The following is a 57,671-nucleotide window of genomic DNA, read 5'->3' as shown; positions in this document are numbered from 1 at the left end:
AGGCTGTAAATAATAACACGAGCTTATAAGCAATATGAACTCCATGGTACTGCATCACGAAATCAAGTACAAGCGGAATATGATAAACAGAGAAAAATAAATTAAACATAAATAAAGATATCAATGGTTTTGTTAGACGATCAAACCATTTCCTTACAAAAACTGGTTGTAGAACTGCTCTTATAAACCACACTGGCAGGCCCAGCACAAAAAGTGGCGGGAAAATCATTAATAACAATGATTGCTGGGTCATATGCAAGGTAAACGACACATGCCCGTAAAAATAGAGTGGACTTCCCATAGCTACATATAAGGTAAGAAGAGCGGTCATAAACGTAATCTGCTTTCCTATTGAAACAGGCTCTGCATGAATAAACCGTTTACGCCATGGGCCAATTAACATAAAATAGGCCACACCAAGCAAGACAACAAAAGCTAAAAATTCAGGATTCCATAACTCCGCAAACTTCGGTTGATAACCATGCAAAAGTAAATGCTGTTCATGGGTACCCATCCATATCCCCCTCTCATGCGGAAGGTTTCTATTTTCTGATAAGTGGAAACATACATGTATATTATACTGAACCGATCTCAGACAAGCTAGCGACCAACTTGCTTTTTAGTAGGTAAGAATGGAAATGCATTCTCCCTGTTCACTTGTTTGCCATAATTTCTACAAAAGCACTAAAACAAGCCAATTATTCAGTCTGGATAATAGAAAAATAAGCTAGTCTTTCTTACGAAAAAAAGCGAGCTACTCAAGTAGCCCGCTTTTAACAGGATCGGGGCTAAGTCTTCATCTTTGTAGAATCAAAGTTGGACCTTCTCCCTTACCTTTATACCCAATACAGCGCCATGACAACGCATGTTACCATGATAAACGCCCCAGTGAAAATTGCCACCACTGGAAATAGATGACCTTTATCCTTTAAGTGCATCCAAACGTATAATTGCACTAAAGCCTGCACGGTGCCTAACAGGATAATATAAGGATAAACAAAACCTTTTTTATCTGGCATGTAGATAACCGCCGCAAACGCTAATGCTGTTAATACAATGGACAAAATAAATGAAACAATATGTGGCTTCATGCTAGTGTTATGGGCATGGGAATGTTTTGAAGGTTGAGATGAATGATTGTGTTGATTCATCTTATGCTCCTCCTTGTCCAGACATGATACCCATTAGGTACACGACTGTGAAAATGAATACCCACACTACGTCAACGAAGTGCCAGTACAAGCTTGCAATATAGAACTTCGGTGCAGTAACCACTGTCAGACCTTTTTTCATAGCAGAAGCCATCAGGGTTGCTATCCATGTAACCCCGAACAATACGTGCGCTCCATGGAATCCAACTAACGTGTAGAAAGCGGAACCATATGCACTACTAGTCATTGTATGACCTTCATGGTAGTAGTGATAGAACTCATAAATTTCTAGCCCTAAGAACGCAAATCCTAGTACAACGGTTACACCAAACCAGAACATCATCATTTTGAAGTTATGACGGTGCATTCCGATGATGGCAAATACACTCGTTAAAGAACTGGTCAATAGTAAAATTGTCGCCATAGCAACCAGTTCAACTTTAAAGATTTCATGCGGAGCTGGTCCTGATACATATTGATCTCTGAGAGCCAAATACGTGGCAAATAGAGAACCGAACAATACCATTTCTCCACCTAGGAAAAGCCAGAAGCCCAGTATTTTATTTCTGCCTTCAAGGGTTGCCTTTTCAGGCTCAGCAGGTAGAACACCATGATCCGTGTGTTGCATTACAGCCTACCCCCTTTTTCTGTTTCCTTAATCTCGTCTACTTCGATATGGAAACCATGGTCATCCTTAATGGAACGGGCAAACATGCAAAGGATAAACAGCCCCAATCCTGCGAAGACCAGCACATATTTGTGATAGATAAAACCAAATCCTGCAATAAACATCCCTACAGACATCAGGAATGGCAAAACAGATGGAGACGGCATATGAATCGGGCCAAGCGGTTCAGCCGGAGTCATTGCTTTGTTGCCTGCCATTTTCTCAACCCAGAAAGCATCAAGACCACGCACGCGAGGTGTTTGAGCAAAGTTATACTCAGGTGCTGGAGAAGGAATTGACCACTCAAGCGTACGACCATCCCATGGATCTGCCACAGCCTTTTTACCTTTTGCATTCGTGTAAATCACGTTAACAATAAACAACGCGGTACCGACAGTCATAATGATGGCACCTATAGTGGAAATCAAGTTTCCTAATTCCAGCTGTTGACCTGGTAAGAAGGTGTATACACGACGCGGCATACCCATCAAGCCAAGGAAATGCTGAGGGAAGAATGTTAAATGGAAACCGATAAAGAATAGCCAGAAGTTCCATTTACCAATTGCTTCATTTAGTAATTTACCAAACATTTTTGGCCACCAGTAGTAGAAGGCTGCAAACAGCCCCAGCACCATACCACCAACAAGAACATAGTGGAAGTGAGCTACTACAAAGTAAGAGTCCTGATATTGATAGTCTGCTGGTGCTACAGAAAGCATAACCCCGGTCATACCGCCGATGGTAAATGTCGGAATAAAGCCCGTAGCGAACAGATTAGCTGTGGTAAAGCGAATTTGACCGCCCCACAGAGTGAATAGCCAGTTAAAGATTTTAATACCGGTAGGAACGGCAATCAGCATCGTCGCAATCGAGAAGAGCGAGTTAGCTACCGGACCCAAACCTACTGTAAACATATGGTGAACCCATACCATGAAGCCTAAGAAACCGATAACCATGGTCGCAAATACCATAGCGGAATATCCAAACAGACGTTTTTTCGCAAAGGTACTAACAACGTCAGAGATCATACCAAATGCTGGAAGTATCAGGATGTAAACCTCTGGGTGACCAAAGATCCAGAACAAGTGCTGCCACAACAGTACGTTACCGCCGCCAGCTACTTCAAAGAACTGTGCTCCGAAAATTCGGTCAAACATCAATAGAACTAAACCTACAGTGATCGCAGGGAAAGCGAACAAGATTAATGCAGAAGTAATAAATGCTGTCCATGTAAACATCGGCATACGCATAAAGGTCATCCCTGGCGCGCGCATGTTAATGATTGTAACCAGGAAGTTAATCCCCCCGATTAATGTTCCCAAACCAGCTATCTGCAAACCTAGTACATAGAAGCTGACCCCAGCGGTTTGACTGTATGTGTTTGAAGCTAATGGCACATACGCTGTCCAACCTGCATCAGGTGCACCGCCCATAAACCAACTTACGTTAAGCAACAACCCACCAAAGAAGAACAGCCAGAAGCCTAGTGAGTTTACAAATGGAAATGCTACGTCACGCGCACCGATTTGTAACGGTACGATTGCGTTCATGACAGCAAAAATCAATGGCATGGCAGCTAGGAAGATCATAGTGGTACCATGCATCGTTAGCAATTCATTAAACGTGGAGCCAATGAACATTTTACTATTTGGATACATGAGCTGAATACGCATCAGCAATGCTTCAAGTCCACCAAGCAAGAAAAAGAATCCACCGGCTAATAGGTACAGAACGCCGATTTTTTTATGGTCCACGGTTGTGATCCAATCCCACAAGCCCGTATTTCTTGGACGAACATGTTGAGCCACGGTTTTGCCCCCTCTTTTAGATTCAAAATTCAGCTATTATTGACGTTTCAAGCTGGACAGGTATTCAACAAGAGCATCCACCTGATCATCATTTAACTTCAGGTTAGGCATCAAGTTACCAGGCTTCACTGATTCTGGGTCCTTCAACCATTCGGCAACGTGTTGCTTGTCGTTAGGCAACACACCTGCTACGGTTTGGCGATTACCAAAATTAGTTAAGTCTGGACCGATTTTACCACCATTGCCATCAACGGCATGGCAGGAAACACAGCTTTGTTTAAAGACTTCTTCCCCTTGAGTTGCAACCGCTTTATTTTCAGCAGGTGCATTTTCACCTTTTGTCATTTGTACTACCCATTTATCAAACTCTTCTTGTGATACAACCTTTACTTTGAAATCCATCAAAGCATGAGACGGACCACAGAGCTCGGCACATCGTCCTTGGAAGGTTCCTTCAACTGGACTTTCTAGCCACATATGGTTGGTCATACCAGGGTTTGTATCTTTTTTACCGCCTAGTGCTGGCACCCAGAAAGAGTGAATAACATCAGAAGCCTCTAAAGAAAGGTACGCTTTTTTGTTGACAGGGATGTATAATTCCTGAGCAGTGTTAATTTTTAAATCAGGATATTCAAACTCCCACCAGAATTGGTGTCCTGTTACCTTGACTTGAAGAGCATCCTTGTCGTTTGAATAATCCTTTGCCAATGTAAATGTTGTCGAAACCATCGGAATCGCAAGAACAATCAAAAGAATGAAAGGGATAACCGTCCAAATAATTTCTAACTTGTGGTTTCCTTCGATTTGTTCTGGAATACTGTTATCGCCCTTACGTTTACGGTATCGGATCAATACATAGGTAAAGATAACGACAACCACAGTGAAGACGCCTAACATGATGGTAACACTAAGCTTAATCAAGTCATATTGCATGCCTGCTACAGTCCCCTTAGGCTGCAGTGCAGACAGATAAGGGTCGCCACATCCAGTTAGTAAAAGCGCTACCATTACTAGCATAGGAAGCAGGCGCCCGACTTGCTGCAATCGTCTCATCATTGCGATCTAGCCTCACTTTCTCTCCTTTTTACCTTTAATAGACTTAATAATAGTAATCACACTAAGTCTACTAATGCAATCATGTTTGTTATCTAGAATGTGCTCCGTATATTTACCACTAGAAGCAATGGATATTATGTAAATTTGGTAAAAAGAACAAATCATGATAACAAATCTTTCTTCTTACTAAATAAAAATTTTTACAAACTGCGTTATCTGTTCCATTATAGCCCCCTTCTCATTCATATGTAGCGTCGTTTTGCCGCAATTGTAAATAAACAATAAATTGAGGCTAGACTGACAAAAGCTAATTTTAAAAACAGATACATCTATTGTAAACAATTTCCGGCTGTTTTAGGAAAAGAGCGATAAGAATTCACAAATTGTTCATACAAATGTAACTCTTTTGACTCTGGTGACTCTTTCCTTTGTGATTTTTTTCATTGATCACAAAATAATCATATCATGTTCTGCAAGCGCTATCAAAGAGCGGAAAACCAATGTTTTCCGCTCTAGTTTCCTTTTTCTCCATTTTTCATGCTTTTTTGTTTTGCCTTGAAGTTACTGCAATGAAATCGCTTTCGTAACATTAGGCAACGTTTCAATCTGTTCAATTGCTTCGGCTGGTATCTCCTCATCAGTTAGCGAAACCAGTAACGCCAGCTTTCCCTTTTGCTCACGAGAGACGTTCAATTTTGAAATGTTAATTTCATGCTGCGCCAAAATACGTGAAACATCGTGAATAACGCCAGGGTAATCATGATGGTACACCAATAACCCATGAGTATCTGCTGTTATACGGCACGCGTATACATTCATCTCACTTATAAAGGTTTCTCTATAATCCTTGGAGAACACATACTTGTTGGCTCCCACGATAAGCTGGGCAACATGACTGGCGTATTCCCCTGTACTATTTTCCATTTTTATTTGCATATCTGGATTTAATTCGTGCAATCCGGCAAGTAACAAATTAACAATTTGTTCTCGGTCATCTGCTGTCATGATGGTTAGTGTTACTTGTTCCATGTTGGACTCAAAACGCTCCACTAATTTAGCCAATGAGCGTAGCCCTGAGTAGTCTGTCATACTGTTTCCCCTCTCGTCTGTCAATGTATCATATATACATCGTCCGAGGATAATTAGCAATGCCTATAGAAGGGAAAACTCTATTTTTTTACATATTTGCACTTCCTCTGTGATCTTCACCATGTATGCCAATACTCTCTAATCTCCTACGAGTGTCTGAGCTGCCTAAGTGGTAAATAAGCTGATAGATCTGATCAAGAGCCTTATCATATTCCTCAGGTTCGCCACCTAGGTCTTCGTCGTAGGCCATTTCAAATAACTCCTGAAGCTGTCTAATCTCGCCAGGTGTAGCTAATACTTCATAATCAAAAGACGTATCTGTAGGATTGTCGATAATATCTCCTTTTACGGAATGAGGATGAATGGATAAATAATATGGTTTTTTATCAGGAGCTGGTGTTGTTGACAAGTAAGGCATCTCCTTTCTATACCTGCTTTTTTCTTTACTTATGCCCTCCTCTCTCCTTTTCCATACCTTTCCATATATAGCCTAACTAAAAAATGCACGATGAACTAAGCCTAAAAGATTTGTACAAATCTAGCTACTGCTGCGATAAAGTGATCTACTCCCTGCTCTAAACCATCAAATGGCATCTATCTCCAAGTATTTGTTTTCCTTTAGCAACGCAATTCCTTTTTTGCAAACCCCGTAAGATAACCAAGAGCAGCCTGCACAAATCCGATCTAAGTCGGCAGGCTCCACCCTGTTTTTTGTCCGCTCAATCAGTTCAGACTTTCGGTATATATGTCCAGGTATCAGACCAAGCTGTTCAAGAGCAGCCAAATCCATTGTCTGCACATGCTCTTCTGAGGTTGGGTCAGCTACACAAATCCCTTCTCCTTTATTCGGGCAATATTGACAGGTATCATCTAAAGCATGAACCACTCGAATAGGGAAGTCGTCTTGATGATCCCTAATTCTTTCAACAATCTCCTTCATTTTGACCGCAAAGGCTGGGCTATAACCCATTCCCCTAAACCCATGTACACACAATAAATGATGTCCGCGTAATGTTGTAATACTATTTCTGGCATCTCTATCTGTTACCACCCAACCACCTCCCGTGTCATTTCGACTATAGCATGTAATCCCCCAAAACCCCACTTAAAAACGAATAAAAAAATACCCTATCCAAGCAAACTGCTCGAACAGGGTAAGATTTGGATTGGGTAGTAAGTGAACTTTGTCTATGAAAAAACAATATGGACAAAGATCCTTGCATTCATAATACCATCTTTTCTTATTTTTGAACAAATGTAATTATTTCTTCATAGGGATATTTATTCCCTGCTTTCTGATACTTGCCAATTTTATCCTAATTATAGCTTGATACTGATTAGCTTTAATTCAGTCATTTCTTCAACAGCGTATTTAATGCCCTCACGACCAAAACCGCTTTCCTTGACACCACCATACGGCATGTTATCTACGCGGAATGTTGGAAAATCATTAATCATGACGCCACCGACCTCAAGCTCTTCGGCCGCTTTCATCGCTGCATGAATATTATTTGTATAAATACCTGCCTGTAGGCCATATCGAGAATCATTAACCATTGCAATTGCTTCATCTAATGTTGAAAATGGGGCTATCATTACTAGTGGTCCAAACACTTCTTGGCAAGATACCTTTGCATGAGTGGGCACATCGGTTAGGATCGTTGGTGCATACAAACGCTCAGCCAGTCTTTTCCCACCTGTCACCACTTTAGCACCTAAGCTCTGAGCCTGACTAACCCATTCCTCCATTCGATCAATCTCTTTTGGAGCTATTAAGGAGGACAGATCAGTTGCCTCATCAAGCGGATCTCCCACTACCATCTTCTCTGCGGCTAGCTTCATCTTTTCCACAAAGTCTGCAAACTTGCTCTCGTGTACAAATATCCGTTGTACAGAAATACAAACCTGTCCTGCAAATGTGAATGCACCAAATGTACAACGATCAATCAGCTCTTGGGTCAGCTCTACATCATCATTAATAATCAGTGCCGCATTAGAGCCCAATTCTAAAGTAACGCGCTTTAGTCCTGCTTTTCCCTTTAGAGAGATTCCAACCTCTGGACTGCCAGTAAAGGTAATAGCAGCAATTCGCGGATCTGTAACAAGCGCCTCTCCAACTACGCTTCCTTTACCTGGCAACACATTAAGTGCCCCTGCTGGTAATCCTGCTTCTTCAAAAATCTCAGCCAATACCAGGGAGGCGAGTGGAGTTTGCCCGGCAGGTTTTAAAACGACTGTATTACCGGCAGCAATAGCTGGGCCTACTTTATGTGCTACGAGATTATATGGGAAATTAAATGGAGTAATTGCCCCTACAACCCCGATTGGCTTGCGTACAGTAAAAGCAAGTCGGCCTTCCCCGCCAGGAGCCGCATCTAACGGAACGGTTTCACCGTGAATACTACGGGCTTCCGACGCAGCAAATTTATAGGTTTGGATGGTACGGGCTAGTTCTGCTCGACCAGTCTTCAATGGTTTGGCCGCTTCTAATGCTAGGAGACGTGCTAATTCTTCCTTGCGATTTTCCATAATCGCCGCTGCTTTTTCCAGAATGGCAGCTCTTTGATGGGCAGGCATTTTCGCCATAATCGCAGTTGCCTGCTTTGCCGCCTCAATCGCTTCCTCTACATCGTCTCGATCAGCCTGACCAATCTGTGCAATGACTTCTTTCGAAAATGGTGATGTAAGTGCTTGGTATTCCTTTGCTTCCTTCCAAGTACCGTTGATATATAAATGCTTCTTCATGTTATTTTACCTCCGTCGCTACTGTTGATTGATACATGCTGACTAAAAGACGGTTCATTATGCTTAGACCTTCTTGCAATTGCTCATCAGTAATAACAAGTGGTGTCAAAAAGCGTAACACATTCCCATGTACACCTGCTGATAGCACAATGACACCTTGTTCACATAAGGCTTTTGTATAAATAGCCGTAAATTCTTTCATCGGCTGCTTGGTAGAAGGATGGATAAGTTCAATGGCACACATTGCCCCTAACCCGCGAACTTCTGCGATAATCGGCACCTCTTGTTGTAAGGCAGTAAAATTCTCCATGATTTGTTCACCAATCTGGCGAGATCGTTCTACTAGATTTTCTTTTTCTATCTTCTCAATAACAGCTAGAGCGGCTGCGCATCCAAGCGGACTTCCTCCATAGGTTCCGCCAATTTCTCCAGGCGCAGGTGCGTCCATAATTTCCGCACGTCCGAGAACTGCACTGATGGGTAAACCAGCTGCAAGAGACTTAGACATCGTAATCAAATCCGGCTCAATGCCAAAATGCGTGGAGGCAAACATCTCACCGGTGCGCCCAAAGCCTGTTTGCACCTCATCAGCAATAAATAAAATGTTATGCTTGCGGCAGATGTTATATATGCCTTGCACGAATGTTTGGTGCGGCACTATAAAGCCACCTTCGCCTTGGACCGGCTCCATAATTACTGCAGCCAATTCTTCTGGGGCTACTTCTGTGTACAGGAAATCCTCAAATTGTCCAACACAGAACTCAGCATATTCCTCTTCCGTCATACCAACTGGACGATGTAGGGGATAGGGAAACATCGCTTTATAGGTAGCTGGTGCGAACGGCCCCATTTGGAATTTGTATGGCTTCACTTTACTGGTAAGAGACATGCCGAGCAATGTTCGCCCATGAAATCCGCGTGTAAATGAAACGATACCTGATCTGCCTGTATATTTACGAGCAATTTTTACAGCATTCTCAACTGCTTCTGCCCCACTGTTCAATAAGATCGTTTTTTTCTCAAAAGAGCCTGGAGTGATTTCTGCCAATTTTTCAGCAAGAGCAAGATAGGGCTCATACATCGCTACATGAAAGCATGTATGAATGTATTTATCTAACTGGGCTTTGATCGCTTCAACGACTTCCTCCGGGCGGTGCCCCACATTCAATGTTCCAATTGCGCCTGCAAAATCAAGTAACACGTTACCATCTACATCATGAACCAGTGCCCCATCTGCCTTTTCTACAAAAATAGGAGAATTATTGCCCACACCTTTGGGTACATAGGTCTTTCGTTTCTCAATCAGCTCCATTGATTTTGGTCCAGGAATGCTGGTGTTTATGGATACGCATCTAGTAGTTGCCATGTTATACTCCCCCTTCATATTTTGCCTACGCTTTTATATATTTGCTACTCAGCCAATTTTCTACTATTTTATCAATAGCAATTATCGTGCCAAAGTATTGAAGCGGAGAATATAACATGACAATACAAAACACTCTATCTAGAAACCAGATTTTTATTCATTTATAAATAATTATTCATTTTTGAATCGTTTTATCTGATACTTTTTTAACTTCCTCACTACAGAAGGCTGACTGATTCCTAACATCTGTGCCATTTCTACCGTTGTCTGACAAAGGTTAGCTGCCTGTTCTAGCATACTTTTCTCTAATCTCTCCACAGCTTCTTTCAGGGGAACAGTTGGAGATAAGGAATGTTCATCTGAGAGAATTGCAGGAAGACGTAATGCACTGATTTCCGCTGGTAGATGTTCGGCTGTTAGCGTATCCTCATCAGCAATGACGACCATTCTTTCTAAAACGTTCTCAAGCTCTCGAACATTACCCGGCCACTCATATTGCAGGAGTACTTGAGTCGCTTGAGAGGAAAGTCGCTTTTGTAGCCCGTACCGATCATTTAAAGAACGTAAGGTCCATTTCAAATGGGCAGCGATATCTTCCTTTCGCTCACGTAAAGGTGGTATTCGTAACGGAATCACATGTAAGCGAAAGTACAGGTCTTGGCGGAACGACCCATTCCTTACCATTTCCTCCAAATCTCGATTCGTAGCTGCAATTAGGCGAAAATCAACCTCTCGATACGTAGTGCTTCCGATACGCTGTAGCCGCTTTTCCTGAATGACTTTTAACAGCTTGGCTTGTAAGGACAAGGGTAGCTCTCCCAATTCATCTAGGAATAGGGTTCCCTGATTAGCCCGTTCGATTATCCCCATCTTCCCGGCTTTAGCAGCTCCCGTAAAAGAACCTGCCTCATAACCAAATAGCTCAGACTCTAATAGTCCATCGGGTATTGACCCGCAATTAATTTCCACCAATTCTCCGTGTGAACGACGGCTTCGCTGATGTATTTCCCGGGCGATAACGTTTTTCCCCACTCCTGATTCCCCTAAAATAAGAACCGTTGAATCTACCCCCGCTACTTTTTCTACTAAACGATAAATTTCTTTCATAGCTGGGCTAACTGCTACAACTTGATCGGAACCACTATTTTTCTCACGCAGTTCCTCAATCTCATTTTCGAATTGTTTCAATTGCTGTGTTAGATTCTCATAACGGCGTTTTAATTCTAGAATCTCAGTCAAATCATGTGAAAAACTAACTACACCTTCCAATTCATCAGGCGTTTTCCAAATGGGAAAGGCAGACACCATCAGCTTTTGCTTATAAATCGTCTCCTGCATCATTGTCTGGGCTTCCCCTGATTCCAGAACCAAACGAGTAGCGGACGGAGAAAAAATTTTAGCTTCCTCCAATTCCCTTACATTTCGTCCAAGTAATTCCTGTCGCTTTTTACCATAAATTGCTTCGCATGTAGGCCCAACTAGCCGAACTACACCATCCCCATCGGTAATAAGTAGGTGCTCATGCGAATAGTGGACGATCTGTTCTAAAATACGACCCATCCATTTGTCCGTGTCTGCCTTGTCCATCTTTATCCTCCGTAAATCTTTTCCTCCATCATAACACGCTTGCTATGAAGCGAAACGCTCGGCCTCTTTCATTGCAGCCAGAATTGCTACTAGATAGTCCCAAATGCGAGTCACTGAATCAATTTCAACATGCTCTTGTGGTGTATGGGCTCCATAAATATTTGGCCCAAAAGATATCATATCCAGGTTGGGATTTTTCTCTGCAAATACACCGCATTCTAAGCCAGCATGAACCGCCGTAATTTCTGGTTTTTGACCATTCATCTTTTCATATACCTGCTCACAAATCTCCCGAATCACAGAATCCGGGCGGTATGCCCACTCTGGGTAATCGGAATCGGTGATAAGCTCAGAGCCTGTTAAGGAGGCAAGCACTTCCAACTGTTTCACAATAGCTCCCTTTAAGCTAGCCACAGAGCTTCTTACCTCATTTTCCAAATAAATGCAAGTGCCATCTGTTCGTATAACACCTAAATTAGTGGAGCTTTCTACGAGTCCTTCGATTTCTTGACTAATGCTTTGAGCTCCATTTGGTGTGAGCATCAGAGAGGCAAGTACATGTTCAAATGTCTGGGTAGAAAATACACGGTTTTCTTCCCCTTGTACTTCTGTGAGTTTTACACAAACCTCAGGATCACTAGCCCGTAATTCTGTAACAAATCGTTCTTGAAAATCACTCACTAGCTGCTTTGCTTTTTCTATTTCTTCCCCTTTTATATACAACATGGCCTCTGCCTCTCGGGGAATAGCATTTGTTTTCATTCCACCTTGCACATGTTGGAGCTGATATGGGATCTCTTGCTGAAGACCATGCAGCACACGACCTAGCAGTTTATTAGCATTGCCGCGTCCCTTATGAATCTCAGCCCCTGAATGTCCTCCTTGCAATCCATGTACAGACAATCGAAATGCGGTACTTTGGTCATCGGCGTCAGCCCATTCTATTTCAAGTCGTTGTCTCGCCGTGACACCACCTGCACAGCTTACCAGCAAACGTCCTTCCTCTTCCGAATCAATATTAAGCAGAATGGAGCCCTTTAATTGATTAAAATCAAGATGCATAGCCCCACCCATTGATGATTCCTCCTCGGTGGTTATAAGTGCTTCCAGAGCAGGATGCATGAGAGTCGTATCAGCTAGCAAAGCAAGCATGTAAGCTACGGCTATACCGTTATCTGCACCTAATGTGGTCTCCGTAGCATATAGCATATTGTCTACTACCCGTAGCTGAATGGGATCTGTTAGAAAATTATGTACGGTTCCTTGATTTTTTTCACAAACCATATCCATGTGCCCTTGTAAAATGATGGTGGGCAATGCCTCATAACCTGCGGAAGCTGGCTTGCGAATCACTACATTAAATGCCTCATCCCGTGCAGCATCTAATCCATGCTGTGCCGCAAAATCTAATAGATAGGTACTGATTGCTTGTTCATTGCCTGATCCCCTTGGAATTTTCGATATTTCGGCAAAATAATGAAATACGGGATGCTGTAAAACTTCCTGGAGTGTTTTAGCCATATGTAGTCCCTCGCTTCTAAATAGATTAGATGATTGCTTTAGATGCAGGAAAAAGCCCTCTTATATGAGAGCTTTTCCCTTTTCTTCCTGCTTGTTACGTTAGATAGAATTTTTACGCTTTTTTCTCTGTAAGCGTCATAAATTCATCAATGTTTGCCAAAGCAGCATCTACAGCACTTTGCCAGAAATCTGGTTGCGTCAAATCTACATTTAGATGAGCCTTCGCCAGATCTTCTACTGTCATGCGACCTGTGTCTTTTAAGAAGTCAATATACTTATCCTCAAAGGAAGCCCCTTCTTTTTGTGCTTGCGCAAACAAACCAGCACTTAACATGTATCCGAATGTATATGGGAAGTTATAGAACGGAACATCGCTAATATAGAAGTGAAGCTTGGCGGACCAGAAGTTAGGGAAGTATTCGTCTAAAGCTCCGGCAAATGCGAACTTCTGCGCTTCTTCCATTAGTTGATTGATTTCTTCCGCACTTAGCATTCCATTCTTGCGTTGTTCGTAGAATTTCTTCTCAAATGTAAAGCGAGTAAAGATATCCATAAAGAAGGAAACTGCATCACCAAGCTTATCGTCGATCATGGAAATACGTTCTGCATCAGATTTGGCATTTTTTAAGGCAGCATCCTTCACGATTAATTCTGCAAAGGTGGAAGCTGTTTCGGCTACGTTCATGGCATAATCCTTCGCCAGCTCAGGCAAATCCTTCATTACATAGGTGTGATAGGAATGTCCTAATTCATGAGCTAATGTAGAGGTGCTAGACATACTACCGTCAAACGTCATGAAAATACGCGTTTCTTTGCTGGACTGTAAATCGGTGCAGAAGCCACCTGGTCGCTTACCAGGACGATCCTCAGCTTCAATCCAATGTTTTTCAAAAGCCATTGTTGCGAATTCAGCCATTTTTGGACTAAATTTCTCAAACTGCTCTGTAATGAATTGGGCTGCTTCATCATAGCTCATTTTGCTGGTACTGCCAGGCAATGGTGCCGTCCAATCGTAGAAAGACAGAGAATCGATGCCAAGTAATTCCTTTTTCCGTTTTAAATAAGGAACTAGGCGCTCACGATTCTTCTCCACAACCTCCCACATGACATTCAGCGTCTTCTCGCTCATACGGCAAATCTCGACCGGCTCTTTCAAAAAGTCATCCCACTTACGCTCTTTATATAATGCTAAACGGAAGCCGCTTAAATGATTCAATGCTTTTGCGCATAGGTCTTCATTTTCAGACCAAGCTTGTTTCCAATTGGCAAACATCTGCTTGCGAACTGTAGGATCAGTATCAGATAGCAGGTTAAAGGCTTGCCCGACTGATAAATTCTCAATTTTCCCATCTTTCTCACTTGAGATATGCATGCGTCCAACGATCACGTCATATAACTGCGACCATGCATGATACCCATCTACTGCTAAATTTCCTGCCAAGATCTCTTGCTCAGTAGGAAGCTTAGCTGCCCCTAATTGACGGCGCTCATCCAGAATGAAAGCAATTGGTTTCATGCTATCTAACTCTAGGAATTGCTTCCATAGCTCCTCAGGCACTTCTAAAATGTACTGATCAAACAATGTTCCTGTTTCTTGATTTGCCGCTCCTAATTGTGTTACACGATCACGTAGGAAATGAGCTTTTCCATCATGTACATTCTGTGCCTCAAGGCAGGAGACGAATGAGCTTGCCTGCATCCAATCAGAGCGTACTTGTTCAAAACGTGCTACAATCGCTTCTAATTTTTTTAGCTGATCTAGCGATGTAGGAGCTTCTAACGCTTTTAAATCAGCCGTTAAAGAAGACGTTTGTTCCTTTAATTTATCCAAGAATGCAGCAAATTCCTTTGATTCGCTTCCTCCAGGAAAGATGCTATCTAAGTCCCACACGGGTTTAAGATTTTGTAGCATGTGATATCCTCCTTTGTCTTGGCAAAACTCGCCTGTTATGTATAAGTCTTAGCTCTCATTGTACCTGTTTCCTGCTAGAATAGTATGCTTTTTTTACCGAAAAAAATTTTTTGACTGTAAACGATATCGCAAAACTAGGTAAAGGTTAAAAGCAAGATGTTAGAGTGTATAACCCGACGCCTCGATACAAAAGGCACCGCTGCATTTGGCGGTGCCAAGTTGATCTCTTCTTTTTATTATGAAGTGAGTTCAGTTGGTGCTTTCCATTTCCGATAGAAATAGATCGTGAATATCAGCGCCATGACCATAGGTACACCATGTAGGATACCTACTACCCATATCGGCAGCATGATTTCAAATAAAGGGGAACAAATTAGCATTCCAAACGCAAATCCAATGGTTTGCAATGTGGAGGATACTCCAAAAACACGGCCACGCTTATCATCAGATACCTGCTGTAGGCGTGAGTTATAGCAAATGGCCGATATACCATCAGATACTCCCGCTAGGAAAGCACAGATAAGCAGAAGATACGTTGTAGAGAACGCAAACAGTAAAATAAAGAAGAACGACATTAAAATTGTCGAGATTCCAAATGCTTTTTCGGTGAATACTTCCTTAGCATTTTTAGAATGCCTACTCATAAAACGAGAACCGACAAGATTCCCAATTGCCCAGATTCCCCATATAAAGCCCATAATCATAGAGGGATTGTCCGGCTTAATCATAGACGAATAAATCGGTATCCCTACATTATGCGCTGCGGAACCAAAAGTATCAAATAATCGAATCGTCATTAAAGATAATAAAACAGGAATTACACGTAAATACCGATAAATAAACGAAAACTCTGAAAAAAACGAAGCCTTTTGATCTGATTGGGTTCGTTTTTCATTCGTTTTAATGGGCAGGCTAATTAGGTTCACAGCCGAAAGCAAATACGTCAGGGAGTCAAGCAAGAAAATATTTTGATAGCTTAACAGATTAATGAGAATCCCACTTGATAGCATCCCGACAACCATGGCAATGGCTTGCCAAGACTGTAATAAAGCGTTGGCTCTTACTCTATTTTCTGGTGAAACAAGCATAGGAATACTGGATTGCATGGATACGTTAAACATCGAGCTAAACATTCCCATACCAAAGATCACAACATACAGCATATAAAAATGATATTCTTGTGGTGTAATAAATAGAGAAAATAGGAGACAAAACCGCACAACGTCACTAATAATCATTAGCTTTTTACGGTTAAATTTATCTGCTAGCATACCAGAATAAAAACCTGCTAAAAAGCTTCCCAATAAACGAACAGCCATAAATAATCCCATGTAAACAGCACTGCCCGTTAATAGGTACACATACAGATTTAGAGCAATCATATCTAAATAACTGCCTATATCTGAAATGGTTCTTCCAGCAATCAACTGGTAAATGTACCGCATTTTATTATTCTGTCCTGCTGGAATTGTTGTTGTCATGTTCTTTCCTCCTACACCTTAACCAATTTCTCGATTTCAAACGTGACTAGCTCGCACGCCTTTTCATATACCTGTTCAATATGTTCATAGCTTTCTCCACGCATCCAGCACATAACTAGAAATACTTCTTCCTCGTCCCCTCTTATCTCTGCTCCTATCGGATAGACTTGTGTTACTCGTAATACCCCAGGAATTTTTTCAAGCTCCTCTAGTCCGTTTACCGCTCGAAGAATCCCGCTCTCCTTTGGATATAAAGTAAACATGGCATGAGGAGTTTGTTTCTGGTTTGGTAGAGTCGGTAATTCAAAGGTTCCTAAAGCAATTCCCAATTGGGCTTTTACAGAATCAAATCCAAGCATTGTTTCTAAGCTATCCTTAACACACATACCACCTATACGCGGATTGATTTCTAATACCTGTGGCCCTAATTCTTCGTCATAGCGTAATTCAACATGGGACAACGAATTCTTTAAGCCAACAGCGCGAACGGCTTCCACTGCATAATTCTTTAGCTCCTCAACTTCCTTCTCCGTAAAGCGAAGTGGGGGAACGACCAGAAGATGCTCATAGAACACCTGCTTTTCTTCTGTGACTTTTAGCTTATCATGCACAAGTAGAGGAATGATTTCCTTCTCTGTGATCACCATCTCTACACTAGCTTCCCGACCATTCATATATTTTTCCACTAGCATGCAACCCATCGGATTAAAATCAATAAGCTTCCCATCCTTCGTTGCATAGGTGTGACAGGATGCATAAAGATTGGAATAATTACAGTCAGGCAGCTTTTGCAGGGCGTATGTAAAATTATCCCTTACCTCTTGTTGATTATGGGATTTGAGAATTAAATGCGAAGCAACTCCGTTAATCGGCTTTAAAATCACCGGATAGCCAATCCGTTCCGCATGGGCGACTGCTGAATCCACATCGACTGCTAGTCCATAATCAACCGTTAGCACTCCAGCATGTCTTAGTGCGTCACGCATAAGGTATTTGTTATTTGTACGATACAATGCATCTGAGTCCTGAGAGGGTAGTCCTCTTTTTTCTGCTATCTTAGCGACATCAGCCCCTAATAAACCGGCGCTTGAAAATAACCCAAGAATACTAAGTACAGCAGAAATTTTATATGCTTCCTCAAGCATGCACATCTTTTTTTCTAATTCCTCATAGCCAAAATCAGTAGTCTCAATTATTTCGGCAAATAAAGCAGGAATGTGGTTTTCTTCTTCTAATTGAGCGATTTTCGTTCTTTCATGCTCTGTGAGAGGGCGAGTAATGATTGCACACTGGTACCCCATTTTCGTAACATGAACAGCGCGATTAATGGTAGGAACTACCGAGAGATTTTCAATAAATACGATTAATTCTTTCATATCAATGCCTCCATTGGATTATCATCCCCGTCAAGATAATGAGACACAATGTATCCGTTTTCATTTATTTCGTGGAGAGGTGGCAGCATCGTGTTATCAGAGAAATGTAAGAAATCAGCCGCTTTATATGGTGTAGTGGAACGAATATACCGTTGACCATCAATCTCTACATAATCGAGTTGGGAATTCGTACCGACTCGATGCTTACCAATTGGGGTTACATAAACATAATGCGGAGCAATGCTTCCAGAGAAAGCGGATAGTTCACGTATAATATCAATTCCCTTCTGGACTGATGTACGGAAATGCTTAGCTCCGACTACAGCCATACAGTGGAACAGATAATAAGGCACAATCCCATTACAGAGAAACAGCTCTATTAATTCCCGCATCGTTTTGGTATTATCATTAATATCTTTCATCAAAACAATTTGTCCTCTTATGGTAATACCTCGAGAAATGATCTTTTGGGCAGCGCGAATAACTTCTGGGGTAAGTTCATCTGGGTGATTTAGTGATAAACCAATGGAAAGGTTCTTGGATAAACGTGGATTTTCGTAGTTAATTTGATTAAATTCTGATAACATCTCTGCTGTTTCATCCGTGATGTTTTCGGGAGCAAATAAAATATTCCTGGTACCTACCCGGATGTTTCGTACATGATCAATTTCCTTGATTTGCTGTAGAACCTTATGCAGTAATGTTACATCGAGAAACGGGTCCCCGCCGGTAATTAATACCGTTTTAATCCGATCATCATTGCTTATATAGTTGATCGCATCTGCAATGTTTTCATCTGACATCCGCTTGGCTTCTCCCGCTAAAGTACGGGTTTTCTTAAAACAGTATCTGCAATAGGCAGAACATTCAAAATAAGGAGTTAAAACCGCTCGATCCTCGTATATTCTTTCAAGTCCATATATTCCTTTATTATTTTTGCCCTCTTCAAAAGGCTTTTCTGTGCCGTATTCTAATGCTTCATAGGGACTTGGTACAAATTGCTTGGCTACACCCTGAGATTGTTTCACAATCTTTGCTAGAGAAGGACTAATTTTGGAACGGAATTTTTGCATTACCTGCTTCTGCATCTCTCTTGCTCTTTCAGAAACGATTGTTTCCGTCATTCTTGACATTTTGTTACCTCCCTTAATAAAATTTGATTTTTTCATTTAAACCTTATATTTAATTTACATTTTTGTCAATAATAGGTTTTTTGCTCGTCCGCAAGAAAAAAGACCGGGGAATTCCCGATCCTCCTAGGAAAAATTTACTATGATTTTGTTAAAATCTTATATGCTTCCAAAATCCATTCTATCAATGGACTATCTTTTATCAATCCACAATATCTTGTTCATGACTTAATACTTAAATGGTCTCTTTCGTATTCAACAAAATGAAAATCTAATTTCATCATGAGGAATGTTGACAAAAGTTAACTTAATAGCGGAAAAAAGACTGAGCAAGTAAAAGATTGCATGCCGGATTATTTGTCACAATAAAATTAGCCAAACCCTCCTGAATCCAGAGTGGAGAGTTTGGCTTTATCAACTGTCTATTATTTAATGACTTGAAGCTGATTGGTTCTGCCTTTCTCAATTAATTCATAGGCACGTTTAACTTCTTCCTCTGAGGGAGAGCGCTGTCCTTTCAGTGGATACGCTTTGCCTAGCTCCTCCCATTTATATACACCCATTTCATGGTAAGGTAGAATTTCTACTTTTTCCACACCTTGTAGGGAGCCGATAAATTCCCCCATTTCAAGCAAATGACTAGCCGAATCCGTAATACCTGGGATTAACACGTGACGAATCCACATTTTTTTGCCGCGATCAGATAAAAACTTGGCAAATGCTAATGTCCGATCATTTGGTTGGCTGGTAAGCCAGATATGCTTTTCACGGTTCATTTGTTTTAGATCAAGAAGGACCAAATCGGTCACTTCCAGTAATTTATCCGCCTTAGCTGTGTCACAGAAGCCTGAAGAATCTAGCGTAGTGTGAAGACCCCATTTTTCTTTAACAGCAGTAAATACCTCCGTTACAAAAGGAGCTTGTAAGGTCGGCTCGCCGCCTGTGACTGTCAGACCTCCACCAGAGTTGCGATAGTAATTCAGATAGGGTTCAATTTCAGCCAAGACCTCGTCTACCGTCATCTCTGTTCCACCGCTTGTATCCCATGTATCTGCATTATGACAAAATTTGCATTTTAAAGCACAGCCTTGCAAAAATAAGACAAATCGAATACCTGGACCGTCTACAGTACCAAATGTTTCAAGGGAGTGAATTCGACCTTTCATGTTGATCAATCCTTTCTACACAACAGCAAGAGAAGGAAAGCTGTTCTAAGTTAGTGTGTCATGCTCCGTCACTTTCCTTCCCTTGCTGTTGTCCGAAGCAGCCAGCTAGCTGCCTCGGAAACAGTCGGGATACATGTAAGCCTAGATTTTGCCATGGAAAGTACGGTTGATAACATCTAATTGCTGTTCACGAGTCAATTTGATGAAGTTAACCGCATAACCGGATACGCGAATTGTTAATTGTGGATAATCTTCTGGGCGTTCCATCGCATCCAGCAATTGTTCACGGTCAAATACGTTTACATTTAGGTGATGACCGCCATCTGGCGTCATGTAACCGTCCATCATCGCAACCATATTAGTAACCCGAGATTCTAGGTCTTTACCCAACGCTTTTGGCACGATTGAGAATGTATTAGAGATACCATCCAAGCTATGCTCATACGGAAGTTTAGCTACGGAAGACAAGGATGCCAAAGCACCTTTTTTATCGCGTCCATGCATTGGGTTCGCACCCGGTGCAAATGGTTCACCAGCTTGACGTCCATCTGGAGTCGTACCTGTCTTTTTACCATAAACTACGTTGGAGGTGATTGTGAGTACTGACATTGTTGGCAATGCATTACGGTAGGCTTTATGCTTACGAATTTTGTTCATGAAGCGCTCCATGATATCAATTGCGATGGAGTCAACACGATCATCGTTATTACCATATTGAGGATATTCGCCTTCTGCTTCGAAATCGACCGCAATACCTTGTTCATTACGAATCGGTTTTACTTTCGCATACTTGATAGCAGATAAGGAGTCTGCTACTACGGATAAACCAGCGATACCGCAAGCCATCGTGCGGAGGATTTCACGATCGTGCAATGCCATTTCAATACGCTCATAAGAGTATTTATCATGCATGTAATGAATTACGTTTAATGTATTCATGTATAGCTTCGCGAGCCACTCCATAACATTGTCGAACTTCGCCATGACTTCATCAAAATCAAGCACTTCGGAAGTAATAGGAGCGAATTGAGGTCCTACCTGTACGCCTGATTTCTCATCCACACCACCATTAATTGTATAAAGCAGTGCTTTCGCAAGGTTAGCACGTGCGCCAAAGAATTGCATTTGCTTACCAATTCTCATTGCGGATACGCAGCATGCGATACCATAATCGTCACCAAAGTATGGACGCATCAAATCGTCGTTTTCGTATTGGATAGAGCTTGTTTCAATGGATACTTTTGAGCAGAACTTTTTGAAGTTCTCAGGAAGATCTTTAGACCAAAGAACAGTCAAGTTTGGCTCTGGAGCCGGACCAAGATTATAAAGTGTATGCAAGAAACGGAAAGAGTTTTTCGTTGTACGAGTTTTGCCACTTAACGACATCCCAGCGATGGATTCAGTTACCCAGGTTGGATCGCCGGAGAATAACTCATTGTAATCAGGAGTACGCAGGAATTTAACAATGCGCAGCTTCATGACGAAATGATCAACTAATTCCTGTGCCGCTTCTTCTGTCAATGTACCCTCAGCAAGATCACGCTCAATGTAAGCATCTAAGAATGAGGACACACGTCCTAAGCTCATTGCGGCTCCATTTTGTTCTTTAATAGCAGCTAGGTAGGCAAAGTATAGCCATTGGAATGCCTCATGTGCGTTCTTAGCAGGCACAGAGATATCAAAGCCATGTTCTTTTGCCATCAATTTTAGTTCTTGAAGGGAGCGAATTTGTTCGGAGATTTCTTCCCGTAAACGAATAACATCTTCTGTTAAAGCATCTACTTCTAATTGTTGGAGGTCGCCTTTTTTCTCAGCGATTAGGCGATCAACACCATATAAAGCTACGCGACGGTAGTCACCAATGATGCGGCCGCGACCGTAAGCATCTGGAAGACCTGTGATAATACCTGCACGACGAGCCTTTTTCATTTCTTCTGTATAGGCATCGAATACACCTTGGTTATGTGTTTTGCGAATATCGGTAAACAACTGAATGATTGATTCCGGCACTTCAAAGCCGTACGCTTTGCAAGCATCAATCATCATGCGGATTCCACCGAAAGGCTGAAGCGAGCGCTTGAATGGTTCGTCTGTTTGTAAGCCTACAACCTTTTCTTTATCCTTATCCAAATAACCTGGTTTATGGGATGTAATAGTAGAAGGAGTGTTAACATCTACATCAAGAACCCCACCATTTTCACGTTCTTTTTTTGTTAAGTCAGAGATGATGTCCCATAGTGCTTTTGTATTAGCAGTAGCACCAGCCAAAAATTTATCATCGCCATGGTAAGGAGTGATGTTTTCTTCAATGAAGTCACGAGTATCAATCGTTTTCATCCATTTCCCTGGCTTAAAGCCTCTCCATGCGTGTTCAAATGTTTGCAGGTCTTTCTCTTGAATCGCCATCTTACATACCTCCTCAAGTATTGGCTCGTTGTTCTGTACTCGGCAGCACAACTCTTTACATGAGGTGTCTCTGCCTGTAACGAAGGCCATCTATATGATTAAAAAGCTATTGAAGGATTTATTTCGTAAAAGAGCTTGTTTCGATTCTGAACAACTGCTCTTTACAGTTTCATCATACAAGAGAGATTGCGCCTCGGTGTGTGAAAAAGATCACATATACACCCATTTTGTGATATGGTTCACAAATTTGTTTCATTTCATTTATAAAACTGTTTTAACACTAAAAACCGTTGATATATAACACATTTTGGATCCTAAAAAAAGAAAAATGATACAGGTTATATACCTGTATCACTCATTTTACCTGCACTCCATATGAATCGAAACAATATCATCTATTACCTGTAATGGATAGGTTTTGACCTGGCCTGTGTCAGGCGCCTGAACCTGACCGCTCTCTAAGCAAATCTTCCAATCATAGAGAGGATCGTAGACATATTTGCCAGAAACGATCCCTTCTGATAAAGGTCCTCCTCGATACGGACTTTTATCCTCAAGCGCATACATACTCCCATCCGACAATCGAAAGACGCAGACTTGCTCCTCTCCGATCTGTACCACTCTCCCCAGTTGAACAGGGAACTCTTCCACTCGTCCAATCGTTATTGTTTTAGTGAAATCTCCCATGCTGTTTTCCCCCTTTTTTCATGACATTGGTCCATTATCATTTCTGTACTATGACAGGCTTTCCACCTTAATTGGTTCAAACAACTTTGTTCTGGTTTCTTGATCCTGTAGTACTTTTTGCCACGGGTCTTGGACTTGGGCAAGCGCTAATTCGATACGAGCAAATAGCTGCTGACGATTCTCTACATCCTCGACCACATTTTTATGGATCATTTCTAATCCCATTCGCTCGACCCATTCAGAAGTACGTTCTAAATACTTGCCTGTTTCACGATAGTATTGGATGACTGCTCCGCAAATCTCAATTAATTCCTCATCGTTTTTTACTTTGCACAATAAATCAGCAACACGTGCTTTAATACCGCCATTACCGCCAACATAGATTTCCCATCCGCCATCGTTACCGACAATCCCGATATCCTTTGTGCAGGACTCGGCACAGTTACGCGGACAACCGTTTACCGCCATTTTAAATTTAGCCGGCATATCGAGACGCTCGAATTTTTTCTCCAAAGCAATACCCATCCCAATCGAATCAACAGTCCCAAATCGACAGAAACGAGAACCAACGCAGGTTTTCACTGTGCGCAAGGCTTTGGCATAAGCATAACCAGACGGCATATCAAGCTCTGCCCAGACTTTTGGTAAATCCTCCTTCTGTACACCCACCAGGTCGATTCGCTGTCCACCTGTCATTTTGACCATTTTCACATCATATTTCACAGCAACATCAGCAATCTTTTTCAAATCCTCCGCTGTCGTTACCCCGCCGTACATACGTGGTACTACCGTATAAGTACCGTCTTTATTAATGTTAGCGTTTAAACGTTCATTCACAAAGCGAGAAGCTTTTTCGTCCTGATACGTTGTCGGATGAATCATCCCTAAGTAATAGTTCAATGCAGGACGGCATTTGGAGCAGCCTTCTGGATTTTTCCATGCTAATACATGCATTACTTCTTTAATCGTAGTAAGACCCATCTCTTGTATCTGAGCTACGATTTCATCACGGCTTAACGTAGTACATCCACAGATTCCCTGTTTATTCGCATTGATATCAAATTGATCTCCCAGCACATATTGCAACACTTGTTCCACCATTGGCTTACATCCCCCGCAGGACCGTGCTGCACCTGTGCAGGCTTTTATTTCATCTACAGTTGAGCAGCCTTGTTCCTTTATCGCTGTCACGATACTGCCTTTTGTGACACCGTTACAGCCGCAGATGATCTCTTCATCAGACATCTCGGCTACTAAAGCTGCTTGATTTCCTCCACCACAACAAGCGCCTCCGCCCATTATGGAAGCGTACACCTCGTCCGTCATTTCTGTCTGGGTGTTGACCAGCTTTTGTAAGCGAGCAGACTCACTAACATCGCCGAATAGGATCCCCCCGACAATTTTGTTGTCTCGAATCAGAATTTTCTTATAGATTTTCTTCCAATCATCCTGCATACGTACGATGGTCATATCCGCTTGATCCTGAAATTCACCTGCTGAAAATACATCAACTCCAGAAATTTTTAATTTAGTAGATACAACGGAGCCTTCATAGCCCTTCGTCTCTATTTCACATAAATGCTTGGCTAATATAGCACCCTGTTCAAATAAAGGAGCTACCAAACCGTAGCAAAGTCCGCGATGCTGGGTACATTCCCCAACCGCATACACATCTGGTGCAGATGTTTGTAGCAGGTCATTTACAACAATCCCTCGTGCTACCTCAATATTACTTGCTTTGGCCACGCTGGTATTCGGTACGATTCCCACTGCCATTACAACAAAATCGGCGTCCAATACACTTCCATCTGCAAAACGCAGTCCCGTGACACGCTCGTCCCCAAGTAGCTCTACAGTTTGTTTTTCCATTGCAAATCGGATTCCCTGACGCTCTAGTTCTTCTTTTAGCATGTTTGCTGCTATATCATCCAGTTGCCGTTCCATCAAAACATCGCCTAAATGCACGACCGTTGCTTCCATCCCCAAATGAACCAAGCCCTTAGCTGCTTCCAAGCCCAACAGACCGCCACCAATTACGGCAGCTTTTTTACAGGTCTTAGCAGCTTCCATCATCTGATTGCAATCCTGAATGTCTCTAAAGCCAATTACTCCTTGTTTATCCGCACCAGGTATAGGTAAAACAAATGGTTGAGAGCCAGTAGCGATAATGGCTTGATCGTAAGAAAATACCGATCCGTTATCCGTATACACCTTTTTCGCTTCGGTATCAATACGGGTCACCGCTGTACCTGTTTGTAGATCAATCTGATTATCTTTATACCAGCTATAGTCATTTAACACGATGTCATCAATCGTTTTACTGCCTTCCAGCACATACGAAAGCATAATGCGATTGTAGTTAGGATGCGGTTCGTTTCCTATGATTGTGATATGATGCATCTCTTTGTTGTGCTTTAAGATTTGTTCAATAACATTGACGCCAGCCATACCATTTCCAATTAATACGAGACGTTGCTTCTTCATAGACAATCCTCCCAAAATCTTCTATATTTGTTTGTGAAATAATGCACAAAAATAACTCTACGTGATTCTACATTCGTTGCATAATCTATTTTTACTTCATGTAAAGCACTGATATACCAAGGATTTTACTGCTTTTTTTATCTGTGTACAGACCGAGTATAGTATAGAAAAAGACCAGCAGATGTGTGGTAAATCACAGGTAAAATGACAATTTATCTAGCTAATGAAATAAAGCCGATCGTCCCAGATGAAGACGGTCGGCTTTCCTCTATAACAAGATGTTCAATTCCTTTAAAGCATGGCTAATACCGCCCTCATCTACGTGCTTCGTCATGTAGTTTGCGTGTGGAAATACGTCAGGATGCGCATTCCCCATCGCTACTCCCATTCCTACAAATTGAATCATCTCAATGTCATTCTTGCCATCACCAAAGGCTATCGCTTCTGATCGATCTACTGTAAGGTACTGTAGCAAGGCTTCAATGCCTTTTGCTTTAGAGCCATCCTTTGGCATCACATCCAAGGACACATCATGCCAACGGAAAAAACGCACGTTTTGAAGCGCATCGTCTTGCTCGTAGACCCCTTCTTCCCCTTCAGCACAATGAAGCCAGCATTGGTAAATCGGCTTGTTACGGAATACCTCTGCATTCATGCCGGGTGGGTCAAATAGAATAGAAGAAACGGCACGATTCACCATCTCATTTCCCTCATGTGTCGCATAAAAGGAGTCGTCACTCAAATACACAAGTGCATGATTACGTGCCATCACAAGCTGGTATAGTTTCTCAATACTATTAACATCAATAGGAGTAGAATAGACCACTTCCCCTTTGTGCTCTACATAAGCACCATTAAAGCACACCAGTGTCTCAATTCCTAAATCTTCTGCGAACTCACGAACATGAAACGGTGAGCGCCCAGTAGCAATAACCGTATGAATCCCGTTATCCTGAAGCTGACAGAGTGATTTTCGAGTATCCTCTGGAATCTGCTTTTGCTCATTTAACAACGTGCCATCCATATCAAAAAAGATAACCTTATAGGGCATGCGCTTCTCTCCTTTTTTCTGACTTACTGTTCATTATAAACGAAATATTCCCACTTCATAAATGAAGTTCTTTGCATGAACCCAAGGCAAGCTGTCATGTTTCTCCCTATTTGTAACATATAGTCTACAGATGGGGTGATCTAGATGGCTATTCGCATGAGACGCCGGCGCATTCGGACGTCAAAAAAGAAAATTTTTTTTATTACCTTCATTGTCTTTCTTGCAATCATCATCCAGAGTATCGTCTTCCTAGAGCAAAAAATTAAACCTACTTTATTAGTGATCGCCAAACAGAAATCTGAGCAAATTGCCAAAGAGGCCATCGCAGACGCGGTGACCAAAAAGATCGCTCAAATTGATATGAATACGGCCGAAGTTCTAGACATTGAAAAGGATAGCGATAATAAAATACGCGCTATCAATTTTAATTTTCAAGGATATTCAAAAATCATGGGGGAAGCCAATCAACGCATTAAAAACAAACTAAAAGAGTTTGAAAGTGAAAAAGTTGAAGCTCGCGTACCTCTTGGATTAGCCTCAGGCAGCTCCTTCTTGTCCGATACGGGGCCTAAATTACCGATCACCTTTAGCCCTGTTGGTTCTGCAAAAACATGGCTTGATCCTAAGCTATCCGAAGCTGGGATTAATATGGTTATGGTAACAATCTATCTGCAAGTAGAAGTTCGTTTGCAAGTGATCATACCTTTTGCAACTGATCAAACCATTGTCACAACCTCCATTCCCATTACCAACTCTCTTGTCGTGGGAGAAGTGCCAGACTATCTGTACAACAATCCGCTAGGCAAGCCAGAGGTTCCTAGAATGAAGGTCGAGCCACCTGCTAAATAATACAGAAGGAATCCTCCTTTATTGGGAGGATTCTTTTCCTTGCAGGACGATATCTCGCCATTTTGTAGCATGAGCTAGCACCAGCTTTGGTAAGATACATGTATCATTTGCTACCTCTGTGACCAGCCGTTCCATTTCCATTACGGCCAAATCACGCTCCCACTCACTAATCGTGTTGTTTTGGAACGCTTCCTCCAGTTCATCCTCATCCAAAACTTCAGTACTCCCAGAAGGCATCATTGCTAAATCTAGATACAGATCATCATACCAAGGAACACCATTTTCCCCTATAGCATGCCTAAGAACAATATCAAAATAGAAGTAGACTACCTTACCTGTCTCATCTATCATCGCAGTCATGACATAATGCCGCCCCGCAGGAAAGCATTGTATCCAGACGTATCCATCATCAGCGATACAAATGTCTTGTCCGTTACACGTTACCCAGTATGGTTCCTCCATTTTTGTGAGAACGAGACCAGTAATGCTGCCGTCAAAGTACTCTCCACGTTGGGCCAATGGTATAAAATGCTTGTCTATCACTGTTGTCCACCCTGTCACATCTGCATATTTCCGTTTCATGAATACGTCTCCTTTATCACCTGTAGCATCATCGTCTCTTCTCATTGTAACAGATGGAAGCTTAGTTGGAATTTTAAGACTTATGGTACAATTCTTCATCCTAAAATCTCGTCAGCATAACTTCACAGATTAAACACAATCGCTTAAAACACCTGGTATGAAAGCGCTTTAGAATTACATCGTACATGTACGGGATGGCACTATCCGTAAATTGTGATTTTTTTCACTTAAGCTTTTATGAATGGTTATTACAATCATGGTGAACCGACCACGAGTATGGTTGCAATCATGCATTTCTGCTTTAGATTTTTTCCTACTCTCCCTTCTCATTACTATACATATATCCAAGGAGGTTATCGTCTTGAAGGGTTTATCAAGGATTTTTCTGCTTTTCTTAAGTATGGCAATCATAGTAGCCATGGCTGGATGTAGCGGTCAAGGCACCACCCCAGCAAAAGGTGATTCTGTGAAAGCGATCGGTCAAGCTGATGGTAAACATGGCCCAATCAAGGTTGAGGTAACAGTAACAAACAACGAGCTTTCAGATATTAAAGTTCTCGAACAAAAAGAAAATGAAGTATTATCCGAGCCCGTATACAAGAAATTGCGAGACCAAATCATTGCCAAAAATAGCACAGAGGTAGATGCAATAAGTGGTTCTACTCTTACAAGCCAAGGCTATATCAATGCTGTGAAGGATGCCGTCAGTAAAGCCGGACTAACCTTAACTGCTAAAGGTGCAGATACATTGGCAACAGTCAAAGAGGAGGCTGTTCAAAATTACGATGTAGTAGTCATTGGCGCAGGTGGTGCAGGCTTCGCGGCTGCTATGGAGGCGAAAAAGGCAGGGGCCTCTGTAGTCCTGCTGGAAAAAATGCCATCCATCGGTGGTAATACATTGATTTCCGGCGCAGAAATGAATGCTGCTAACAACTGGGTACAAGCAAAAAAAGGCATAAAAGATAGCAAGGAATCCCACTACCAAGACACCTTAAAAGGCGGGGATAACGTGGGGAATCCTGCTATGGTGCGTGTGTTGACAGATAATGCAACAAACGCAGCAGAATGGCTGAGGGATGAAATAAAGGTAGAGTTTTTACCAGATCATTTATTCCAATTCGGCGGTCACTCTGTGCCTCGTGCCCTCATCCCTAAAGGTCACACTGGTGCAGAAGTAGTCAAAAAACTAAAAGCAAAAGCGGATCAGCTGCAAATTCCTGTAAAAACGGAAACAAAAGCGGAAGAGTTATTGAAAAATAGCGAAGGTCGTGTCGTTGGCGTTAAAGCAAAAACTGCTGCTGGTCAAGAAATTACCTTTAACGCAAACAAGGGTGTTATTGTTGCGACTGGTGGATTCGGTTCCAATGTAGAAATGCGTAAGAAATACAACCCAACTTTAGATGAAAGCTACATGTCTACAGATACTCCTGGTACAACTGGCGACGGTATCGTGATGAGCGAAAAAATCGGGGCAGCCATCACAAATATGGAGAGTATTCAAACATACCCAATCTGTAATCCGAAGACAGGTGTTATTTCTCTGGTAGCGGATACGCGTTTTGATGGAGCTCTTTTAGTGAACCAAAGTGGTAAACGCTTTGTAGAGGAATTAGAGCGCCGCGATGTGATTTCGCAAGCGATTCTTGCTCAGGAGGGTAAATATGCCTATCAAGTCTGGAATCAAGCTGTAGGTGATATTGGTAAAACAGTAGACGTGCATAAAGATGAATATGACATGCTTGTAAAAGAAGGCTTATTAGTGAAAGCTGATACGTTGGAAGAGGCAGCAAAGCATTTTAACATCCCAATAGCAGAGCTTCAAAAAACAATTGACCGTGTCAATGGATTTGCTAAGAATGGTAAAGATCTAGATTTTCATCATCGTGGAAAATTAATCGAAATGACACAAGGCCCTTGGTATATTGAAAAAGCGGTTCCTTCCGTGCACCATACCATGGGTGGATTAGTCATTGACCCTGAGACTCACGTACTGGATACCAATGGAAAAGCAATTGCTGGCCTTTACGCAGCAGGAGAAGTAACCGGCGTGATCCACGGGAAAAATCGTCTAGGTGGTAATGCAATCGCTGACATTTTCGTATTTGGTCGCATTGCCGGACAGAATGCGGCTGCACAAAAATAATGCAGATCGATTAGCGAATAACATGAGAAACAACGAGCTACCGGAGAATTTTCGGTAGCTTTTTTATGCCTTATGAGCCTGAGGAGAATCTCTTCTACAGGATTAGCTTTTTTCTTGTATGCTTGATTTCTGTGAAGTTTTCCACTCCATTTGCACATAGATACCTGAATGGTCAATCTCTTGATACCTGAAATAAAAATCCATCATCTGCCTGACTTGCTACCTTGCGAGTGAAAATCATCATACTCACCTCCCATACACACAATAATGCAAACTACTATGTATAAATCAAGATCCAATCTATGAAGTCAGCTATCCTCATAGAAAAAAGTTTATCCGCATATAATTGATAACGATTTTCATTGACATTATATTCTGATTTTTTTACAATCAAAATGCTAATATGTACTATTTTTCTAGAGAGGGGTCTCTGTCATGTCTTGTTTATTGCAGAGCCGCCGAGCCAAAGTCTGGGCATTATTGACCGGTATCTTGTTGCTGTTAGTCTCTATGCTGATGAGTATCTTGTTCGGCTATCATATGTTTACCTTCCACATGTTGCTCGATATGCTATACCAATTTGATGGTTCAAAGGAACATCTCCTTCTCAGAGATGTTCGATTACCCGCAGCTTTTATTGCAGCCAGTGTAGGGGCTAGTCTAGCCATTGCTGGCGTTTTAATGCAAAATCTAACAAAAAATCCGTTAGCCTCACCTTCTTTATTCGGTATTAATGCTGGTGCAGTACTGTTTATCGTGCTCACTCTATTTTTCTTTGACTCGGATTTAACCCTTACACAGATGGTCTGGATCGCTTTTGTTGGAGCTGGTGTGACTGCCGTGCTGGTACTGATTCTAGGTACGATGGGCAAGGATGGTTTTTTGCCTATCAAAGTAACATTGGCAGGAGCGGCTGCTTCAGTATTTGCTTCCTCATTTACCTCAGGAATTATGCTCATAAATAATGAATCGTTAAATCAAGCCTTATTTTGGCTAGTAGGCTCTGTCACTGGACGAAAAATGGAGCATCTTACCACGGTCTTACCTTATATGGTGATCGGTTGGATTATTGCTCTGTGTCTCTCACACGCGCTCAATTTAATGGCAATGGGTAATGATATGGCAAAAGGCTTGGGCTTACATACTGCTTTTGCTAAGCTTCTCATCATTCTTGTGGTGATTTTATTAGCAGGCGGCTCTGTTTCCTTAGCTGGTCCAATTGCTTTTGTGGGACTGATTATCCCTCATATCTGCCGCTATATTGTTGGAGTTGATCATAAATGGCTGATTCCATTTAGCGGGCTAATCGGGGCTATTTTATTGGTTTCAGCCGATACTGCCTCTCGATTCTTATTGATGCCAAAAGAGGTTCCCGTTGGCGTAGCCACAGCATTATTAGGCGTCCCATTCCTTATTTATATCGCTAGAAGGAGTAGCTATGAGTAAACCATCTCTTGTGCATAAATTTATAACCATTCGGAGTAATAAACCAGCCCTCTCCGCTCAGCTTTCTATTCGTGATTTACTTGTATTAGTTATCCTATTTTTGGTATTGATTGTCTGCACACTACTAAGCATTGCCTTTGGCACGACTCGAATTCCTATACCAGATATCCTAGCCACGTTTGTAGGTGGAGATGTAACCAATCAAATCGTCATTTTGGAATTACGAATGCCAAGAACATTAATGGCCATTATGATTGGTGCCGCTCTAGGCGTGGCCGGCGCTATTACGCAAGGAGTCTTCCGCAACCCTCTCGCCTCACCCGATTTATTAGGTGTGACAGGAGGAGGCTCAGTGGCAGCCGTAGCCTTTATGACATTTAGCAATGGGCAAGCTAGCATCCATTGGCTACCGCTTCTTGCTATTGGCGGGGCCTTTGCAACAGCCTTCATCAACTATTCATTTGCTTGGAGAGGTGGCGTTTCGCCTTATCGACTTGTATTGATCGGCATCGGAATTTCTACGGCCATGTCCGCTTTAACCACTTTTTTATTAATAAGTGGCCCAGCACATTTAGCTTCTCAGATTCTTGGCTGGTTGACTGGTACCATTTACGGCACATCCATGAAGCATGTCATAGCTATTTTGCCCTGGATCATCTTTTTTGTACCCCTCGCTTGGCTACTAGCTCGCAGACTGAACGTGCTGACGCTAGGTGATGGAATCGCAACCGGATTGGGCAATCCTGTACAGATAACCCGTTTTTTGCTCATTCTTATCAGTGTAGCACTCGCTGGAGCCGCTGTAGGTCTAGCCGGAAATATATCATTTATTGGACTTACTGCACCCCATATTGCTCGGCGCTTAGTCAGTTCGCTTTATGGAGTGTTAATACCAGCCTCTGCTCTATTAGGTGCTGTTATTTTAGTGCTAGCTGATCTTGCAGGCAGAATGCTATTCTCTCCCGCCGATATACCTGCTGGAGTCTTTACCGCAATCATTGGGGCACCATTCTTTCTCTATCTACTCTATCGCGGACACGGAAAAAAGTAAGTATATACAATTTATTCTGGAAATTATGTTGACATGTACCATTTATTGTATATAAAATATATTTGATAATGATTATTGTTATCATTTGTTTTTTTCAAATTTAGAACAATGAAGGGGGAGAGTCAATTCATGGTTCAAAAAAAATGGTTTCAAATTCCTGCATTGATGCTACTTTGCATGGTATTTTCTCTTCTTGTAGCCGGTTGTGGCGGCACAATCAACACTGCAACATCAGCTCCAGCAAAAACCCCAACAGAATCAGCAACAGCATCAGGTGATCCTTACACCATAGAACACGCGATGGGCAAAACAGAGATAAAAGGGACCCCGCAACGAGTCGTTATTTTAACCAATGAAGGCACAGAAGCACTTTTAGAACTTGGGGTAAAACCAGTAGGTGCTGTTAATTCAGGTGTTGGCGATGGCTGGTATCCACATATTAAAAGCGAAATGGATGGAGTAACCGAGCTAGGCTATGAATCACAGCCAAACATTGAGCTAATTGCATCCTTAAAGCCTGATTTAATCATTGGAAACAAGGGCCGTCAGGAAAAAATCTACGATCAATTGCAAAGCATTGCACCTACTGTATTCTCTGAAGATTTAGCAGGTCAATGGAAAGAAAACTTCAAGCTGTACGCAAAAGCTTTAAATAAAGAAGAAGAGGGTAAAAAATCCATGGCTGCTTATGATAAGCACGTGGAAGAGATTAAAGCAAAACTGGGCGATAAGGCTAATATAAAAGTATCCATTGTACGTTTCTTGCCAAATGCAGTACGTATTTATCAAAAAGACACGTTCGCCGGCGTAATGCTCAAGGATTTAGGTGTTGCCCGTCCGGCTGCGCAAGATAAAGATAACTTTATGGAAGTCGTTACGAAAGAACGCATTAATGACTTAGATGGCGATGTCATGTTCTTCTTTAACGCAGATTATGATGAGAAAAAAGGCGGAACCAAAAACCAACAAGAATGGATGAACGATCCACTCTTCCAAAGCCTTAACGTAGCGAAGAAAAATACAGCTTTCCAAGTAAACGAAATTATTTGGAACACATCTGGTGGTATCAAAGCTGCTAATAAAATGCTAGATGAGTTTTTAGGCTTCGTTGAAAAATTGTAGGTTCCATGAGTAAGTAAACGTTTAAAAAGCAAGGAACATATCAAAACTGGGTGAATCCCTGTGGCTCCTAACTAGGAGGACAGTGGAGACACCTTTTTTTATTTTGTTATTTCGTCCTCTTATAGCGGACTAAAGCACCTTGTCGATCCCCATTAAAAGAGGGACTTCCAAGCTGGCCTGCATGTTTTACCTATAAAATACAAATACTTCCTATTGACTACCAGAAAGCTAGGTATCTGACTACTCTTTGGTTTATTACTGCGATACAAGGGGTTAATTATGTCCACTTTTTTTCAGCGCGCAAAACAGATACGACAGAAGCATCTGTCTGCTAAAAACAATTCAAAAGACAGTGCTCCCTTTTCATCAGATTTATCGCGATCTCTTTGTCAATTACAAGATGTTTTTGGAAAAAGCTACGATGTCTCCACACGCGAAATCTACCTGAATCAATTACAAAAAAAAGCGGCTATTCTCTATGTAGAGGGAATTATTGATAAACAACAATGGAAGGAGTTTTTATCCCCTTTTACCTCCAATCAAAAAAAGGCAAAGGACCAATCAGCTCAGACAAATTCAGAAGCAACGACAGCTCCTTCCATCGAGCAACTAATTACTACACTTGCCGTTTGTCGGAAAGTAAAAACGTATGCACGGCCCTCTGATTGTGTAGAGGACATTCTTCGTGGATATACGGCACTGTTAATCGACTCATATAATTGTGCTTTTCTACTGGATACAGCCTATTTTCCCTCTCGTCCCATGGAAGAACCGGTCACAGAATCAGTTATTCGGGGACCAAGGGTTGGCTTTGTAGAAACCATCGCTGATAACGTTGCCCTATTGCGCCATCGTATACGAAATCCTAAATTAACCTTCCTTTCCCAAGAAATTGGGGAGATTGCTCCTAAAAAGGTAGTAATCTCTTATATAGAAGGAATTGCAAACCCTGCTTTAGTGGATGAGGTAATACGTCGCGTGAGCAACACTATGATTGATGATCTACAAGAATCCAGCTATTTAGAGCATTTGATTGAGGATGATCCTTGGTCGCCGTTTCCATTGATTCAAAGCACGGAACGACCCGATCGTGTGGAGGCTGCTTTATTAGAAGGAAGAGTATCCATTTTAATCGATGGATCACCTTTTACCTTAATTGCTCCCGTTACCTATCCCATGCTGCTGCAATCCCCTGATGACTACTACCAGCTTTGGTATATCGGGTCGATCCTGCGATTTTTACGATATATTTGTGTGTTAATCTCGTTGTTTCTTCCCTCTCTCTATGTATCACTGGTCTCTTATCATCAAGGGCTGATTCCCATGCGGCTCGCCTTTACGATTGCTGGGACACGAGAAGGCGTACCTTTTCCAACAATCATTGAAGCATTAATCATGGAAATTACTATCGAAATTCTGCGTGAAGCGGGCTTACGCCTCCCTAAGCCTTTAGGGCAAACGATTGGAATTGTTGGTGGTTTAGTTATCGGGCAATCGGCTGTAGAAGCAGGGATTGTAAGTCCGATTATGGTCGTGGTGGTGGCTCTTACTGCTATCTCATCATTTACTATTCCTCAATATGAAGCAGGGATTGTCATTCGTTTTTTACGTTTTGGAATGATGCTATCTGCTGCTTTTCTAGGATTGTATGGGGTCATTTTGTTCTTTATTATTCTTACCTCTCATTTGGTAAAGCTCAAGAGCTTCGGTGTCGATTATCTAGCACCTTTCACACCGATCATGACCAAGGATTGGAAAGATTTTATTTTACGCCTTCCTCACAAATTGTTAGTGAGACGCCCTCAAATTCTTCAACCGCTTGATACGAAAAGAATAAAGAAAAAACCTCGGGACAATTCTACAAGGAACTAAACAAAGGAGGTACGAGAAAGAATGTCACTTAATTTCCAGCCTAAATTCTCTGGTCTTGATGTGTCCACTTTTATTGCATCTATGGTCATTGGGGTATCTATTCTGACTTTACCGCGTGTTGCTGTTGAAGCAGTAGGGACAGCTGATGTCTGGATTGATGTACTGGCTGGGGGGATTTTAGCAATGATAGCCGGCTATTTTTGCGCCAAATTAAGCCAACAGTATCCCTCGTATCACTTTTATAGAATAACCCAAATTATCGCAGGAAAATGGGTAAGCTCACTGCTAATTCTCATCTACTCCCTTTTTTATTTTTTCTTATGCGTCTATGAAGCACGGGTACAAGCTGAGGTTATTCGTCATTTTTTGTTAGACCAAACGCCTATTCATATGACGATCATCTGCTTTTTATTGGCAGGATTATATTTGGTAATGGGTGGTGCACATCCTATTGTGCGTCTGTTCCTTCTCTATTTTCCGGTCACGATCCTTATTTTATTTTCTATTGTTCTCCTTAATTACCAAAGCTTCCAGATTGAAAATTTATTACCAGTTTTAAAAGATGGCTGGATGCCTTTGCTCCATGGCATGCCAGCCACTTCCCCCTCCTATATGGCCTTCGAGGTGATTATGTTTTTGACTTATATGATGAAATCTCCTGCAGATTCCTCGAAAAGTGTAGTAATAGGTCTTGGCTTTGCTACTCTGATCTATACAACAATTACCGTGATGGTAGTAGGAACCTTGACTGCCCATGAGGTGAAAACACTGACTTGGCCCACGATGGAGTTCGTCAAGCAGATCGAATTTCCCGGCGCCTTCTTTGAACACTATGAATTGTTTTTTATGGTCATCTGGGTATTTAGTATTTTTACTACTTTTGTCTTTTGCTTTTATTTGGTAAGTCTAGGTTTAAGTCTGCTTGTACCGATACGGCTGCCTTTGCTACAAGTATTGTTGACCCCGCTTTTATATGCATTCGCCATGGTACCGCAAAATTTAGACCAAGCCTTTTCATTAGGCACGCAGCTTGGTTATGCTTCAATTATAACATCCGTTGTCATTCCAATTTTATTGCTACTCTGCTCAAAATGGAGGAAACCTGTCAATGCCCAACAAGAAAAACAAACATAATTGGGTGGCATGTGTGCTCACATTCTCTTTAACCCTATTGATATCGGGGTGTTGGGATCGTCAGGAGATTGAAGATTTAGGTATGGTCATTGGAGTTGGAATTGATTCTCCCCAGAAGGGAAACGATTCTGATTCACAGCAAAACGAAGAGGGAGAGGAGGGGGGGTCATCTGCTGCTGACTCTGAATCAACACAGCAGGAAGATGATGCTGGCTCAGGCACTAAGGTGAATCAAAAAATCCCCATTCTCTTAACTCATCAAAATGTTTTACCTAAGGTTCTGGTTGGCACTGCTAAAGTAACTGGCACCCAGAAGCAAGCCTATTTTAATATTTCTGGTGAAGGTAACTCGTTCTTTGAAATAATCCGCAATTTTGCTACCAAAAGCTCCCGACCCCCGTTTTTTCTGCATGTCAAAACGATGGTGATCGGGGAAGCTATCGCTAAAAAATTAAGCCTAAACAAAATGCTAGAGTACTTTTTACGCGACACAGAACTTCGCAGAACTGTACTAGTCGTGGTAGCCAAAGGTCGAGCTATTGATATATTGAATAAAAAACCACTTAATGAAACGCTTCCCGCAGTCGAAATCCTAAGTATTCTAGATAATGTCAGAAAGAGCTTAGATATCGCCACCCCTGCTTCACTCGGGTATATTTCAGAGCATATGACAATGAAAAACAGCTTTATGATTCCGCGAATAGAAACATTAAACAAGACCATGAAGATATCAGGAGCTGCTCTTATTAAAGGTGACACCGGAAAAATGATCGGATGGTTAGGCGATGAAGAGGTACGCGGTGCCAATCTGCTCATAGGAAGCGGAAAATCGAAATGGGAAAAGCACGCGGGTCTGATTAAAACTACTCTGCCTCCAAATAACAGCATGATTATCTATGAAATTCGTACCATTTCAAGTAAGGTAACTCCCAACGTCCAAAATGGAAAAGTCTCATTCTCTGTACAGATAAATCTGAATGGACGAATCGGCGAAGATTGGTCTAAAACGGAAAACAGCTTTGAAGACAGCTATCTTGAGAAGGCTGGAGAAGCTTTTGAGAAAAAGATCAAGGAATTAACGAGAAACACGCTTAACAAGCTCCAAAAAAAATGGAAAATAGATGTTTTGGAATTTCACAAGGCTCTGTCTATTCACTATCCAGATGTTTGGAAAAAAATGAAGGACAATTGGGATGATGAATTTAGCAAAGTTCCTGTTGACATTCAAGTAAAAGTGCATGTAAGAGAATTCGGGTTAAAGGGCGCAAAACATTAATACTCTAAACTACATGATCAAAAACAAAACCCACAGGGTCACTACCTTTGTGGGTTATTCATACGTTTATCTTGACTAAAAACAAACAAAATATTAATATGTCTATAAATAAACAAACGATTGGAGTTTTCATCTATGGATATTTTAGCTGACTTGTTTTGGAAAGCATCTATGGAAGAAATAAAAAATGGCTATGTTTACAATGAAAAACAAGAGAGCTTTACATGTCTAGTTTGTGGTCAGACCTATGAAGAAGGCATTATTTATCCAATTGGTGACAATTGGTATGAAGCAAAAAAAGCCATGAAGCACCATATTCATGACGCTCATACCTCAATGTTTCACTTTCTTCTATCACTGGATAAAAAGGTGACCGGTTTAACCGACGTACAGCGTCAGCTCCTTGCCCAGTTTTATGAAAGACAAACCGATGCCCAAATTGTCCAAAATAGCAAAGGACGAAGCAATTCCACTATCCGTAACCATCGTTTTATGTTAAGAGAGAAGGAAAAGCAGGCCAAGATTTTTCTTGCCATCATGGAATTGCTGGGAGAAGCTAACCAGTCTCCCCCCAAATCAAACACTGGCTCTGCTTCTTCAGTCGAAACCACATCACCCAAGAAAAAAATCCGTGAAACGAAAAGTCCTTTTCTAGCTGTTCCACCTACTGTTCGATTTCAAGACGAGCGTTTTGCTATGACAGAAGAAGAATATCAAGAAATCTTACGGACGTACTTTCCTAATGGATTGGATGGAAGGATAAAGGAATTCCCACTTAAAGAAAAGCGCAAAGCAGCAATTTTGCATCATATCGTAGGTCGTTTTAAGCGCAATACACTCTATACAGAAAAAGAGGTAAACGCCATACTTACAACCGTCTACGAAGATTACGCCATCTTACGCCGCTATTTAATTGAATATGGCTATATGGATCGCAAGGCAGATGGCAGCTCGTACTGGCTCATTCCATTTACACCGCAACCGCCAGCAGAGTAACAGCAGCAGGAGCAGATACATTCTGCCTGCTCCTACTGCTGACTAAATAAGATTTGATCCGCATCCTTCCTCCAAGCCTATCTTCCTATATGTTGTTTTTCGTTATCACCTGCTGTAGGAAATGGGAAACAAAGCGGTTAACATCTACTTGTAAGCATACATCCATATTTGGCGATTGCTTTGGAGGATCTCGTCTGTCACCGATGGTCCTGCCGATAGAGGCCGAGCCTTCCGTGTCCACCTGTACGTACATTGGCGATGCTTGAACAAAGGACGGATCAATAACCACCCCTACTGCTAGAGGATCGTGTAAAGCGCATCCTCCGAGGTAGGGGTTAATTTTAGCGTAGGCATCCATATAGAATTCGCTACAAGATGCTAAGAATTTGCCTACTGGCGTGCCCGACTCTCTCCACATTTGTGTATGTTCCTTGGTCAGCAGGGTTTGCATAGTAACATCTAGCCCTACTAAGGTAATCGGTATACCTGATTGAAACACAAGCTCTGCCGCCTCTGGGTCCGTATAAATATTTGCTTCCGCTACCGGGGTTACGTTTCCTGGAACTGTAACTGCTCCCCCCATAATGACAACTCTTTTTACGAGTGAAACAATCTCAGGGTCCTTCATAATGGCCAAGGCCAAATTGGTTTGGCTAGCAACAGTAATAAGCGTTACTTGCTTCGGGTATTTACGAACTTGCTCAATGATAAAGTCAGCAGCATGCTGGTCGATAACCGTAGCTTTTGGCTTGGGTAAATAGGTATTCCCTATACCGTCCTCCCCATGTATATGCGTAGCATTCGCCTTTAAAGGAGAACGTAGCAATGGTTTCCCTGCTCCTTTTGCCACAGGGATATCCGTCGCTCCTAGAATCTCCAGCACTTTTAGCGTATTTTCTGTCGTGATATCCACAACGTGATTTCCAAAGCTAGTGGTTAGGCCTAGAACGTGTAAAGCAGGCGATTGTATCGCATACGCAAGCGCAAGCGCGTCATCAATTCCTGTATCGACGTCTAAAATAACGTATTTCATTGATTAATTCCTCCCGCTCGCATCCATCGTTAAGCTAGTAATCCAATGCTGTATGAAACGCTCACTGTCTGCCTTTACACCCGTAAGCACTTTTCGTCCAACGCTCGCTGTTTGTCGTAAATCGGCGATCAGGGCTCCGCGTGAAACCTCCCCCTTACATTCCACTTGAACAAAAGTCTCTTCGGTACGAATTAAGGTACTATCTAGTGCCACACCAACAGCTAACGGACCTTGCATCGCAATTGAGGGCTGGCACTGCTCGGCAGCTTCACATTTCCCAAATTGAAAACGTACCATCTCTTCTATAAAAGAAAGCATACGTTCTGTATGTTCTGTTTTTTTGTGGAGTAATTGATCTAGGTGTCTAGCTGTAATCCGTGTTGGTTGAGTTATATCTAAGCCAATGATCGTAATAGGCAAATCGGCTTCTAACACAAATAAGGCAGCTTCGGGATCTCCCCAGAAATTGAATTCTGCGGCTGCCGTTACATTCCCAGCTACACGAATTGCACCACCTGCAATGATCACCTGCTTTATCTTTCTTCCAAGAGAAGGGTCCTTGGCAACCGCATTTGCTAGATTTGTGAGGCGCCCCATCGTGACAATAATTAGCTCATTTTCGAATTCTTTCGCTTTCGAAAGGATAAAATCACTAGCTGACATTTCCAAGGCCGCTTGCTTGGGCTCAGGTAAATTAGCATGACCCAGCCCATTCGTACCGTCATTTTGCCCATAGCCGATCTCTTTACGAATCAATGGCTTACAGGCTCCTTTTATTACAGGTACCTCGTATCCTGCTTGTCCGGCTTCTATTACCTGTAAGGTATTATAAATGGCTTGGTCCAAGCTGACCTGTCCTGCCCCAGTAATAATGCCTTCCACACGAGCCTCTTTCGCTTGCAATGCATATAAAATAGCTAGTGCGTCATCAATGCCGGTATCTACATCTAGTAACAACCGTTTTTGGTCTGCCATCGTCCCACTCCTGTCGTTAGAAAAAAGCTAGTTTTTCATGATCATAAACCCTCATTATCTCCAAGTGTACCATATTTTCTGCCCTACCATGCCAAGCTAGGCATCTTGCATTCTGGCTTCCTCAAATATTCAAATTCTTCCTTCTATCGCATCCCATTATTTACAGCGAAATATTCTTTTGATACAATTTTAGTAAACTCAGATATACTATTTGTTTACATTAAGAATCGAGGTGCCTCATGCAACATCGCAACGAAAGCTTACGAACTTATATGGTCATTGCTATTTTTACTGCGATTACTGCAGTATTTGCACAGATTACCATTCCCTTGCCAATCGTACCCATTACTGGCCAAACTCTAGCTGTAGGCTTAGTGGCAACAGTGCTTGGAAGTCGCTATGGCACTGTATCTATGGTACTTTATGCCTTGCTAGGAGCAATTGGCGTACCAGTGTTTGCAGGCTTCTCTGGTGGTCCGCAAGTATTGATCGGCCCTACCGGAGGCTTTATCTTTGGCTTTATTGCTACTGCCTTTATAATGGGCTACCTTTTGGAAAAAACAAAATATACCTTCCCTATGGCATTGATTGCGAATCTACTTGGGATGGTAGTCACCTTCCTCTTCGGTGTAGTCCAACTGAAGCTAGTCCTGAACCTAAGCTGGACTGGTGCAATGGCTGCAGGGGTTACTCCCTTCATCGCTGGTGGGATTATTAAAGCAGTGCTGGCTGCTTACGTAGGTATTATTCTGCGGAAACGTTTCATTTCGATTGGGATGTTAAAAGGAAATCATTCTATAGATCATGTGTCTAGCAATTAGTCAATTAGTTGCTGAAAAAAGATTACAGCAACAATAGCAAACGGCAAGAATACGAACAAGGCTACCTGATATTTTTAGAGGTAGCCTTGTTTTTTCTTTAATGACCTGAATATTTTTTCAAACAAATAATTCTCCTCGTGCTTTAGGATTATTTCCGTGTTTCTTCTAAGCAACTCTGATAAAGCCAAAGGGTATATTCACCTTTTTTACATCAAAAGGTAAGCTCGTACGAATCAATGCTTTCCTAGCACCTTTAGCATTTTGTATATTTATATAGAGTAGTCATCCCAAAAATTGTAATCGAATCTATTTAGCATCTAAATTGTTTTCCCAGTTCCTAGAGCTTTTTTATAAATAGAAACTCCTCTCCTTCTTGTCCCACGAGTCATGTGCACAGGACTCATATATACAGCTCATAAGTAAGAAGCATGAAGCTGATAGGTGATATTCAAGTATTTGCTTTTGGAAGAAAAGGACTAGGTCTGGATGGTTTTCAGAGTTCTCTACACGAAAAATGGGAAACAGTATGAAATCCCTCTAGAAAAGGAGATATTATGGAAAAGAAAGAACTGTTCAAGAAGATAGTAGATTTATCACCAGCTCATGATATAGAACAAATTGAATATTTTATAGATAGCTATCTTCAGCTTCATCCCACTGACATTGACATATTGATTCGTGGTGCAGTCTTAGTTTTAAGCCCCCCTGTTGCTGATGTATACAAAAGCTTAGATTATTTAGAAAAAGCGGTCACCATCGACCCTACTAATCATAAAGCTTGGTTTATCCTTTCCCATATTCATGAAACAAGACTGGGAGGTATCGACATCAGGGTCTTCGATCAGCTTTCTACGTTACATTCAAAGGAAAAAGAAACCCAATCTATCATTGAATTAATAAAAGGATGGTATTATTGTAAAATTGATGACCTAAACAATTATAAAAGCCACCTAGAGAAATCAATTGATTTAGCACCTAATTTTGTTTTTAATCGTGTAGAATTAGGAAAGCTTCTATTAGACCTAGGGTATAAAACAGAAAGTAAGCATCAATTTAAGATAGCTCTTAACAACGTAGTGAAAATATACAATATTGAGGAACCCATTACAGATCTAACTGATTATGAAGAATTTATTAATGAGAACATCAAAGGCATATACCTTACAGATATAGTTGTTGCTGGTTATAAAAGATATCTTTAAAAACCTTACTACGTACATATTAGAGATGAATGAACAAGTGTAAATTTAGAACAAGAAATAGCTACTACATTCTCTTTCTATCCTCTAAAAAATCGTATAAAAACCCATCTCAAGCTACAACCAGAGATGGGTTTTTTCCTAGACAATTCAATTTGGTTTTTATAAAAAAGGACTCTCGTGCTTCGCTTTCAGCATATTCCAGCGACGTTCTACCTCCGCTTCAAATTCCTTGAGTAAGGATTCATTCCCAGGGCGCAGCAGGTGTCTCGTTTTCCCTAATAATTGAAGCCATTCTGTCACTGGTACACGTTTGTTTTTCTCTTCCGGATTAAACGTGATTTTAGTTTTTCCCTTCTCTACTTCATATAACGGGAAGAAGCAGCTAGTAACGGCCGTTTCTACGATAGATTTCCCCTTATCCTCTGGAGCTTTCCAGTTTAGAGGACAGCTAATTAAAATTTTGCCGTAAACCGTACCGACATGCTGTGCATACCATTGTGCTTTTGCCGCCTTTTTAATTAAATCCTGTGGAAAAGCCTCTGTTCCTGTAAAAACATAAGGAATGTTGGTTGCCGCCATGATTTGTACCGTATCTTTATGGTGGAACGCCTTCCCTTGTCGCCCTTCTCCAAGATTGGAGGTAGATGTCATATGCCCCATTGGCGTGGAGTACGACATTTGCGATCCTGTATTCATGTAGCCTTCGTTATCATATTCCAAGATGATTAGCTTATGATTGCGTAATGCTGTACCAATTGCAGGTCCCATTCCAATATCCATACCACCGTCACCAGAAATCATGATGAAGGTTACGTTGCTCTGATCTACCTCAATTTCCCCTCGGCGTATGCGTTCCCAGAACATCTCCACGACACCTGAGAGTGTGGCAGAACCATTCTGGAATAGGTTATGAATATAATTAACCTTATGAGCAGAATATGGATAACCCGTCGTTACAACCATCGCACAGCCTGTATGGAAGAGAACAACAATGTCACCCTCAATCCCTTTAAAGAACATTTCTAATCCAGAAAAAATTCCACAGCCTGGGCAGGCGCCGTGACCTGGGGCGATACGCTTCGCTTTTTTGGTCAGCATGCGCATTGGTGGTACTTTTACTTTCAAGTCACCGCTCTCTTCATCTTGAGTAACTGTAATAAAGCCACTGGTTTGCTCTTTCGTCAATGGTTCAAGCACGCGTGTTGGACGAGCTTGTTCATCTCCAGGAGTAATGCCATGGTAGTCAAAAGAAGCTACTTTTTCTCCCTGTAATTTTTGTAAGCATAGTGTAAAGAACGCTTCTGCATCTGAAGCATAAAAATCTTTACCTCCCAAGCCAAAAATCCGTGTTAGGATAGTCGTATCAGCCTTAGCGTCCAGCATAGCGGCTTTAATTTCATGACTGATATTCCCACCATGAGCTCCGTAGGAATCCGCCCGCTCCCCTACTAGCACCACTTTTACATGACGCAATGCCTCCTGCACAGCTTTTTTCGGAAAAGGACGGATGATATTTGGAGATACCACACCTGCTTTGATTCCTTTTTCCCGTAAGCTATCTACTACATCACGGGCGGTATCAGACGCGGAGTTTAGCAAAAACAAAGCGATCTCTGCATCTTCCATTCTATATTCATCCAGCAAGCCATAGCGTCTGCCCGTCAGCTCCTCAAACTCCTTAGCCACATCAAGGAACACCTGCTCCGCCTCGTACATGGCTTGTGACTGCTGATATTTGTTATTGATATAATCAGGATCGTTCATATATGGACCGATGGTAGTCGGGTTTTTCACATCAGTGGAATCAACATAGACCGTATTCTCCCCGACAAACTGGGAAACATCTTCTCTATTTGTAAAATACTGCACGCGCCGCTTCTGGTGTGAGGTAAAAAATCCGTCCGAGGCTACAATTACGGGTAAACGAACATCTTGATGCTCGGCTACACGTAGAGCAAATAGATTCATATCATAGACGGCTTGCGGGTCCTTGGCCAAGAGAATCGGCCAGCCTGTATTAAGTGCATAGTATAAATCAGAGTGATCTCCCCGTATATCCAATGGTCCTGACACTGCTCGTGTTACTAGATTTAAGACCATCGGGAAACGGGTACCGGATTGAACGGGCAACTGCTCCAGCATATACAATAATCCATTTGCTGAAGTGGCATTGAATACGCGTCCGCCCGCCGTAGAAGCTCCATAGCAAATCCCAGCCGATCCATGCTCTCCATCTGCCGGAATCATGACGATATCATGCTCCCCATTAGCTTTCATCTCGTCTAGATATTCAGCAATTTCTGTTGACGGAGTAATCGGAAAATACCCCATTACATGATAATTGATCTGAGCTGCTGCTTTCGCTGCCATTTCATTACCAGACCTGAAATCAACAGTCTCCGCTGCACAGGCTTTGGGTTTTTGTTCTGGTGACGTTGTTGTATTTACACTCATGTCCCTAGCTCCTCCCTTTACGCTCTTACCATTGCAAATGAATGTTTAACGGCATGCTGACGTGCATATTGTTCTTCTTCTCGTTCACGAGTTAGCGATCCAGTTGGACAAACCTCCACGCACTTCATACAGCCCTTACAATATTGATAATCGATACCACGTAAGAACTGTTGAGGACGACCGCGTTTATCTTCGCCCTCTTCCCATACAAAACAGAAATCTGGGCAGTGCATTTCACAGGCTGCACAGTGAATACATGTCTCTTCGTTAAAATGCGGTAGATAGCCTTGGCGAGAGGCACTCAGATCCTTTAACACCGAGTTACCTGGATTTGTAATCACGCCCCCGATCGGCTGTGTTAGATAGCCAAGCACCGTCCCCGTGCTTCTTTGAATAGAGGACTTTCCTTCTTCCATATTTGTTGCCGCGAATGTTGTGATGGTCCCTTCCGCATATCCTGCATCAAATGTGCGTAGATTAGACTCAACTAGCTTAGGATACTTGATTTCGAATGTTTCACGAATAATCTGTCTGACAGCCTCTGGACGTAGAAAATCTACAACTCGGCATAAGGCGCCCATCATCGCTGTATTAATGCGAGTTTTTTCACACAGAGAAATCCCTAAAGCGTCTACACATAGAATGGTTCCTGCGAGTAGCCCTGTTCGTTCTTTGATTTCTTCAGGCGTTTTCGTCGTATTAACGATCAGAATACCGTCTGATCCTAGACCAGCCGTACAATCCTGTGTCGATAGCATTGCTTCATGAAATACACCCACTACATGCGGTTCATCAATAGGGGAAGTTGCACGTAATTTCGTTTCAGGATTGGCAAAACGGACGAAAGCTTTTACGGGGGAGCCTTTTTTCTCTGACCCGTAGGAAGAAAAATTGGAGCCATTCAGCCCCAGATGAATAACGCCAGCTTCTGCCAGCATTTTACCAGCTAAATTTGCCCCCAGTCCCCCGATTGATTCCAAACGAATTTCGTATAAGCCCAACTCATTCATCTTTGTCAGCCTTGTTTGTGCATTCAATTCTTACACCCTCCCATTGTCCCTATGTAACATCCCATATATCATTACCTTGACTTACCTGATCTAATGCCGGTTTAGAAACTGTGTTAGTAAATGCTGCTTTTTATCTTTCTATCTTTCGTCATTTTAAGTTGTATTGCTAAGAAACATTGTGAAAAACCTCACACAGAAAAAAGTTATGCTTCCGTTCCTTTTACATTTAGTAGGTAATCAGCCTTCTCCAGCTCTTATTTCCATTAGGTAGATATTGAATTGTAATAGGGAAGTTATGTAAAATAGAAAAGTATGACATTTATGAAAGAGGAAACTATTGTGGAGAATCGTTTAAGAGAATACGATTTTATTCGAGTCTTGTGCGTGCTGGGCGTCATCGCCATCCATGTGACATCGCATTTTGTTACTCGAACTGATTTCGCTTTTATTTGGAATCAATTATCACGCTTTGCTGTCCCCATGTTCATGCTTTTATCGGGATTCTTTCTTTTTTATCAGGATCGGCAGCTACAGCTTCACCAACGACCATCCATGATAAAGCGTATGAAAAGACTGATTATTCCTTACATCTTATGGACAATCATCTATGCGCTGTATACCCAAAGTGGGTTACTTCATAATCAGAATTATTTCATGTGGACCGATTATTTATTCAAATCATTATGGCAAGGAAAAGGCTATGTCCATCTGTACTTCATGTTAATTGTCTTTCAATTTTATTTGTTGTATCCATGGCTGCGCTCTTGGTATTATCGCTCACCTAACAGCATGCTCTTCGTTAGCTTTATCCTGACAGTAGGCATACAATCGCTGATTTACCTCTCGCAGCATGCTAAGGTTGGATTTCTCCTGCCAAAATTATGGTGGTCCTATAGCATTCCTATACCGGTCTGGATTTTCTTTTTCACGGCCGGCATGTTTTTAGCCCAATGCAGAGAACACTGGGAAAATTGGCTCAAAGGGAAAACCTTATGGCTGCTTCTGGCTTGGGCCCTTACATTTGGCCTGGTTGTGATGGATACAATATGGTCGCGTACCTATACCCTGTCTATTAAGCCTAGCATCATTTTGTACTGCTTCATTTGCTTTTTCCTTTTTTACAATATGGGACGTTTGTTTTATCAGAAAAAAAATCCGCTTCATTCTATCTTCAATTGGATTTCGGAGCAATCGTTTTTGATCTTTCTGTTGCATCCCTTGTTGCTATCCTATTTATCCTCATTAGCTGTGGCAAATAAGCTTCAGTTTTTGTGGAGAGGGAACCTTGGGATTGTAAATCAATATTTGATTACGGTCATAGTCACTTTGCTAATTACCTACCTCTTGTCCCGCTTTTCTTGGATACATCTTTTGGGCGGGGTTCCTCCAAAAAGGCGAGCGAAAGGCATAGCAGCAAATGTAACTCATACACCCAAACAAACAATCTGAATGTAAACATCGCTTTCGATACAAAAAAGATGCTTGAAATAACTTCCTTAGTCATTTCAAGCATCTTTGTATTTTCCTATTGCCATCATGGGTTATGAATTGCATTGTATTCCTCAATCAGCGGATTTGCATCATAATCCCGAGCTATCTTCCATTGCTCGCCCTCTTTTACCAAATCCATCTGTCCATTCGTTTTTATGACTTTATTCTGCTTACCGTCAGCATAAGTTAATTCCAGCTCCATGTTATAATGGTAGGTTATTTTGTCCATTTCCTCGGCGGCTTTCTCCATAGTCAGCTTCTTGAGCTTGATGTTAGCTTGCCTCCCTCTGGCCACCTCAGAGCTGAGCAATTGTTCACGGTTCTTCACATGCGATTCAAAGGCTTTTTCAGTTAGATAGGGTTTGACCTCATCGTTCATTGCTGCAAGTTCAGTCACATTCATCTTTTGTACATCTTTTCTAGTCTTGAAATCCCCAACCTCATACTGTGCTTTCTTAAAATTCATAGCGATTTCCAAGGCCTGCTGCTCCATTGTGGAAGTCGAACTAGGGGTTGAACAGCCTTGAACGAGCAAAAACATCATCATTACAAGCATACCTGTAATTCTAAAACGCCCCATTAGCATCACCTCCTATGCTTATATTTTATCAATTCCAGATTTCTTTTTCCATTTTTATACAAAGGGCGTGTCCCCTTTGATCAGGTGACACGCCCATACATTTGCCTATAAAATAGGAGATAATAACCGTGCAATCGACTCCTGAAAACGGAGTAGACGTGGACGATTATTGTATTCTTCTAGCGTCAGCTCAGTGCAATGAGAAATATCCTGTAAAAAGATTTCCTCCAGTTTTCTTGAAGTTTGACTGTCGTAAATAATTGCATTCACTTCAAAGTTGAGCTTGAGACTGCGAATATCTAGGTTAGCTGTACCGACAGTTGCTAAACTGCCGTCCACCATCATTGTTTTTGCATGCAAAAATCCCTTTTCATAAAGATAGCAACGCGCTCCTGCCCCTAATAACTCACCTATGTATGAAGAAGATGCCCACTGAACCAATCGATTATCTGAGCGTTTCGGAATCATGATCCTTACATCAATACCCGAAAGCACAGCGATCTTCAAATCGTTTAATAAGCTTTCATCTGGTACAAAATACGGTGTTTGCAGGTATAGACTCTTTTTTGCAGAATGAATCATTTTTAAATAATTGTATTGAATACGCTGATATCTGGAAGTAGGGCCACTTGTGACTACCTGTAGAGCAACCTGTCCAGACCCCCTCCATCTCGGAAAATGCTCCTCTGTGTAAAGAATGTTTTGACCTGATGCCAGATTCCAGTCAAGCAAAAAAGTGATTTGTAACGACGAGACTGCCAGCCCCTCTATTCGAAGGTGGGTGTCGCGCCAATCGCCTAGCACTTGATCTAGGCCAAGATACTCATTCCCTACATTAAAACCACCAACAAAGCCAATTTTACCATCCACAACGGCGATTTTTCGGTGATTACGATAATTCAAACGGAAATTAAGATAAGGGATAGGGGAAGAGAAAAAGACCGCCACTTCGCCCCCTGCCTGCTTTAATTCATCAAAAAAATTCTTTTTGATGCCAAGCGAGCCAATATCATCATATAATACTCGGACTTTTACTCCTTGTTTTGCTTTTTGTACAAGGAGATCAACTAATCGAGCTCCTAGCGCATCCTGACGAAAGATATAGTACTGCAAATGAATGTGATCTGTAGCCTGCTCCAAGCTGGCAAATAAGGCTTCAAACTTTTCCTTCCCGCTTGTGTATATCTCTACTTCATTGTCTTGGGTAAGTAACGTCTTATTGGTAGTCACATTCATATAGACGAAATCTCGATAAGTCTCCACCGATGCATCCTGATAAACAAGCTTATCCTGCTGAAGCTTCTGTTTTTGCCATCTGACCATATCATTGAGGGTTTTATTTTCCCGCTGATTAATCCGATACAATTTACGACCACTTAAATTGCGGCCCAAAATCACGTATATGAAAAAGCCCAAACCAGGAATAAAAAATAGAACCAAAATCCAAGCCCAGGTAGCCGTGGCATTGCGTCTCTCCAAAAAGATGAGTGCCATCGCTAGGAAAATGTTAATGACAGATAAACCGAGATAAATTTGGCTGATGGGCCCCATGTATAGTTAACACCCCGCTGACTCTTACATCCCTTTATGTTCTAACCTAGATAAGGGTTCATGTATCATTTCTATTTTATCATGTCCTTCGTTTTCCAGCATGTATGGAAAAAAGGAGGCGCCCAATTCATGAGCGCCTCTCACAACCTTCTAGCAGACAATTCTGCAACGACGTCTTCTTCTGTGGTGTCTATGGTGTCTACGGTGATGTCTATGGTGTCTACGATGGTGTCTATGGTGTCTATGGTGTCTTCTGTGTCTTCTACGTCTTCTTCTTCTCAAGTCGCGTAGAGCGCGTCTTAGGAAACGTTTTGCGCGACGGATATTTCTTCTCGCTCTACGAACATCTCTGTTACTGACTCTTCTGTGTCTGCGTCTTCTTCGTCTGTGACATGATGACATAACTTGATCACCTCTACTTGTAGTTTTGGGGAACGGTGGAGAAGATCATAATCTCCTAGACACTTCCAAAACTTAAACAATATCCCCACTAACATACAATGCAAGAGGTATGAGCTTCGATACAGACAGATATGCTGAGTCAAAGGCCTAAATTTTTTTCTACCCAGTTATCTTTCCATGGTGCTTCTTATCAATGAAAATAGGCCTAGTCAAAAGCATAGATTTATGACATAGACGAATGTTTATATATGGAAAAAATCAAATTTCTACTATAAATATCAATTTGTGGTTTAAACCTTAAAATAACCTTAATAACATAAAGCTATTCTTAATTATTACGTTTTTTTATTGTTTTTATCTGATTTCCTTATATAATTTGCCATAGGTTGCAATTCTGTCAAAATAAAATTTTGCATTTCTTCTCACAAATAACGTTCGCCATACGTTATTTTTTTTTATGCATGGAGATTTGCTCCCGATTCTGTTCATGAAACTGATCAATTTGCTGTAAAAAACAGCGCATGGTATTTGTCAGAAAGGAGTCTTTTCTGCGGATGAATACTGTTGTTACCTGATTATATCCCTCAGGTAATGTAAAATGACGGATGGTTCCTTCCGAATGTAATCGCAACACCGTTGATTTTGGCACAAGTGAAACGCCAAGTCCTGACTCTACTACTGCTAAGATCGTTTCCAACGTGCCAAACTCCATTATTTTGGTAGGCGTAATCCCTTGTGTTGATAACCACTGAGTCAATCTCGCCCGATACCCGCAGCCTGATCGGAATACAAGGAGCGGCTTGCTTTTACATTCCTCTAATGTAAGGATACCTTTTCCAGCCACTAACACAAGCTCTTCCTCCATGACATGCTCCTGTACAATATCTGGATGCTGTATAGGTCCACTTACAAAAGCCCCATCTAACTGATATTGCAGTACATCACTTACCAGATGCTGCGTAACTCCTGACACTAAAGATAAATCAACCCGCGGGAACTTTTTGTGATAAGACGATAAGATGATGGGCAATGCCGAAACGGTCTCAACCGAGCCAATCAGCAATGGTCCAGATGGGTCCTCGCTGGTTTGAAAGGACTGCTGCATTTCTTCCATTAGCGCCAGCATTTTTTGGGTATAGCCTAACAGCTTACGCCCGTCTTCATTTAGCGTCACGCCTCGACGGTGTCGATAAAACAGCGATGTTCCTAGTTCCTTTTCTAGCTGCTGAATCCGAGCCGTTACGTTTGATTGAACATAATTTAAGCGTTTGGCGGCCTGGCTCACACTACCTTCCTCGGCTACTATTTGAAAAATACGTAGATCGCTTATTTCCATTCTCTCTTCCTCTTTCTACACCTCACATTTGATATCAATTATAGTGATGGTTAATATCAATTTCAATCATTTTACATGATATTGTTTTCGACATATGATGTTCAACGTAAGATTTTTTAGAGAGAGAAAGGTAGAGAGAGAAAATGAAGACAGACAACATCATGAGGGGAGCCTTCCTTTGCTTGGTAGCAAGTGTAGCTTGGGGAGCTATGTTTCCAGTTGCAGAAAGTGCATTTGAATTTATTGATCCATTTTATTTCTCTGTTATTCGCTATTCTGTTGTTTCCCTCATTTTACTTGGTTTATTAGTCTGGAAAGAGGGTTTAAAAGCCTTACGTCTGGAAGGTCGTGGATGGTCCTTGTGGTTTTTTGGGACAATGGCTTTCACCTGCTACAATCTATTAGTATTTTGGGGACAAAATCAATTAGGGACCTCAGGGGTCATTCTGGCCTCCGTCATGGAAGCATTGATGCCAATGCTGTCTGTGTTGGTTCTATGGATTTATAAATCAAATAAACCAAAACCGTTTACGATTGGTTGCATCGCAGTAGCTTTAGTAGGAGTATTTATGGTAATTACAAAAGGGGATGTAAAAGCCTTTTTAATTGGTGGAAGCAGTATTTTCGCTGTCCTACTTATCTTCATCGGAGTGCTAGGATGGGTAATCTACACAATTGGAGGCAATCACTTTACTACATGGTCCGTTTTACGCTATTCCACACTAAGCTGCGTTCTGGGCACCTTCACTTCGGTAGTAGTGGTTCTATCTCTAACTGGATTGCATATTTTACATGTGCCTACTATGACCTCAATCCTAGCTGCTAGCAATGAACTTGCTTTTATGATTATTTTTGCTGGTGTGATTGCTTTGATTAGTTGGAACGCTGGAATTAAGCTGTTATCACCAATTAACGGAACCTTATTTATCAACTTTGTACCTGTTACCACATTTATCATTTCCGTTATGCAAGGCTATAACATGACTATTTATGATGTAGGCGGCACAATGCTAATCATTATAGCCTTAGTATGTAACAACATGTATCAACGTAAGCAAGCAAAAGAGCTAGTGCCTACACGCGCATCTGTAGTAAAATAAACCGTTTTGCTCTGCTATACGCTTTTCCATCTTCAATGTCTAAAAAAATTCCCCTCGAATGCTTTGCTAAGACGGCAAAAGACAATCGAGGGGATTTGTGTATAACCAAAAAGTAATAACCTAGTAACTGTTTAACCACGCGTACGCTCCACCTGTTTATTGAGCCATTCTAAGCAATCCTGCATGACTTCCTTGCGATTTATGTCATTTAACAGCTCATGTCTACCTTCTGGGTATAATTTATAAGACATTTGCTGCAATTGTAGCTCCTCATACCTTTCTACAAGCTTGCGAACTCCTTTGCCTCGCATTCCTACTGGGTCCTGATCACCTGCAATAATGAAGACAGGCAGGTCTTTCGGTATTCGTTGCAGGTATGCCTCCTGTTGAATCTCGCGTAGCATTTTAAAAAAGTCGCAATAAAAGCTGGTAGTCGATACCCCGCCACAGTAAGGATCGTCAATAAATTTATCCACTTCAATCTGGTCTCTGCTCAGCCAATCAAACTGTGTACGCGGTGACTGAATATGACGATTAAAGCTACCAAAGGCTAAGGAATCGATCCATCTACTGCGATATTGATCCCCACGAATTGCTGTAATTAGCTTGGTGACCCCTAATCCCGCCAGTAATTCTACTCCGCGACTGCCATTACTGCCTGATAATATAATTCCATCTATCAACTGTGAAAATTCATACATATATTTTTGGCCTAAAAATGAACCCATACTGTGAGCAAACAAAAACAATGGCTGATTCGGTTGTTCATCATGAATGATCTGACTAAGCTGAGCCATATTATTGACCATCCATACAAATCCATCGCGTCCCACATATCCCAATTTCTCGATACTACCTGCTGTTTTACCATGTCCGCGATGATCATTTGCATACACCACATACCCTGCATCTGTTAAAAATCTAGCAAATCGTTCATATCGTTTGGCTGTTTCTGTCATGCCATGAGCAATTTGCACAACTCCCTTCACTTCTTCCTGATTGTCAGGAGACCAATGATAAACGAAGAGAGTAAAGCCCTGTTTATCCGTAAAGGTAAAGGTCCTTGATCTCATAACTGATCCTCCTTCCTGTATCTGCCTCACTACAATCAGTGTATCAGGTTTTTTGGGGAAGCGAAATTAAATCAGGTGAAGGCAATAAGCTGTTATGATCGGCTAATATTTTGACCATACTGAAAAGCAAAACGATGAAAAAGGAGCACTCCGCCATGGCACATTTTCAATTTGTCTGGGATGATCCGCTTGTGAAGAGCCATCCACAAATCTGGCAGGGAAATCGCTACCAAATTACTATCGAGCCTTACGAGGACCACTCCTATTTATCATTGTGGGAAAACGGACAAATCGTTCGTTGGATCGATCCGTCAGGCCCTGCTTTTCATTATCAATCATTACATTTTCTACCCTTTTCATCACAAGTGTTAGCCTGGGGGGAACAAACGGTTACCAAAGGTGTAAAGCCCTGCCTTCATTGTCGTAGATACCACTTATTAGACTCCCTAGCAGCAAGAAAAATGCATCCTTATCCCCCACTATGTCGCAACTGCCGCAGTGCATCTCTTATAACCAAATCCTACTCTACTTATCATTAGCTTTGTCTATAAAGCAGAAAAAGAGAGGAGACAACGTCCTCTCTTTTTGATGTTACTTTGTTCCCTCACGCTGAAGTCCATTCTTATCCTTCCATTTTTTATTCAATATCTTTTCGATCTTGCCGCTAACCTTGAGCTTTATTTCATCTGCCTTTTCCTGAGAAAGATGGCCATCCTCTACAGCTTTCTCAATACGCTCCATATATGCTTTTTGTAAAAGAGCTGCCACTGCCTGCTTAGAAACTCCTTGGCTTTGGGCAATCTCATTTAGAGATTTTCCGCTTATCCAAGTCAATTTCAATTGTTCCCTATCCATTTTTAGCAACGTAAGAAGCTCCTGATTCTCCCACGGTGCTAGCTTTCCTCTCCTGATATGCTTTCTCTTCTCATCACGAAAGGTACCTTCTACAAGGCGAGTCGCTCTTTTCGTAGCATGTTCTTTTACTTTCTCAGCACGTTCCTTCGTCATGCTGCCATTCTTTACTGCTTCATCGAGCTTGGCAATGTGTTGCATTTTAAGTAGTTGGATCACTTTTGCTTTATCGACACCGCGACTATTAGCTATGTCTGCCAAACTTTTTCCTTTGTTTAATTCAATAAGCAATTGCTCTCTAGATAGGTGTAATAGGGATTGCAGTGCAGAGTTATCTATGAAGTGATTTCGATGCATGATCTCAGTAGGAAGGGGGACAGGGGCAGCTACAGAATAAATCGTACTTGATGGTAGCATTTCTTGCGTTGCATCAGCAGAGCTTGCGCTAAAAAGGAATGCAGTAGCAGTAAATATCAAACCCCAGGAAGCTTTATATAGCATAAACAAAAACATCCTCTCTAAGAATCAGTAATGGTCACTAAAACAATCCCATCATCTGGGTTCTTAGTTAGGAATGTGGAATTATCAGCAAAAATATACGATATTTCAGCTTTGATTTTTCATGGACAGGATCAACAGTGCTCTCTCTCTTCCATTTGTCTACTCTTCTTATACTGCTGAAAGCGTTGACTTTGTAGTTGGAGCACGTATTCATCCAGTTCCTTGCTTAAAGCCACAACCGTTGGATGAGAAAAACTACCTTTCTCTTGGACTAGAACAACCAGTTGTTGTTGCAATGTGATGACCATGTCTTTGATGGGAGGGGCATGCTTCAATATTCCGCTCACCTTATCTCACAAACCTTTCTCCAGCAATTTAAAATTTTATATAATGATAAAGTAACGTGATAAGTTACAGGTGTTTTCCATTTTTTTATCACTTTTTCTTAAAATAGAAGAAAAAGAGCTGCCACCCAATGTCATGAGCGACAGCAACACCTACTTTCCATTTTTCTATTTTGGCCTAGCTCCGTTATCACAAATTCTTCCCTGATCTGTGTCATGATTATCTTTTTCAGTGCTATTCTCAGTACAGTTGTTATCTTTCTCTTTATCGTTGTTTCCAAGCTCTGTACCGCTGCTGTAATCAATCGGTTTAGCACCATTGTCAGCTAGTGCCGCTGTTGGGGTTGTAAACGCCATTACTAGTCCAATAACGATTAACACTTTTTTCATGCGAATTCACCCTCCTTCCACTCTTTTAACAAATTCCAATAGAGACGCTGTTGTTCTTGAGTTGCATGAATTCTATGTGTTTCAAACATATAAAGCAACTCCCCTAGTTCTTGTTGCTTCTGAAGAGAGAGTGCTTTATTTATTGCTTTTAACAATTGATCGATTCCCTCTTTATACAAAGCTAGTTCGAAATACATTTGAGAGGCAACCTGAAAAAGATTAAAACGATATTTGTTAATTAATATATTCTCCTCAGGGGCTAAACGCTTGGCAAACATCTCAAAAATATAACGTGCTAACAGTGCTCTATTAGCATCTAATAGCTTCCTGATTACAATCGACAGACCTGATTCTCGCTGATCCTGCTGAGATAGCCAGCTTACATAGGTAAGAAGGTTGTCCAAATCACCTGAGGTAATTTCGATCATCATCCGGTTCCCGTATCCGACATTCTGAAACGGTTTATACTTAGAATACAGATCGGTTAGACGCATAGCCTCCTGATAGTCCTCTGTTTCCTTTAGGGCAAAGCTTTTAATCATCAGACAGTGATTATAAATGTCAATATTCTGACCCTTTGCCAGCTTCTCTAAGATATCGGCATAATGCAATACCTTTTCCCAATCGCTTGCAATATAAAAATACATCATTACTCGATCATAGGCTTTGATTTTTTCCTGTAGGGGCAATCGATTAATGACAGATAGTAGCATTACTAATTTTTCATAAGATTCTTTTACATCAAAGCGCATAATATAAAAAATTCGAAAATAGCAAATGGCTAATTGCTCCGAATGATAGTCAGCCTCATTGTTTACATAATAATTATAGAGAAAAAGAGCTTGCTGATACTCTGATTCCTTATAAGTGGGAACTCCGGGATATTTTAGCTCGGCTTGTTCAAAAATAGAATCCGCAATCGTATAAATCACATCGAGCTTTTTATTATCCTGCTCCAACAGCATTTCCAATAGCTGAAACGCTATATCATACTTCCCAACCTCTAGGCAACGCCTTAGAAACTTTTCGTATTTGTCCTTAATAAATACTAAATGGACACTTTTGAGCCGCTGTTCGATGCACTCTCCAAAAAACAGATGATAAAAAGCCCCTTCTTCCAATTCAAACACTACGGTCAATTTGTCTAAGCTCTCCAGCGTAAACGAATGGTTACCATTAATGGCCTTGGTAAATCCGCTTCTTTCAATGGAAATCAGCTGGGCTGTTTCCGCTTGCGTCAATCTTTTTTGTTTCATATGCTTGCGGATCGTATCGCGTAATTCCTCACGCGTCCATTCCAGTTCGGAACGAAACACTGTTCATCCCCCCCAGCTCTCTTTTCCTCCAACATAAATCTACTAACCTAGCCTTAATTTTACAATATTTTACATGGTTTTGCTAC

48 protein-coding genes (1 of these 48 running past the window's edge) are annotated in these 57,671 nt (G+C 41.6%); 14 read left to right on the top strand and 34 right to left on the bottom strand.

Going from position 1 to position 57,671, the window contains the following annotated elements; translation table 11 throughout:
* The 21 genes from AYJ08_RS00310 to AYJ08_RS00210 all read right to left on the bottom strand — a co-directional run.
* On the bottom strand, positions 1-514 hold the 5' portion of the coding sequence (locus tag AYJ08_RS00310) for a cytochrome c oxidase assembly protein (RefSeq protein ID WP_064016127.1). 392 nt of this gene lie to the left of the window's left edge; the window shows 514 of its 906 coding nt (coding positions 1-514); the start codon lies at positions 512-514; its stop codon lies off the left edge, out of view.
* A gap of 322 nt (positions 515-836) precedes the next feature.
* Positions 837-1,151 (bottom strand): cytochrome C oxidase subunit IV family protein, encoded by a 315-nt coding sequence (locus AYJ08_RS00305; RefSeq protein WP_003338982.1) that lies wholly within the window; start codon positions 1,149-1,151, stop codon positions 837-839.
* A gap of 1 nt (position 1,152) precedes the next feature.
* Positions 1,153-1,779, bottom strand: a complete 627-nt coding sequence (locus tag AYJ08_RS00300; RefSeq protein WP_031410961.1) for a cytochrome (ubi)quinol oxidase subunit III — start codon at positions 1,777-1,779, stop codon at positions 1,153-1,155.
* A complete protein-coding gene (gene ctaD / locus AYJ08_RS00295) occupies positions 1,779-3,626 on the bottom strand; it encodes a cytochrome c oxidase subunit I (RefSeq protein ID WP_064016126.1) in 1,848 nt (615 codons plus the stop codon). Before ctaD ends, AYJ08_RS00300 begins: the two co-directional genes overlap by 1 nt.
* Before the next feature lie 36 nt (positions 3,627-3,662).
* Positions 3,663-4,682: a cytochrome c oxidase subunit II gene (coxB, locus tag AYJ08_RS00290; protein WP_081873049.1), complete on the bottom strand. Its 1,020-nt coding sequence runs from the start codon at positions 4,680-4,682 to the stop codon at positions 3,663-3,665.
* A 561-nt stretch (positions 4,683-5,243) separates the two neighbouring features.
* The gene (locus AYJ08_RS00285) at positions 5,244-5,771 is read right to left on the bottom strand and encodes an ACT domain-containing protein (protein WP_064016125.1); all 528 of its coding nucleotides are present in this window, start codon (positions 5,769-5,771) and stop codon (positions 5,244-5,246) included.
* Between the two features lie 88 nt (positions 5,772-5,859).
* Positions 5,860-6,189: a hypothetical protein gene (locus AYJ08_RS00280; RefSeq protein ID WP_064016124.1), complete on the bottom strand. Its 330-nt coding sequence runs from the start codon at positions 6,187-6,189 to the stop codon at positions 5,860-5,862.
* Positions 6,190-6,354: 165 nt separating this feature from the next.
* Positions 6,355-6,822, bottom strand: coding sequence for a DUF1284 domain-containing protein (locus AYJ08_RS00275; RefSeq protein ID WP_064016123.1), 468 nt, complete (start codon positions 6,820-6,822; stop codon positions 6,355-6,357).
* Between the two features lie 269 nt (positions 6,823-7,091).
* Complete coding sequence (locus AYJ08_RS00270) at positions 7,092-8,516, bottom strand: aldehyde dehydrogenase family protein (protein ID WP_064016122.1); 1,425 nt, start codon at positions 8,514-8,516, stop codon at positions 7,092-7,094.
* A 1-nt stretch (position 8,517) separates the two neighbouring features.
* Positions 8,518-9,882, bottom strand: a complete 1,365-nt coding sequence (gene gabT, locus AYJ08_RS00265; protein WP_064016121.1) for a 4-aminobutyrate--2-oxoglutarate transaminase — start codon at positions 9,880-9,882, stop codon at positions 8,518-8,520.
* Between the two features lie 171 nt (positions 9,883-10,053).
* Positions 10,054-11,469 (bottom strand): sigma-54 interaction domain-containing protein, encoded by a 1,416-nt coding sequence (locus AYJ08_RS00260; protein ID WP_064016120.1) that lies wholly within the window; start codon positions 11,467-11,469, stop codon positions 10,054-10,056.
* Positions 11,470-11,511: 42 nt separating this feature from the next.
* Positions 11,512-12,990 carry an aminoacyl-histidine dipeptidase gene (locus AYJ08_RS00255; RefSeq protein ID WP_064016119.1) on the bottom strand — a complete coding sequence of 493 codons (1,479 nt, stop codon included), beginning with the start codon at positions 12,988-12,990 and terminating at the stop codon, positions 11,512-11,514.
* Between the two features lie 112 nt (positions 12,991-13,102).
* The gene (locus AYJ08_RS00250; protein WP_064016118.1) at positions 13,103-14,902 is read right to left on the bottom strand and encodes a M3 family oligoendopeptidase; all 1,800 of its coding nucleotides are present in this window, start codon (positions 14,900-14,902) and stop codon (positions 13,103-13,105) included.
* A gap of 236 nt (positions 14,903-15,138) precedes the next feature.
* On the bottom strand, positions 15,139-16,383 hold the full coding sequence (locus AYJ08_RS00245; protein WP_064016117.1) for an MFS transporter: 1,245 nt from the start codon (positions 16,381-16,383) through the stop codon (positions 15,139-15,141).
* A gap of 11 nt (positions 16,384-16,394) precedes the next feature.
* Positions 16,395-17,759: an ATP-grasp domain-containing protein gene (locus tag AYJ08_RS00240; protein WP_064016116.1), complete on the bottom strand. Its 1,365-nt coding sequence runs from the start codon at positions 17,757-17,759 to the stop codon at positions 16,395-16,397.
* Complete coding sequence (locus AYJ08_RS00235) at positions 17,756-18,892, bottom strand: KamA family radical SAM protein (RefSeq protein ID WP_064016115.1); 1,137 nt, start codon at positions 18,890-18,892, stop codon at positions 17,756-17,758. Before AYJ08_RS00235 ends, AYJ08_RS00240 begins: the two co-directional genes overlap by 4 nt.
* A 422-nt stretch (positions 18,893-19,314) precedes the next feature.
* Positions 19,315-20,055: a pyruvate formate-lyase-activating protein gene (gene pflA / locus AYJ08_RS00230; protein ID WP_064016114.1), complete on the bottom strand. Its 741-nt coding sequence runs from the start codon at positions 20,053-20,055 to the stop codon at positions 19,315-19,317.
* A 141-nt stretch (positions 20,056-20,196) separates the two neighbouring features.
* Positions 20,197-22,461 carry a formate C-acetyltransferase gene (gene pflB / locus AYJ08_RS00225; protein ID WP_064016113.1) on the bottom strand — a complete coding sequence of 755 codons (2,265 nt, stop codon included), beginning with the start codon at positions 22,459-22,461 and terminating at the stop codon, positions 20,197-20,199.
* Between the two features lie 360 nt (positions 22,462-22,821).
* Complete coding sequence (nirD, locus tag AYJ08_RS00220; protein WP_031410982.1) at positions 22,822-23,148, bottom strand: nitrite reductase small subunit NirD; 327 nt, start codon at positions 23,146-23,148, stop codon at positions 22,822-22,824.
* 48 nt (positions 23,149-23,196) lie between these two features.
* Positions 23,197-25,632 (bottom strand): nitrite reductase large subunit NirB, encoded by a 2,436-nt coding sequence (gene nirB, locus AYJ08_RS00215; protein ID WP_064016112.1) that lies wholly within the window; start codon positions 25,630-25,632, stop codon positions 23,197-23,199.
* Positions 25,633-25,900: 268 nt separating this feature from the next.
* Entirely contained in the window at positions 25,901-26,683 is a 783-nt protein-coding gene (locus tag AYJ08_RS00210; protein ID WP_064016111.1) for a Cof-type HAD-IIB family hydrolase, read from the bottom strand.
* A gap of 144 nt (positions 26,684-26,827) precedes the next feature.
* Here AYJ08_RS00210 and yunB point away from each other — a divergent pair, with 144 nt between their 5' ends.
* Entirely contained in the window at positions 26,828-27,532 is a 705-nt protein-coding gene (gene yunB, locus AYJ08_RS00205; RefSeq protein ID WP_064016110.1) for a sporulation protein YunB, read from the top strand.
* Between the two features lie 18 nt (positions 27,533-27,550).
* On the opposite strand, the gene AYJ08_RS00200 is transcribed toward yunB, so the two are convergent.
* Positions 27,551-28,114 carry a ribonuclease FAU-1 family protein gene (locus AYJ08_RS00200; RefSeq protein ID WP_064016171.1) on the bottom strand — a complete coding sequence of 188 codons (564 nt, stop codon included), beginning with the start codon at positions 28,112-28,114 and terminating at the stop codon, positions 27,551-27,553.
* Positions 28,115-28,475: 361 nt separating this feature from the next.
* On the opposite strand from AYJ08_RS00200, the gene AYJ08_RS00195 reads away from it, so the two are divergent.
* The 8 genes from AYJ08_RS00195 to AYJ08_RS00160 all read left to right on the top strand — a co-directional run bounded on the left by AYJ08_RS00195 (position 28,476) and on the right by AYJ08_RS00160 (position 39,154).
* Entirely contained in the window at positions 28,476-30,257 is a 1,782-nt protein-coding gene (locus AYJ08_RS00195; protein ID WP_064016109.1) for a flavocytochrome c, read from the top strand.
* Between the two features lie 435 nt (positions 30,258-30,692).
* Positions 30,693-31,703 carry a FecCD family ABC transporter permease gene (locus tag AYJ08_RS00190; RefSeq protein WP_064016108.1) on the top strand — a complete coding sequence of 337 codons (1,011 nt, stop codon included), beginning with the start codon at positions 30,693-30,695 and terminating at the stop codon, positions 31,701-31,703.
* Positions 31,696-32,754 (top strand): FecCD family ABC transporter permease, encoded by a 1,059-nt coding sequence (locus tag AYJ08_RS00185; protein WP_064016107.1) that lies wholly within the window; start codon positions 31,696-31,698, stop codon positions 32,752-32,754. The genes AYJ08_RS00190 and AYJ08_RS00185 overlap by 8 nt, the downstream gene beginning before the upstream one ends.
* A gap of 129 nt (positions 32,755-32,883) precedes the next feature.
* Positions 32,884-33,876 carry an ABC transporter substrate-binding protein gene (locus AYJ08_RS00180; protein WP_064016106.1) on the top strand — a complete coding sequence of 331 codons (993 nt, stop codon included), beginning with the start codon at positions 32,884-32,886 and terminating at the stop codon, positions 33,874-33,876.
* Between the two features lie 279 nt (positions 33,877-34,155).
* Positions 34,156-35,748, top strand: coding sequence for a spore germination protein (locus AYJ08_RS00175; RefSeq protein WP_064016105.1), 1,593 nt, complete (start codon positions 34,156-34,158; stop codon positions 35,746-35,748).
* A gap of 21 nt (positions 35,749-35,769) precedes the next feature.
* Positions 35,770-36,882 carry a GerAB/ArcD/ProY family transporter gene (locus AYJ08_RS00170; RefSeq protein WP_064016104.1) on the top strand — a complete coding sequence of 371 codons (1,113 nt, stop codon included), beginning with the start codon at positions 35,770-35,772 and terminating at the stop codon, positions 36,880-36,882.
* Complete coding sequence (locus AYJ08_RS00165) at positions 36,857-38,158, top strand: Ger(x)C family spore germination protein (RefSeq protein WP_064016103.1); 1,302 nt, start codon at positions 36,857-36,859, stop codon at positions 38,156-38,158. The genes AYJ08_RS00170 and AYJ08_RS00165 overlap by 26 nt, the downstream gene beginning before the upstream one ends.
* A 135-nt stretch (positions 38,159-38,293) precedes the next feature.
* Entirely contained in the window at positions 38,294-39,154 is an 861-nt protein-coding gene (locus AYJ08_RS00160) for a DUF2087 domain-containing protein (protein ID WP_064016102.1), read from the top strand.
* An 85-nt stretch (positions 39,155-39,239) separates the two neighbouring features.
* On the opposite strand, the gene AYJ08_RS00155 is transcribed toward AYJ08_RS00160, so the two are convergent.
* The gene (locus tag AYJ08_RS00155) at positions 39,240-40,187 is read right to left on the bottom strand and encodes a nucleoside hydrolase (RefSeq protein ID WP_064016101.1); all 948 of its coding nucleotides are present in this window, start codon (positions 40,185-40,187) and stop codon (positions 39,240-39,242) included.
* Positions 40,188-40,190: 3 nt separating this feature from the next.
* Positions 40,191-41,162 carry a nucleoside hydrolase gene (locus tag AYJ08_RS00150; protein WP_064016100.1) on the bottom strand — a complete coding sequence of 324 codons (972 nt, stop codon included), beginning with the start codon at positions 41,160-41,162 and terminating at the stop codon, positions 40,191-40,193.
* 239 nt (positions 41,163-41,401) lie between these two features.
* Between AYJ08_RS00150 and AYJ08_RS00145 the strand changes: the two genes are divergently transcribed.
* Both AYJ08_RS00145 and AYJ08_RS00140 read left to right on the top strand, forming a co-directional pair.
* Entirely contained in the window at positions 41,402-41,983 is a 582-nt protein-coding gene (locus AYJ08_RS00145) for a biotin transporter BioY (RefSeq protein ID WP_064016099.1), read from the top strand.
* 554 nt (positions 41,984-42,537) lie between these two features.
* On the top strand, positions 42,538-43,185 hold the full coding sequence (locus AYJ08_RS00140) for a tetratricopeptide repeat protein (RefSeq protein WP_064016098.1): 648 nt from the start codon (positions 42,538-42,540) through the stop codon (positions 43,183-43,185).
* A 159-nt stretch (positions 43,186-43,344) separates the two neighbouring features.
* Here AYJ08_RS00140 and AYJ08_RS00135 read toward each other — a convergent pair whose 3' ends face one another.
* Both AYJ08_RS00135 and AYJ08_RS00130 read right to left on the bottom strand, forming a co-directional pair.
* Complete coding sequence (locus AYJ08_RS00135) at positions 43,345-45,639, bottom strand: thiamine pyrophosphate-dependent enzyme (RefSeq protein WP_064016097.1); 2,295 nt, start codon at positions 45,637-45,639, stop codon at positions 43,345-43,347.
* Between the two features lie 17 nt (positions 45,640-45,656).
* Positions 45,657-46,676: a 2-oxoacid:acceptor oxidoreductase family protein gene (locus AYJ08_RS00130; RefSeq protein WP_064016096.1), complete on the bottom strand. Its 1,020-nt coding sequence runs from the start codon at positions 46,674-46,676 to the stop codon at positions 45,657-45,659.
* Between the two features lie 312 nt (positions 46,677-46,988).
* Here AYJ08_RS00130 and AYJ08_RS00125 point away from each other — a divergent pair, with 312 nt between their 5' ends.
* Complete coding sequence (locus AYJ08_RS00125) at positions 46,989-48,098, top strand: acyltransferase (protein WP_064016095.1); 1,110 nt, start codon at positions 46,989-46,991, stop codon at positions 48,096-48,098.
* 85 nt (positions 48,099-48,183) lie between these two features.
* On the opposite strand, the gene AYJ08_RS00120 is transcribed toward AYJ08_RS00125, so the two are convergent.
* The 3 genes from AYJ08_RS00120 to AYJ08_RS00110 form a co-directional block, all read right to left on the bottom strand.
* On the bottom strand, positions 48,184-48,720 hold the full coding sequence (locus tag AYJ08_RS00120) for a hypothetical protein (protein ID WP_064016094.1): 537 nt from the start codon (positions 48,718-48,720) through the stop codon (positions 48,184-48,186).
* Between the two features lie 105 nt (positions 48,721-48,825).
* A complete protein-coding gene (gene cls, locus AYJ08_RS00115; RefSeq protein WP_064016093.1) occupies positions 48,826-50,271 on the bottom strand; it encodes a cardiolipin synthase in 1,446 nt (481 codons plus the stop codon).
* Positions 50,272-51,118: 847 nt separating this feature from the next.
* The gene (locus AYJ08_RS00110; protein WP_031411017.1) at positions 51,119-52,009 is read right to left on the bottom strand and encodes a LysR family transcriptional regulator; all 891 of its coding nucleotides are present in this window, start codon (positions 52,007-52,009) and stop codon (positions 51,119-51,121) included.
* Between the two features lie 143 nt (positions 52,010-52,152).
* Between AYJ08_RS00110 and AYJ08_RS00105 the strand changes: the two genes are divergently transcribed.
* Positions 52,153-53,109 carry a DMT family transporter gene (locus AYJ08_RS00105; protein ID WP_064016092.1) on the top strand — a complete coding sequence of 319 codons (957 nt, stop codon included), beginning with the start codon at positions 52,153-52,155 and terminating at the stop codon, positions 53,107-53,109.
* A 131-nt stretch (positions 53,110-53,240) separates the two neighbouring features.
* Here the strand turns inward: AYJ08_RS00105 and AYJ08_RS00100 are convergent, their stop codons facing one another.
* Positions 53,241-54,182: an alpha/beta hydrolase gene (locus AYJ08_RS00100; protein ID WP_064016091.1), complete on the bottom strand. Its 942-nt coding sequence runs from the start codon at positions 54,180-54,182 to the stop codon at positions 53,241-53,243.
* A gap of 155 nt (positions 54,183-54,337) precedes the next feature.
* On the opposite strand from AYJ08_RS00100, the gene AYJ08_RS00095 reads away from it, so the two are divergent.
* Positions 54,338-54,721 carry a hypothetical protein gene (locus AYJ08_RS00095; RefSeq protein ID WP_064016090.1) on the top strand — a complete coding sequence of 128 codons (384 nt, stop codon included), beginning with the start codon at positions 54,338-54,340 and terminating at the stop codon, positions 54,719-54,721.
* A 52-nt stretch (positions 54,722-54,773) separates the two neighbouring features.
* Here AYJ08_RS00095 and AYJ08_RS00090 read toward each other — a convergent pair whose 3' ends face one another.
* From AYJ08_RS00090 to AYJ08_RS00075, 4 genes are all read right to left on the bottom strand, one after another.
* Entirely contained in the window at positions 54,774-55,535 is a 762-nt protein-coding gene (locus tag AYJ08_RS00090) for a hypothetical protein (RefSeq protein ID WP_064016089.1), read from the bottom strand.
* Positions 55,536-55,666: 131 nt separating this feature from the next.
* Positions 55,667-55,870, bottom strand: a complete 204-nt coding sequence (locus AYJ08_RS00085; protein ID WP_003339057.1) for an aspartyl-phosphate phosphatase Spo0E family protein — start codon at positions 55,868-55,870, stop codon at positions 55,667-55,669.
* 177 nt (positions 55,871-56,047) lie between these two features.
* Complete coding sequence (locus AYJ08_RS00080; protein WP_064016088.1) at positions 56,048-56,269, bottom strand: hypothetical protein; 222 nt, start codon at positions 56,267-56,269, stop codon at positions 56,048-56,050.
* Positions 56,266-57,585 (bottom strand): helix-turn-helix domain-containing protein, encoded by a 1,320-nt coding sequence (locus AYJ08_RS00075; protein WP_031411030.1) that lies wholly within the window; start codon positions 57,583-57,585, stop codon positions 56,266-56,268. Before AYJ08_RS00075 ends, AYJ08_RS00080 begins: the two co-directional genes overlap by 4 nt.
* Between the last annotated feature and the right edge of the window lie 86 nt (positions 57,586-57,671).

The organism is Brevibacillus sp. SKDU10 (assembly GCF_001645205.1).
Classification (GTDB): domain Bacteria; phylum Bacillota; class Bacilli; order Brevibacillales; family Brevibacillaceae; genus Brevibacillus_B; species Brevibacillus_B halotolerans.
This window is presented reverse-complemented; position numbering and strand designations above follow the sequence as displayed.

Bases quoted from the DNA above. Each gene is read 5' to 3' on its own strand.
- AYJ08_RS00160 (WP_064016102.1), top strand. From the start codon at position 38,294: ATGGATATTTTAGCTGACTTGTTTTGGAAAGCATCTATGGAAGAAATA.
- nirB (WP_064016112.1), bottom strand. From the start codon at position 25,632: ATGAAGAAGCAACGTCTCGTATTAATTGGAAATGGTATGGCTGGCGTC.
- AYJ08_RS00240 (WP_064016116.1), bottom strand. From the start codon at position 17,759: ATGAAAGAATTAATCGTATTTATTGAAAATCTCTCGGTAGTTCCTACC.
- AYJ08_RS00300 (WP_031410961.1), bottom strand. From the start codon at position 1,779: ATGCAACACACGGATCATGGTGTTCTACCTGCTGAGCCTGAAAAGGCA.
- AYJ08_RS00180 (WP_064016106.1), top strand. From the start codon at position 32,884: ATGGTTCAAAAAAAATGGTTTCAAATTCCTGCATTGATGCTACTTTGC.
- AYJ08_RS00145 (WP_064016099.1), top strand. From the start codon at position 41,402: ATGCAACATCGCAACGAAAGCTTACGAACTTATATGGTCATTGCTATT.
- coxB (WP_081873049.1), bottom strand. From the start codon at position 4,682: ATGATGAGACGATTGCAGCAAGTCGGGCGCCTGCTTCCTATGCTAGTA.
- AYJ08_RS00080 (WP_064016088.1), bottom strand. From the start codon at position 56,269: ATGAAAAAAGTGTTAATCGTTATTGGACTAGTAATGGCGTTTACAACC.
- AYJ08_RS00095 (WP_064016090.1), top strand. From the start codon at position 54,338: ATGGCACATTTTCAATTTGTCTGGGATGATCCGCTTGTGAAGAGCCAT.
- AYJ08_RS00175 (WP_064016105.1), top strand. From the start codon at position 34,156: ATGTCCACTTTTTTTCAGCGCGCAAAACAGATACGACAGAAGCATCTG.
- AYJ08_RS00200 (WP_064016171.1), bottom strand. From the start codon at position 28,114: ATGAAACGGAAATATGCAGATGTGACAGGGTGGACAACAGTGATAGAC.
- AYJ08_RS00100 (WP_064016091.1), bottom strand. From the start codon at position 54,182: ATGAGATCAAGGACCTTTACCTTTACGGATAAACAGGGCTTTACTCTC.
- AYJ08_RS00165 (WP_064016103.1), top strand. From the start codon at position 36,857: ATGCCCAACAAGAAAAACAAACATAATTGGGTGGCATGTGTGCTCACA.
- AYJ08_RS00150 (WP_064016100.1), bottom strand. From the start codon at position 41,162: ATGGCAGACCAAAAACGGTTGTTACTAGATGTAGATACCGGCATTGAT.
- AYJ08_RS00210 (WP_064016111.1), bottom strand. From the start codon at position 26,683: ATGCCCTATAAGGTTATCTTTTTTGATATGGATGGCACGTTGTTAAAT.
- nirD (WP_031410982.1), bottom strand. From the start codon at position 23,148: ATGGGAGATTTCACTAAAACAATAACGATTGGACGAGTGGAAGAGTTC.
- yunB (WP_064016110.1), top strand. From the start codon at position 26,828: ATGGCTATTCGCATGAGACGCCGGCGCATTCGGACGTCAAAAAAGAAA.
- AYJ08_RS00285 (WP_064016125.1), bottom strand. From the start codon at position 5,771: ATGACAGACTACTCAGGGCTACGCTCATTGGCTAAATTAGTGGAGCGT.
- AYJ08_RS00155 (WP_064016101.1), bottom strand. From the start codon at position 40,187: ATGAAATACGTTATTTTAGACGTCGATACAGGAATTGATGACGCGCTT.
- AYJ08_RS00260 (WP_064016120.1), bottom strand. From the start codon at position 11,469: ATGGACAAGGCAGACACGGACAAATGGATGGGTCGTATTTTAGAACAG.
- AYJ08_RS00170 (WP_064016104.1), top strand. From the start codon at position 35,770: ATGTCACTTAATTTCCAGCCTAAATTCTCTGGTCTTGATGTGTCCACT.
- AYJ08_RS00135 (WP_064016097.1), bottom strand. From the start codon at position 45,639: ATGAGTGTAAATACAACAACGTCACCAGAACAAAAACCCAAAGCCTGT.
- AYJ08_RS00190 (WP_064016108.1), top strand. From the start codon at position 30,693: ATGTCTTGTTTATTGCAGAGCCGCCGAGCCAAAGTCTGGGCATTATTG.
- AYJ08_RS00280 (WP_064016124.1), bottom strand. From the start codon at position 6,189: ATGCCTTACTTGTCAACAACACCAGCTCCTGATAAAAAACCATATTAT.
- AYJ08_RS00120 (WP_064016094.1), bottom strand. From the start codon at position 48,720: ATGGGGCGTTTTAGAATTACAGGTATGCTTGTAATGATGATGTTTTTG.
- AYJ08_RS00235 (WP_064016115.1), bottom strand. From the start codon at position 18,892: ATGTCAAGAATGACGGAAACAATCGTTTCTGAAAGAGCAAGAGAGATG.
- AYJ08_RS00270 (WP_064016122.1), bottom strand. From the start codon at position 8,516: ATGAAGAAGCATTTATATATCAACGGTACTTGGAAGGAAGCAAAGGAA.
- AYJ08_RS00105 (WP_064016092.1), top strand. From the start codon at position 52,153: ATGAAGACAGACAACATCATGAGGGGAGCCTTCCTTTGCTTGGTAGCA.
- pflB (WP_064016113.1), bottom strand. From the start codon at position 22,461: ATGGCGATTCAAGAGAAAGACCTGCAAACATTTGAACACGCATGGAGA.
- AYJ08_RS00305 (WP_003338982.1), bottom strand. From the start codon at position 1,151: ATGAATCAACACAATCATTCATCTCAACCTTCAAAACATTCCCATGCC.
- AYJ08_RS00250 (WP_064016118.1), bottom strand. From the start codon at position 14,902: ATGCTACAAAATCTTAAACCCGTGTGGGACTTAGATAGCATCTTTCCT.
- AYJ08_RS00245 (WP_064016117.1), bottom strand. From the start codon at position 16,383: ATGACAACAACAATTCCAGCAGGACAGAATAATAAAATGCGGTACATT.
- AYJ08_RS00110 (WP_031411017.1), bottom strand. From the start codon at position 52,009: ATGGAAATAAGCGATCTACGTATTTTTCAAATAGTAGCCGAGGAAGGT.
- AYJ08_RS00185 (WP_064016107.1), top strand. From the start codon at position 31,696: ATGAGTAAACCATCTCTTGTGCATAAATTTATAACCATTCGGAGTAAT.
- gabT (WP_064016121.1), bottom strand. From the start codon at position 9,882: ATGGCAACTACTAGATGCGTATCCATAAACACCAGCATTCCTGGACCA.
- AYJ08_RS00090 (WP_064016089.1), bottom strand. From the start codon at position 55,535: ATGCTATATAAAGCTTCCTGGGGTTTGATATTTACTGCTACTGCATTC.
- AYJ08_RS00140 (WP_064016098.1), top strand. From the start codon at position 42,538: ATGGAAAAGAAAGAACTGTTCAAGAAGATAGTAGATTTATCACCAGCT.
- cls (WP_064016093.1), bottom strand. From the start codon at position 50,271: ATGGGGCCCATCAGCCAAATTTATCTCGGTTTATCTGTCATTAACATT.
- pflA (WP_064016114.1), bottom strand. From the start codon at position 20,055: ATGAAAGGTCGAATTCACTCCCTTGAAACATTTGGTACTGTAGACGGT.
- AYJ08_RS00255 (WP_064016119.1), bottom strand. From the start codon at position 12,990: ATGGCTAAAACACTCCAGGAAGTTTTACAGCATCCCGTATTTCATTAT.